Annotated in this window: 52 protein-coding genes and 1 tRNA gene (2 of these 53 running past the window's edge); 17 read left to right on the forward strand and 36 right to left on the reverse strand. The window is 65.3% G+C overall.

Features of this window, described 5'->3' with window-relative positions; genetic code table 11:
* The 3 genes in view from NDN16_RS00530 to NDN16_RS00540 are tightly spaced (at most 9 nt apart) and all read right to left on the reverse strand, a layout consistent with a single transcriptional unit that may run on beyond the window.
* Nucleotides 1-220: the 5' portion of a carbohydrate ABC transporter permease gene (locus NDN16_RS00530; RefSeq protein WP_251111670.1), read on the reverse strand. Its footprint begins 683 nt before the window's first position; only the first 220 of its 903 coding nucleotides appear in the window; the start codon lies at nucleotides 218-220; its stop codon lies off the left edge, out of view.
* 9 nt (nucleotides 221-229) lie between these two features.
* The gene (locus NDN16_RS00535; RefSeq protein ID WP_353050178.1) at nucleotides 230-787 is read right to left on the reverse strand and encodes an SIS domain-containing protein; all 558 of its coding nucleotides are present in this window, start codon (nucleotides 785-787) and stop codon (nucleotides 230-232) included.
* Complete coding sequence (locus NDN16_RS00540; RefSeq protein ID WP_251111671.1) at nucleotides 787-2130, reverse strand: ABC transporter substrate-binding protein; 1344 nt, start codon at nucleotides 2128-2130, stop codon at nucleotides 787-789. The genes NDN16_RS00535 and NDN16_RS00540 overlap by 1 nt, the downstream gene beginning before the upstream one ends.
* A 123-nt stretch (nucleotides 2131-2253) precedes the next feature.
* Between NDN16_RS00540 and NDN16_RS00545 the strand changes: the two genes are divergently transcribed.
* Nucleotides 2254-2979 carry an SDR family oxidoreductase gene (locus NDN16_RS00545; RefSeq protein ID WP_251111672.1) on the forward strand — a complete coding sequence of 242 codons (726 nt, stop codon included), beginning with the start codon at nucleotides 2254-2256 and terminating at the stop codon, nucleotides 2977-2979.
* Nucleotides 2980-2983: 4 nt separating this feature from the next.
* Here NDN16_RS00545 and NDN16_RS00550 read toward each other — a convergent pair whose 3' ends face one another.
* From NDN16_RS00550 to NDN16_RS00565, 4 genes are all read right to left on the reverse strand, one after another.
* Nucleotides 2984-3874: a LysR substrate-binding domain-containing protein gene (locus NDN16_RS00550; protein WP_251111673.1), complete on the reverse strand. Its 891-nt coding sequence runs from the start codon at nucleotides 3872-3874 to the stop codon at nucleotides 2984-2986.
* Between the two features lie 242 nt (nucleotides 3875-4116).
* On the reverse strand, nucleotides 4117-4917 hold the full coding sequence (locus NDN16_RS00555; protein WP_251111674.1) for a class I SAM-dependent methyltransferase: 801 nt from the start codon (nucleotides 4915-4917) through the stop codon (nucleotides 4117-4119).
* A complete protein-coding gene (locus NDN16_RS00560) occupies nucleotides 4914-5312 on the reverse strand; it encodes a 6-pyruvoyl trahydropterin synthase family protein (RefSeq protein ID WP_251111675.1) in 399 nt (132 codons plus the stop codon). The genes NDN16_RS00555 and NDN16_RS00560 overlap by 4 nt, the downstream gene beginning before the upstream one ends.
* A gap of 10 nt (nucleotides 5313-5322) precedes the next feature.
* Complete coding sequence (locus tag NDN16_RS00565; RefSeq protein ID WP_251111676.1) at nucleotides 5323-6282, reverse strand: zinc-dependent alcohol dehydrogenase; 960 nt, start codon at nucleotides 6280-6282, stop codon at nucleotides 5323-5325.
* A gap of 55 nt (nucleotides 6283-6337) precedes the next feature.
* Here NDN16_RS00565 and NDN16_RS00570 point away from each other — a divergent pair, with 55 nt between their 5' ends.
* On the forward strand, nucleotides 6338-7198 hold the full coding sequence (locus NDN16_RS00570) for an FkbM family methyltransferase (protein ID WP_251111677.1): 861 nt from the start codon (nucleotides 6338-6340) through the stop codon (nucleotides 7196-7198).
* Here NDN16_RS00570 and NDN16_RS00575 read toward each other — a convergent pair.
* Nucleotides 7167-9596 (reverse strand): penicillin acylase family protein, encoded by a 2430-nt coding sequence (locus tag NDN16_RS00575; protein ID WP_251111678.1) that lies wholly within the window; start codon nucleotides 9594-9596, stop codon nucleotides 7167-7169. The genes NDN16_RS00570 and NDN16_RS00575 overlap by 32 nt on opposite strands.
* 226 nt (nucleotides 9597-9822) lie before the next feature.
* Here NDN16_RS00575 and gmd point away from each other — a divergent pair, with 226 nt between their 5' ends.
* Genes gmd through NDN16_RS00590 form a run of 3 tightly spaced genes read left to right on the forward strand, consistent with a single transcriptional unit; the run spans nucleotide 9823 to nucleotide 14973 of the window.
* Nucleotides 9823-10800 carry a GDP-mannose 4,6-dehydratase gene (gmd, locus tag NDN16_RS00580; protein ID WP_251111679.1) on the forward strand — a complete coding sequence of 326 codons (978 nt, stop codon included), beginning with the start codon at nucleotides 9823-9825 and terminating at the stop codon, nucleotides 10798-10800.
* A gap of 20 nt (nucleotides 10801-10820) precedes the next feature.
* Nucleotides 10821-11753 (forward strand): NAD-dependent epimerase/dehydratase family protein, encoded by a 933-nt coding sequence (locus NDN16_RS00585; protein WP_285292260.1) that lies wholly within the window; start codon nucleotides 10821-10823, stop codon nucleotides 11751-11753.
* A gap of 37 nt (nucleotides 11754-11790) precedes the next feature.
* Complete coding sequence (locus NDN16_RS00590; protein WP_251111681.1) at nucleotides 11791-14973, forward strand: glycosyltransferase; 3183 nt, start codon at nucleotides 11791-11793, stop codon at nucleotides 14971-14973.
* Here the strand turns inward: NDN16_RS00590 and NDN16_RS00595 are convergent.
* From NDN16_RS00595 to NDN16_RS00605, 3 genes are all read right to left on the reverse strand, one after another.
* Entirely contained in the window at nucleotides 14960-15931 is a 972-nt protein-coding gene (locus NDN16_RS00595) for a rhamnan synthesis F family protein (protein WP_251111682.1), read from the reverse strand. The genes NDN16_RS00590 and NDN16_RS00595 overlap by 14 nt on opposite strands.
* Nucleotides 15932-16081: 150 nt before the next feature.
* Nucleotides 16082-17383, reverse strand: a complete 1302-nt coding sequence (locus NDN16_RS00600) for an MFS transporter (protein ID WP_251111683.1) — start codon at nucleotides 17381-17383, stop codon at nucleotides 16082-16084.
* Nucleotides 17380-18402 carry an Ldh family oxidoreductase gene (locus tag NDN16_RS00605; RefSeq protein ID WP_251111684.1) on the reverse strand — a complete coding sequence of 341 codons (1023 nt, stop codon included), beginning with the start codon at nucleotides 18400-18402 and terminating at the stop codon, nucleotides 17380-17382. Before NDN16_RS00605 ends, NDN16_RS00600 begins: the two co-directional genes overlap by 4 nt.
* A 105-nt stretch (nucleotides 18403-18507) precedes the next feature.
* On the opposite strand from NDN16_RS00605, the gene NDN16_RS00610 reads away from it, so the two are divergent.
* The 3 genes from NDN16_RS00610 (at nucleotide 18508) to NDN16_RS00620 (ending at nucleotide 19841) form a co-directional block, all read left to right on the forward strand.
* Complete coding sequence (locus tag NDN16_RS00610; RefSeq protein WP_251111685.1) at nucleotides 18508-19146, forward strand: helix-turn-helix domain-containing protein; 639 nt, start codon at nucleotides 18508-18510, stop codon at nucleotides 19144-19146.
* A gap of 104 nt (nucleotides 19147-19250) precedes the next feature.
* Nucleotides 19251-19499 (forward strand): type II toxin-antitoxin system RelE family toxin, encoded by a 249-nt coding sequence (locus tag NDN16_RS00615; protein ID WP_251111686.1) that lies wholly within the window; start codon nucleotides 19251-19253, stop codon nucleotides 19497-19499.
* Between the two features lie 12 nt (nucleotides 19500-19511).
* Nucleotides 19512-19841, forward strand: coding sequence for a helix-turn-helix transcriptional regulator (locus NDN16_RS00620; protein WP_251111687.1), 330 nt, complete (start codon nucleotides 19512-19514; stop codon nucleotides 19839-19841).
* Between the two features lie 59 nt (nucleotides 19842-19900).
* Here NDN16_RS00620 and NDN16_RS00625 read toward each other — a convergent pair.
* Nucleotides 19901-19976 (reverse strand) — tRNA-Ile (locus NDN16_RS00625).
* 141 nt (nucleotides 19977-20117) lie between these two features.
* On the opposite strand from NDN16_RS00625, the gene NDN16_RS00630 reads away from it, so the two are divergent.
* Nucleotides 20118-20867 carry an SIMPL domain-containing protein gene (locus NDN16_RS00630; RefSeq protein ID WP_251111688.1) on the forward strand — a complete coding sequence of 250 codons (750 nt, stop codon included), beginning with the start codon at nucleotides 20118-20120 and terminating at the stop codon, nucleotides 20865-20867.
* Between the two features lie 65 nt (nucleotides 20868-20932).
* Here NDN16_RS00630 and NDN16_RS00635 read toward each other — a convergent pair whose 3' ends face one another.
* Nucleotides 20933-21946 carry a DUF2125 domain-containing protein gene (locus NDN16_RS00635; RefSeq protein WP_251111689.1) on the reverse strand — a complete coding sequence of 338 codons (1014 nt, stop codon included), beginning with the start codon at nucleotides 21944-21946 and terminating at the stop codon, nucleotides 20933-20935.
* A gap of 48 nt (nucleotides 21947-21994) precedes the next feature.
* On the opposite strand from NDN16_RS00635, the gene NDN16_RS00640 reads away from it, so the two are divergent.
* Nucleotides 21995-22513 (forward strand): gamma-glutamylcyclotransferase, encoded by a 519-nt coding sequence (locus NDN16_RS00640; protein WP_251111690.1) that lies wholly within the window; start codon nucleotides 21995-21997, stop codon nucleotides 22511-22513.
* Here the strand turns inward: NDN16_RS00640 and NDN16_RS00645 are convergent.
* Together NDN16_RS00645 and NDN16_RS00650 are read right to left on the reverse strand one after the other, a co-directional pair.
* Nucleotides 22503-24140 (reverse strand): acyl-CoA synthetase, encoded by a 1638-nt coding sequence (locus tag NDN16_RS00645; RefSeq protein ID WP_251111691.1) that lies wholly within the window; start codon nucleotides 24138-24140, stop codon nucleotides 22503-22505. The two genes, NDN16_RS00640 and NDN16_RS00645, sit on opposite strands and share 11 nt — an antisense overlap.
* 11 nt (nucleotides 24141-24151) lie before the next feature.
* Nucleotides 24152-24946 carry an enoyl-CoA hydratase gene (locus NDN16_RS00650; RefSeq protein ID WP_251111692.1) on the reverse strand — a complete coding sequence of 265 codons (795 nt, stop codon included), beginning with the start codon at nucleotides 24944-24946 and terminating at the stop codon, nucleotides 24152-24154.
* Between the two features lie 104 nt (nucleotides 24947-25050).
* Here NDN16_RS00650 and NDN16_RS00655 point away from each other — a divergent pair, with 104 nt between their 5' ends.
* From NDN16_RS00655 to NDN16_RS00665, 3 genes are read left to right on the forward strand one after another with little or no spacing between them, the layout of a single operon-like run.
* Complete coding sequence (locus NDN16_RS00655) at nucleotides 25051-25635, forward strand: peroxidase-related enzyme (RefSeq protein ID WP_251111693.1); 585 nt, start codon at nucleotides 25051-25053, stop codon at nucleotides 25633-25635.
* Nucleotides 25632-26642, forward strand: a complete 1011-nt coding sequence (locus tag NDN16_RS00660) for an MDR family oxidoreductase (RefSeq protein ID WP_251111694.1) — start codon at nucleotides 25632-25634, stop codon at nucleotides 26640-26642. Before NDN16_RS00655 ends, NDN16_RS00660 begins: the two co-directional genes overlap by 4 nt.
* Nucleotides 26632-27258 (forward strand): alpha/beta hydrolase, encoded by a 627-nt coding sequence (locus NDN16_RS00665; RefSeq protein WP_251111695.1) that lies wholly within the window; start codon nucleotides 26632-26634, stop codon nucleotides 27256-27258. The genes NDN16_RS00660 and NDN16_RS00665 overlap by 11 nt, the downstream gene beginning before the upstream one ends.
* Before the next feature lie 6 nt (nucleotides 27259-27264).
* Here NDN16_RS00665 and NDN16_RS00670 read toward each other — a convergent pair whose 3' ends face one another.
* Nucleotides 27265-28206 (reverse strand): SMP-30/gluconolactonase/LRE family protein, encoded by a 942-nt coding sequence (locus tag NDN16_RS00670; RefSeq protein ID WP_251111696.1) that lies wholly within the window; start codon nucleotides 28204-28206, stop codon nucleotides 27265-27267.
* Between the two features lie 76 nt (nucleotides 28207-28282).
* The gene (locus tag NDN16_RS00675) at nucleotides 28283-28834 is read right to left on the reverse strand and encodes a DUF924 family protein (RefSeq protein ID WP_251111697.1); all 552 of its coding nucleotides are present in this window, start codon (nucleotides 28832-28834) and stop codon (nucleotides 28283-28285) included.
* Nucleotides 28835-28932: 98 nt separating this feature from the next.
* Between NDN16_RS00675 and NDN16_RS00680 the strand changes: the two genes are divergently transcribed.
* Nucleotides 28933-29154 (forward strand): sulfurtransferase TusA family protein, encoded by a 222-nt coding sequence (locus tag NDN16_RS00680; protein ID WP_251111698.1) that lies wholly within the window; start codon nucleotides 28933-28935, stop codon nucleotides 29152-29154.
* Here NDN16_RS00680 and NDN16_RS00685 read toward each other — a convergent pair.
* Both NDN16_RS00685 and NDN16_RS00690 read right to left on the reverse strand, forming a co-directional pair.
* Nucleotides 29138-30229, reverse strand: coding sequence for a CobW family GTP-binding protein (locus tag NDN16_RS00685; protein ID WP_251111699.1), 1092 nt, complete (start codon nucleotides 30227-30229; stop codon nucleotides 29138-29140). The two genes, NDN16_RS00680 and NDN16_RS00685, sit on opposite strands and share 17 nt — an antisense overlap.
* A complete protein-coding gene (locus NDN16_RS00690) occupies nucleotides 30226-31407 on the reverse strand; it encodes a D-alanyl-D-alanine carboxypeptidase family protein (protein WP_251111700.1) in 1182 nt (393 codons plus the stop codon). Before NDN16_RS00690 ends, NDN16_RS00685 begins: the two co-directional genes overlap by 4 nt.
* A gap of 148 nt (nucleotides 31408-31555) precedes the next feature.
* Here NDN16_RS00690 and NDN16_RS00695 point away from each other — a divergent pair, with 148 nt between their 5' ends.
* Both NDN16_RS00695 and NDN16_RS00700 read left to right on the forward strand, forming a co-directional pair.
* The gene (locus NDN16_RS00695; RefSeq protein WP_251111701.1) at nucleotides 31556-32737 is read left to right on the forward strand and encodes a M20 aminoacylase family protein; all 1182 of its coding nucleotides are present in this window, start codon (nucleotides 31556-31558) and stop codon (nucleotides 32735-32737) included.
* A gap of 78 nt (nucleotides 32738-32815) precedes the next feature.
* Nucleotides 32816-33097, forward strand: coding sequence for a hypothetical protein (locus NDN16_RS00700; protein WP_251111702.1), 282 nt, complete (start codon nucleotides 32816-32818; stop codon nucleotides 33095-33097).
* Nucleotides 33098-33290: 193 nt separating this feature from the next.
* Here the strand turns inward: NDN16_RS00700 and NDN16_RS00705 are convergent, their stop codons facing one another.
* From NDN16_RS00705 to NDN16_RS00725, 5 genes are all read right to left on the reverse strand, one after another.
* Nucleotides 33291-33563 carry a ribbon-helix-helix domain-containing protein gene (locus NDN16_RS00705; RefSeq protein WP_251111703.1) on the reverse strand — a complete coding sequence of 91 codons (273 nt, stop codon included), beginning with the start codon at nucleotides 33561-33563 and terminating at the stop codon, nucleotides 33291-33293.
* 71 nt (nucleotides 33564-33634) lie between these two features.
* Nucleotides 33635-35854 carry a 1,4-alpha-glucan branching protein GlgB gene (glgB, locus tag NDN16_RS00710; protein WP_251111704.1) on the reverse strand — a complete coding sequence of 740 codons (2220 nt, stop codon included), beginning with the start codon at nucleotides 35852-35854 and terminating at the stop codon, nucleotides 33635-33637.
* Nucleotides 35855-39178, reverse strand: coding sequence for a maltose alpha-D-glucosyltransferase (gene treS, locus NDN16_RS00715; protein ID WP_251111705.1), 3324 nt, complete (start codon nucleotides 39176-39178; stop codon nucleotides 35855-35857).
* A gap of 60 nt (nucleotides 39179-39238) precedes the next feature.
* Nucleotides 39239-41272: an alpha-1,4-glucan--maltose-1-phosphate maltosyltransferase gene (locus tag NDN16_RS00720; RefSeq protein WP_251111706.1), complete on the reverse strand. Its 2034-nt coding sequence runs from the start codon at nucleotides 41270-41272 to the stop codon at nucleotides 39239-39241.
* A gap of 103 nt (nucleotides 41273-41375) precedes the next feature.
* A complete protein-coding gene (locus NDN16_RS00725) occupies nucleotides 41376-42380 on the reverse strand; it encodes an ABC transporter substrate-binding protein (protein WP_251111707.1) in 1005 nt (334 codons plus the stop codon).
* Nucleotides 42381-42453: 73 nt separating this feature from the next.
* Here NDN16_RS00725 and NDN16_RS00730 point away from each other — a divergent pair, with 73 nt between their 5' ends.
* The gene (locus tag NDN16_RS00730) at nucleotides 42454-43152 is read left to right on the forward strand and encodes a GntR family transcriptional regulator (protein WP_251111708.1); all 699 of its coding nucleotides are present in this window, start codon (nucleotides 42454-42456) and stop codon (nucleotides 43150-43152) included.
* Nucleotides 43153-43159: 7 nt separating this feature from the next.
* On the opposite strand, the gene NDN16_RS00735 is transcribed toward NDN16_RS00730, so the two are convergent.
* The 12 genes from NDN16_RS00735 to NDN16_RS00790 all read right to left on the reverse strand — a co-directional run.
* A complete protein-coding gene (locus NDN16_RS00735) occupies nucleotides 43160-44029 on the reverse strand; it encodes a fumarylacetoacetate hydrolase family protein (protein ID WP_251111709.1) in 870 nt (289 codons plus the stop codon).
* A gap of 82 nt (nucleotides 44030-44111) precedes the next feature.
* Nucleotides 44112-45494 carry a guanine deaminase gene (gene guaD, locus NDN16_RS00740; protein ID WP_251111710.1) on the reverse strand — a complete coding sequence of 461 codons (1383 nt, stop codon included), beginning with the start codon at nucleotides 45492-45494 and terminating at the stop codon, nucleotides 44112-44114.
* 65 nt (nucleotides 45495-45559) lie between these two features.
* Nucleotides 45560-46642, reverse strand: a complete 1083-nt coding sequence (locus NDN16_RS00745) for a BMP family ABC transporter substrate-binding protein (RefSeq protein WP_251111711.1) — start codon at nucleotides 46640-46642, stop codon at nucleotides 45560-45562.
* A gap of 30 nt (nucleotides 46643-46672) precedes the next feature.
* Nucleotides 46673-47599, reverse strand: coding sequence for an ABC transporter permease (locus NDN16_RS00750; RefSeq protein WP_251111712.1), 927 nt, complete (start codon nucleotides 47597-47599; stop codon nucleotides 46673-46675).
* Nucleotides 47596-48684, reverse strand: coding sequence for an ABC transporter permease (locus tag NDN16_RS00755; protein ID WP_251111713.1), 1089 nt, complete (start codon nucleotides 48682-48684; stop codon nucleotides 47596-47598). Before NDN16_RS00755 ends, NDN16_RS00750 begins: the two co-directional genes overlap by 4 nt.
* Nucleotides 48677-50239: an ABC transporter ATP-binding protein gene (locus NDN16_RS00760; protein WP_251111714.1), complete on the reverse strand. Its 1563-nt coding sequence runs from the start codon at nucleotides 50237-50239 to the stop codon at nucleotides 48677-48679. Before NDN16_RS00760 ends, NDN16_RS00755 begins: the two co-directional genes overlap by 8 nt.
* A gap of 60 nt (nucleotides 50240-50299) precedes the next feature.
* Nucleotides 50300-51139, reverse strand: coding sequence for a xanthine dehydrogenase accessory protein XdhC (gene xdhC / locus NDN16_RS00765; RefSeq protein ID WP_251111715.1), 840 nt, complete (start codon nucleotides 51137-51139; stop codon nucleotides 50300-50302).
* Nucleotides 51136-53529 carry a xanthine dehydrogenase molybdopterin binding subunit gene (gene xdhB / locus NDN16_RS00770; RefSeq protein WP_251112070.1) on the reverse strand — a complete coding sequence of 798 codons (2394 nt, stop codon included), beginning with the start codon at nucleotides 53527-53529 and terminating at the stop codon, nucleotides 51136-51138. The genes xdhC and xdhB overlap by 4 nt, the downstream gene beginning before the upstream one ends.
* Complete coding sequence (xdhA, locus tag NDN16_RS00775) at nucleotides 53529-54968, reverse strand: xanthine dehydrogenase small subunit (RefSeq protein WP_251111716.1); 1440 nt, start codon at nucleotides 54966-54968, stop codon at nucleotides 53529-53531. The genes xdhB and xdhA overlap by 1 nt, the downstream gene beginning before the upstream one ends.
* Nucleotides 54965-55633, reverse strand: coding sequence for an urease accessory protein UreG (gene ureG, locus NDN16_RS00780; protein ID WP_251111717.1), 669 nt, complete (start codon nucleotides 55631-55633; stop codon nucleotides 54965-54967). Before ureG ends, xdhA begins: the two co-directional genes overlap by 4 nt.
* Nucleotides 55630-56253 (reverse strand): urease accessory protein UreF, encoded by a 624-nt coding sequence (locus tag NDN16_RS00785; protein ID WP_251111718.1) that lies wholly within the window; start codon nucleotides 56251-56253, stop codon nucleotides 55630-55632. Before NDN16_RS00785 ends, ureG begins: the two co-directional genes overlap by 4 nt.
* Before the next feature lie 31 nt (nucleotides 56254-56284).
* Nucleotides 56285-56352: the 3' end of an urease accessory protein UreE gene (locus NDN16_RS00790; RefSeq protein WP_251111719.1), read on the reverse strand. The gene runs 388 nt beyond the window's last position; the window shows 68 of its 456 coding nt (coding positions 389-456); its start codon lies off the right edge, out of view; it ends in the stop codon at nucleotides 56285-56287.

A 56352-nucleotide genomic window follows, 5' to 3' on the forward strand; every position in this document is an offset into this window, starting at 1 on the left:
AGAAGGTGGAATCGTTGAAGACGGCGACGTAATTGTCGAAGCCTATGAAGGGGAACCCGTCTCGCGGCCGCGTGATGTTGTAACGCCGAAACGACGTAACGAGCGCGAAGAGCAGCGGATAGATGCCGACCGCCAGCAGCACGAAGATCGACGGCGCCAGAAACCACATAGGTGTGAAGCGCCCGTAGCCTCTGTTCGGTTTTCGCGTTTCGATGGTCATCCGCCTGCCCTATTCCAGGTTGGTGTGCCGCGCGCGCATGGCGCCGGCATCGACGGAGAGACGCTTCGCCAGGGCCAGGACGGCCATCTCGAAAAGGATGAACTCGGCCCCCTCGAACAGCGAGCCCATCGGCAGCACGGATGCGCCGCCGACATCGTCCGCCATCGTCTGCGCCGGCACCACCAGCACGATGTCGGCCAGCCGCGCGGCGCTGCCGTCGGGATTGGCTGTGGCGAGGGCGATGCGCGCACCCGCCGCCCTCGCCACGCCCATCAGCCCGTCTACGGTGGAAAAACCGCCGGGCCCGGCCGAAACGACCAGAAGGTCGCCCGGCCCGATGGACGGTGTCGTCATGTCGCCGACCATGGAAACGTCGAGCCCCAGATGGAAGAGGCGCATGGCGAAGCCCTTGATCGCCAACCCCTCGCGGCCGACGCCATAGAGGGCGATGCGGCGCGCTAGGGCGATGGCGTCGACGAAGGCGACGAAGCCGCCCTCGTCCATCCGGTCCAGAGCCGCGCCGATCTCGTCCAGCGCGGCCCGATAGGGGCCAATCGTCGTCGGCACTATTGCAGCAGCGCCTTATCGCCGCCGTAATACCCTTCCTGTTCCAGCACCTGCTCCATCCGCTGGCCGATCTCCTTGGCGCCGTTTTCCACCGTCACCTCGCCCAGCATCATCTTGGTGCCCCATTCGGCGACGATCTCCGAGATGGCCGGCCACGCGGGGAAACGCGGACGGAATTCCGGCACGCCCTTCTGCCACGACGCCACCATCGGCTCGACGAACTGGTACGTCTCCCGGACTTCGGGATCCTCATAGACCGCGGTGCGGCCGGAGACGCCGCCCGCATCCACATAGGCCCGCGCGATGTCTTCCGAGGTCGCCCACTGGATGAACAGCCAGGACGCCTTCTGAAGATCCTCCGGCGCCTGCGAGGCGACGGCCAGCGAGAAGCCGCCCAGCGCAGGCAGGCGGCCGGCCGGGCCCTCCGGCTCAGGCGCCACGGCGAGGCAGTCGCCGAGCGTCGACGTCGCAGGGTCGGCCAGCGTGGAGTAGAAGGACGACCATTCGGTGATCATCGCCACCTGGCCCTGCGCCAGCGCGTTGACGGCCTCGTTGTGATCGTAGCTGACAATGCCTTGCGGCATGTACTGCATCAGCTCCTGCCTGAAGTTAAGCCCGGCCTGGCTGCCCTCGCTCATCAGGTTCGAGCGGAACTCGTCGTTCAGGAGCGAGCCGCCGAAAGGCCACAGCACCCGCATGAAACTGTCGGCCGACTGCGTCTCGCCGCGGCGCGACTGCAGTGCGAAGGCGAACTTGCCGTCCTTTGTCAGCTTGGGGCCGTATTCGTCCTTCAACTGCGTCCAACTATCCGGCGGTCCGTCGAAGCCGGCCTCCTCGAGCATGCAGCGATTGTAGAAGAGAAGGCCCGAATAATTGTCGAAGGGCAGTCCGTAGACGGTGCCGTCCCAGGTGCCGAACGCATCCAGGAGCAGCGGGAAGAACCCTTGCAGGTTCAGCTTCGGATCGGTGATCTCGGGATCGCCGGTAAAATTCTCGACGGGGACGATCCAGCCGTTCTCGGCAAACTCGCCGATCCAGACCAGGTCGACCAGGGCGATGGTCAGGTCTCCCATCGAGGTGAAGTTGAGAACCTGCCGCTCGCGCGTGTTCTCATAGGGGACGATTTCGTAATTGACCTTGATGCCCGTCGCCTCCTCGAACTGGGGCAGCAGATCTATGATCGCGCGGTAGCCCGGCCGATCCAGGAAAATGACGCTGATCTCGGATCCCCTGTAGGGCTCCGCCGCCTTTTCGAGGCTCCAGCCTTCTCCTTGCGCCATGGCGTGCGGAGCCGCGCAGGCAAGCGCCGCCACGCTGGCGCAGGCCAGCAAGAACTGTCTCATGATTTCCTCCCGGTACGATCGCGCTCCCGGCGATCTATACCGAAGGTTAAGATACAAACTTGCGGTTGTGAAGAGATTTTGTAAAAACGGAAATACAAAATATCACCCGGTGGGAGGGCGACGATGGATCTGTCTGGCAGGCGCATACTCGTGACCGGCGCCGGAAAAGGCATCGGGCGTGCCACTGCCCTTCTGCTGGCTCGCCTGGGCGCGCGCGTCGTCGCCGTGGGGCGCACCGCAGCCGACCTTGAAAGCCTTTCCGGCGAAACCTCGTGCGAGACCGTCCAGGCCGATCTGGCCGACTCAGAGGCCGTCGAGGGACTGATCGCCCGTGCCGGAAAGGTGGACGATCTGGTCAACTGTGCCGGCACGACGACGCTGGAGCCGGCAATGGATTTCCGCCTGGAGACGTTCGAGGAAATCATGGCCGTCAATGTGCGGGCGCCGCTGGCGCTGTCGCGCGATTTCGCGCGACAGGCGATAGACCGCGGTGCCGGCGGAAGCATCGTCAACGTGTCCAGTATCGCGTCCACCGTCGGCATCCGCGACCACCTCGTCTACTGTGCCTCCAAGGGCGCGCTCGATGCGGCCACGCGCGTGATGGCGCTGGAATACGGGCCGCACGGCATTCGCGCCAATGCCGTCAACCCGGTCGTGACGCTGACGCCGATGGCGGTAAAGGCCTGGAGCGACGCCGACAAGGCAAGGCCGATGCTTCAGCGCATCCCGATGGGGCGCTTCGTGGAGCCGGAGGAAGTTGCCGAGGCGGTCGCATTCCTGCTCGGCCCGGCGGCGGCGATGCTGAACGGCATCTGCCTGCCCGTCGATGGCGGCTTCACTGCCGTCTGAGCCATCACGCCCCAGTGCCCTCCCCGACATCGAGCGCCGTCAGGAGCCATTCGGTGAACAGGCGCACCTTGCGCGGCACAGGGCCGGGCGGCGCGCAGAGCCAATAGGAATGCCCGTTCCGAGCGATATGGCGGAAGGGCGCGAGCAGGCGCCCTTCCGCCCGCTCGGCCCGGTAGAAGAAGGGTGTCAGGATCGCCGCTCCGTTGCCCGCCATCGCAGCCATGGCTTCCAGGTGCTGCGAACCCATGGTCGAGGCTCGCCCGGACGAAGGCGGCCTGTGAACGCCGACCTCGTCAAACCACTGATCCCACCATGGGTCTCCCGGATCGATCAGCGGAAAGCCCGCAAGGTCCGACGGCGTCGAGAGCTGGCCGAACCGTTCCAGGGCGGCCGGAGAAACCATGGGCGTGAACTCGACAGGCAGCAGCCGCGTCGCCTGCATGGCGGCCCAGCCGCCCGGCCCGGAGCGGATGGCCACGTCGAAACGCCCGGAGCCGAGTTGTTCGAGCGCCGTCGCCGCCTCGATGCGCACGGCGATATCGGGATGGGACATCTGGAAGACGCCGATGTGCGGAGCAAGCCATTGCGAGGCGAAGGTGGGCACCACCGTCATGGAGAGAACCTCGGTGCGCTCGGCCGCGGCCCGCGCGAACGTCTCGGACAATTGGCCGAACGCCTCGCGAACGCCGGGCGCCAGCAGGCGCCCTGTCTCCGTAAGCTCGATATGGCGATGGCGGCGGTGGAACAGCTTTCCCACCCGGTCTTCCAGAACCTTGATCTGGTAGCTGACCGCAGCCTGGCTCATCCCCAGTTCGTCGCCGGCCCGACTGAAGCTGAGATTGCGCGCGACCGCCTCGAAGACGCGAATGGCAGACAAGGGCGGCAACGTGGACATGCTATCGAACCACCTTATGCCAAGAGGGCGAACTTCGATTGGTCATGGCATAAGCACCGAGGCATTGTCCATGCATCAGGGCAGCATGGACACACGGACATGATCGTATCTTTTTTTCATCACTTATCGAACGCCTTTATCCGTCGCCTGCTCGACGGCCCCCGTAAGCTGCGCGAGGAAGACCTCCCGGAACGGACCCGGCGCGACATCGGCCTCCTCGACGGCCGATCGGGCCCGCATCGTCAACCGGGCGGCCAGGCCAGCATGTCGCAATGGCCTACGACGCAAGAGGCATCGTCCAGATCGACGGCCGAAAGGCGGTGCGACAACCAGGCATCGAGCATGCCCTGCGGCAACGACGCGTCACCGCCGAGGGCGGCGGCATAGCCGTAGAGATAGGCGCGTTGCAGGCCCGCGTCCCCGCGTGTCAGGATCCAGTCGGAGGGCGCCAGCAGGACGTTCATGCCCGCATCGCGCAACCGCGCGGCAAGATAGGGTGCGGCATCCGGGCCCAGAGCCGGCCCCAGCCCCTTGTCGGTCCGCTGATGGGTTTCGAAAGCCGAACACACTTGCCGATCCGCCGCGTGTCCGGGTTTGAACGATACGCGGCCATCATGCGTGAGGGCGGCATAGAGAACCGAGCCGCTTGCCTTAATGCGCGCGACGAAGGCGTCGATCCAACGCGCCGAGCACAGGTCGAAGAGAGCCGACGCCGTCACCAGCCCGCGGTCCGGCACCGGTATGCGGGCAATTTCGACAAGGTCCAGCGATCGGTAATCGACATTCGGCCTTGGGCCGATCTGCCGCTCCGCTTCGTCCAGCAATGCGGCATCCCTGTCGGCCATCGTCCAGCGGAGGCCTTCGGCCATCTCCATCGGCATCGCCCGCCATGTCGCCCCGGTTCCGCACCCCAGATCGACAGCCTCCTCGATCGATCGTTCGCGGCGGACGGCCGCGAGACGCGACAGAAGGCCGGCGTCACGGGCACGCCGGTCTGCCGGTTCGCGCAGGGACAGCCAATCGGGCGTGAAATCACCGCTCACAATTCGGCCTCGTACCAGGCGCGTGCGACATGGGATTCATGCAGTGTGATCCGTAGCCGACGGACAGGCGCACCTGCATCGCCCATGGCGCCATCGGCGATCGCCGCGGCAAGTCCATCGAAAATGTGCCGGGCAATGGCCTCGGTGGTCGATACCTTGCCCGCGAAGGCGGCAGAGGCATCCAGGTTGGCGTAGTTCAAGGGTTTCAGCACGCTCGACAGCAGGTCGCCGGCGCGACCGATATCGACGGCGAGCCCATCCCGGTCCAGATCGTCCGTGAAGAACGCCGCATCGACGACGAAGGTCGCTCCGTGCATCGCCTGCGCCGGGCCGAAGACCGGTCGCGGAAGGCTGTGGGCGATCATGATATGGTCACGGACTTCGACGGCGTACATGAAAGCTCCTTCAATAGCGGACGCAATGGCAAAGGGTGGACGGGTCGGCAAGGATGCCGGCATAATCGGTATCGAGGCTGTCGAACGCGCTTTGCCCGGCGACCAGACAATCCAGCCGGGCATCCGCCAGAAGCGCCAGCGCCGTTTCCAGCCGCCGTCTCGACGGCCAGCGCGGGGCCCGCGACGGACACACGGAGCCGACCTGCGAGCTGGCGATCGTCAGGCGGCGGGAATGAAAGGCTCCGCCGAGGGACAGTTCCGCCGGCCGGCTGCCGTACCAGCTGGCTTCCACGATCCGCGCCTCGAAGCCGGCGATCTCCATTGCCTCGCACAAGGCGTCACCGGACCCGGTCACGTTCACCACGACATCGCAATTCGTCCGCCCGGTCGCGGAGCGCGCGAAGGCGATGCCGAGGGCATGGGCGGTTTCCTCGCGGCAGGACTGGCGGTCGATGACGATGACGTCCGTCGCCGGAATGCGCGCCGCCAGATATGCGACGAGGCAGCCGACCACGCCGGCCCCGAAAACGGCGACCCGGTCTCCCGGCAGGATATTGGCATCCCAGACGATATTGAGCGCCGTTTCCATGTTGGCGGCCAGAACCGCACGCCTGTGCGGCAGACCCTCCGGCACCGGCACGGCGTCTGCTAACGGTATGCTGAAGACATCCTGATGGGGATGCAGGCAGAAGACGGCCTGGCCCGCCCTGTCCGGCATGCCGTCGACGATTTCGCCGACGACGGCGTAGCCGTATTTGAGCGGAAAGTCGAAGCTGCCCTGCATGTGGGGCCCACGCATGCCCTGCCATTGCCCGGGCGGAACCCGGCCGTCGAAAACCAGCCTTTCGGTGCCACGGCTGATGCCGGAATAGGATGCGCGCACGATGACCTCGCCTGGCCCGGCATGCGGCGCCGGCTCCTGGCGCAGCCGCGCCCTCCCTTCGCTTTCCAGCCACAGCGCCCGCGCCATGCAATCTCCCCCGATGCCCGTCGGCCTTCGCCGCTCCGTGTCAGGCACGATAAGATTGGGCGGTGCAGGCAGAAGGCAAAGCGACGATGCGCCCTATCTCTCCGGGCAGGATGGGCGCGGCGAAGGAGCAGGCGGTCTGGCAAGGTTTTCCGTATTCGTCGGGCTCGTGCGCTCGCTGGTCATCTACCGTGCCCGCCCCTGGAAGGATCGCGCGCTCCGGCGCTTTTTCGGCAGCTTCGTGAACCGGGGCGACCTCGTCTTCGATGTCGGGGCGCATGTCGGCAACCGCAGCCTCGCCCTGGCGCGACTGGGCGCCCGCGTCGTCGCGGTGGAGCCTCAGACGCTTTATGCCGACCTCCTGGAACGCAGCATGGGCCGGCGCCTCGTCGCGGTCGAGCGTTGCGCTCTCGGTGCGGAAGCCGGAACCACGACGCTGCACGTTTCGTCCAGACATCCGACCGTCTCCACGATTTCGCCGGGTTACATCGCCCGGGCATCGCTCGCGACGGGCTTTCGCAACGTGCGATGGGACGAGCGGCGACAGGTGGAGGTGCACACGCTGGACATACTGATCGATCGCCATGGCCTGCCGGCCTTCTGCAAGATCGACGTGGAGGGCGCCGAGGCCGACATCCTGGCAGGTTTGAGCCGTCCGATCCCCGTGATCGCCTTCGAATACGTTCCGTCGGTCCGGTCGGTGGCCCTGGAGGCGATCGACCGGCTCGCGGCACTAGGCGATTATCGCTTCAACCGCGTCGTCGGCGAAGGCGATCGATGGGCGAACGCCGCATGGTGCGACGCGGCGTCCATGCGGCGGCAAATCCTGGATCTGGCCGATGAGGCGCAGTCGGGCGACATCTATGCCGCCCGACGCGGATCGCCCGTCAGCGCGGCTGTTTCGCCGGCTGCAGGGTGATGGCGTGCGCGGTATTGGTTTCAACCGCACCGCGGCTGTACAACAGCGGCACGTAGGCCCCGGCGGCCCACAACGGCGCCATGTCACGGTAATGCTGGCTGGCCGGATCTCCCGATTGTCCGGGCGTGTTGATGGTGCGGCTGGCGTCCCAGTTGCCGACATCCAGTACCATGCGGAACGAGGCTCCTGCCCGCAGGGAAAAGTCCGGATTGTAGCTCGCGGCGCGTGGCGTGCTGGCCGACCCGCCCATCGCCAGCGGGCCGACGCTCATCTGCGCCTTCTGCGCATCGTTCAGCATCGGCGCGATGTCGGGAACGAACATGGCCTGGTGGATATCGCCCCATCGCCAGGTGGCGGCGTCGTCGCCCATCAAGGTCCGGGCCCTGGCGGTCGCCTCCGAAAGGGCCGAGGCAAGGATGCCGTCGCGCGCTGCGGCCGGATCGGCACCGAGGCGGGCATCCGGCTCTTCCAGAAGATCGAGAATGGCGCCGATGTCGCCCTCTTCCATGATCGGGCGTGCGCCTTCGGGCGCGGCCACCGCGATCGTCTCGATGCCGAGCGGCCCATCGACCATGATTTCGCCGATCGCTGCCGCGCCGCTATCGACGCCGACGACCCCGTCCCAGGCCTTCAGAAGCCGCAAGGCGGACTGTTCTGCCTCGCTTGCTCCTGGCGGCAGTTCGAAATCGGCATAGAGGGCGGCGACACGGCGGCCCACCATGCTGCCATCGTCGTTCTGCAGGTCCATCGCGTCCTTCAGCGTCATGCGGTCATTGGCCGACAGGACTTCGACGATGCGTTCGTAGCGGCTGGGGTTGGCCCATTCGAAGCCGATCGGTTTCTCCGCCACGGGAAAGTCGTCCGGCAGGTTCATCTGGTTTGCGGTCGCGAACCAGCCCTTGGCCGGGTTATAGCTTTCCGGAAGGTCGGCCCGGGTGAAGAACTCCCATTCGTAGCGCCCGTCGCCCGGCACGGGCAGCAGCCCATCCCAGCTATCGCGTTTCGGCGTCATGCCGGCGGCGACCCAGCCGATATTGCCGCTCGTATCCGCATAGACCTGGTTTTCCGACGGCGCGGCAAAACGGTCCATCGCCGTGCGGAACTCGTTCCAGTTCTTCGAACCCATGTAGTCCGACGAGCCGAAATAGGCGGACGTCCCCGGCTCCAGCCAGATGGTGCGCAGGGCAAAGGCGCGGTCCGCTTCCGCATCCACCTTCAGGACAGGCCCGTGCCGGGTGAAACGCAGTTCCACCTCTTCCGGCTCGCCGTTCCTGACGCCGACCGACTGCGTCTCGACGCGCATGTCTTCCCAGCCGTCGCCATAGCGGTACTGGTTCGGATTGTCGGGATTCAGCTCGTAGACGTAGAGGTCTTCCTGGTCGATCGAGAAGATGGTGAGGCCGAACGCGATCGTGCCGTTGTGACCGATGGAGATTCCCGGCAGTGCCGGCTCTCCCGCGCCGATCACGGACAGGCCCGGCGCATCGAGATGCACGATGTAGCGCAACGAGGGTACGCCATGCGTCCGATGGGGATCATTGGCCAGGATGGGGCGCCCGGTGGCGCTCCGCTCCGGCGCGATTACCCAGTTGTTGGAACCGATGACGTCGCGATTTTCCTGAGAAAGCGTCAGGAACTCCCGCTCGATCAGCGCCGCATCCCGCTCGTCCGGTGGGGCGAAGTCGACCGATTTCGTCGCCAGCCGGTAATCGGCCAGGACGTCGGCGGGCACCTCGCATGGGTCGAGACCTTCGGGAATTTTGGTCGTCCATTCGGGTTGCAGCTTGCTGCGCAGCCTGTCGACCTCGAGATCGGCCGCGCAGGCCACGCGGGCACGCAAAACCTCGTAGGTCGCGTTCCGGGTCAGGCCATGGCTGCGGATTCGCACCACATCCTCCACGTTCCACGGCTCCGGCCGCGTGCCGCTGACGCGGAACTCCACCGGCATCTCGCGTTTGCCCGACAGTACCTCCTCCACGAAGGCATTGACGCCGGCGACGAAGGCGTCGGTCTGGTCCTTCGCCTTGGGCCCGTAGGCGGCCCACTCCGCATCCATGTCGCCGGTGTACAGGAACAGGCGCGCCGCCCTGTCCTGCGCCACGTAGCGCGGCCCGAAGCTTTCCGACAGTCGGCCCAGCCCGCGCTTGCGCCAAAGGTCGATCTGCCAGAGGCGGTCGCGCGCGGCGTTGTAGCCCTGCAGGAACAGAGCATCGCGCTCGCTGTCCGCATAGATGTGCGCGATACCCCAGTGGTCGATCAGGATTTCGGCAGGCGCATCGAGGCCGGCGACGCTTCGCGCCTCCCGGCCGACGGCCCCCGACATCTGGGCGAAGGCGGGCACGACGCCACCCAGGCAGGCCAGCGCCGCGCCAAAGGCGAGACTTCGCATAGTCGACATGAAACGCACCTCCCAATGCATTCGTAAGCCAGGATGACGACCTTACGGGGTCAGTGCAATTCTGCAACTCATGGGTGCAAACTCATGCTTCAGACGCAGGCGACTTGCGCGATCTTCACGGATGGCGGCATTCAGATTGCCTTTGAATACCAGCCTGATTAGATGCTGCACGCAGCCGAAGCCCTTTGCCGCGCATTCTGAAATGCCGACGATTTTGAGAGAGACTATGACCAAGAAGGCGTTGATCACCGGTATCACGGGTCAGGATGGAGCGTATCTTTCGCAACTGCTGCTCGGCAAGGGTTATGAGGTTTACGGCATATTGCGCCGATCCAGCACGGCCGACGTCAATGATGTTCGCCTGAAGTGGCTCGGTATCGCCGACAAGGTTCGTTTGCTCGATGGCGACCTTCTCGATCTGTCCGGGATCATGCGGACGGTACGGGAAACGAAGCCCGACGAAGTCTACAATCTCGCGGCTCAATCCTTCGTCAAGTCATCCTGGCAACAGCCCATCCTGACAGGTCAGGTTACGGCGCTGGGCGTCACGAACATGCTGGAAGCCATTCGGATAGAGCGCCCGGAAGCTCGCTTCTATCAGGCATCCTCATCGGAAATGTACGGCATGATCCAGGAGGATATGCAGTCCGAGACAACGCCATTCTATCCCAGGTCGCCTTATGCGGTCGCCAAACTCTACGGCCACTGGATCACGGTCAACTACCGCGAGAGCTTCGGGTTGCACGCGTCCAGCGGCATATTGTTCAATCATGAGTCTCCGCTGCGCGGCATCGAATTCGTAACCCGAAAAGTTACTGATGCTGTTGCGCGTATCAAGCTCGGTCTCGCATCCGAATTGAGACTCGGCAACATCGATGCCAAGCGCGATTGGGGTCATTCGCGTGATTATGTCGAGGCGATGTGGCTCATGCTCCAGCAGGATGTTCCGGACGACTATGTGATCGCGACGGGGCGCACCGTCACGGTCCGTGATATGTGCCGGATAGCCTTCGCCCATGCGGGGCTATCCATGGAAGATCACCTCGTCATCGATCAGAATCTCTTTCGCCCGGCTGAGGTCGATATTCTGCTCGGCAATCCAGCGAAGGCGAAAGTCAGGCTCGGTTGGGAAGCGAGCACATCGCTCGAGGACATGATCGTCGAAATGGTCGATGCCGACATAAAGCGACTTCGACGACACTGATCGGGTCTCCGGAGCATTCGATGGTTAAAGCGCGTGTAGCAGTAACTGGCGCATCCGGCTTCGTCGGGCGATGGCTTATGGCGCATTTCAGGTCGATGGAAGTTGATGCCGTTCCCTTTTTCGACAATGCCGGCGCTGGCCTCGAGGATGCGGCCGGCATCAGGTCGATCCTGGCGAAGCTTCAGCCGGACGCCGTCGTGCATCTTGCGGCGGTGGCAGCGCCGGCGGATGCTCGCAAAGCGCCCGTGGCCGCGTTCAACACAAATCTGATCGGGACGTTGAACCTCGCGTCGGCCATCCTGGATGTCCGTCCGCAGACACGTATGATCTTTTCCGGCAGTTCCGAGGCATACGGCAGATCATTTGCCACGATCGCCGAACCGCTCGATGAGAACGCCCCACTCGAGCCACAAACCCTTTATGGCGTAACGAAGGCGTCGGCCGACATGCTGCTGGGCCAAATGGCGGCTGATGGATTGAATGTCGTTCGGTTCAGGCCGTTCAACCACACCGGTCCGGGACAATCGGACTCTTACGTCGTGCCGGCTTTTGCGCGCCAGATCGCCCGGATCGAGGCGGGGCGGCAGAAGCCGATCATCGAGGTGGGCGATCTCGAGGCCGAGCGGGATTTCTCGGACGTCCGCGATATCGTGCGAGCCTACGCGCACGCCGCCACCATGGCCGAACCGCTCCCGGCGGGCATCGCTATCAATCTCGCGAGCGGCATACCACGCCCGATCTCCCTCGTTCTAGACCGATTGAGAGAGATGAGCCGGACATCGATAGAGATCAGGGCGGATCCAATGAAATTCGGCGCGGTCGGCACGCGCCGTGCCGTTGGGAACGCAACTCGCGCGAATGGCCTTCTGGACTGGCGTGCCGAGATACCTTTCGAAAAGACGCTGCATGACGTTCTCGAGGCGTGGCGTGCCGAATCGCCAAGCCTAATCTAAGAGCCTGCAGCTACTAAGAACGCAGAAGGTTTGTCCCATGGTGGATGCGTCCGATAAAGTCCTTATGGTGATCCCGTCCATAAACGGTGGCGGACTCCTGCGCCGAATGTTGCCGACGTTGCGGTTCGATCCGTCCCGGGTTGTCGTCTTGGATCAGGGAAGCATCGATGACACTGCAGAGGTCTGTGCCGAATCGAACGTGGAACTCGTGCAGTTGTCGCAACCGCACACGTATACTCAAGCATGCAATATCGGGGCCTCTATCGCCCGCGAACGTGGCGCGCGATACGTCTGCGTATCGAACAACGACATCGTTTTTCGGACCGACGTGATCGGCGCCATGCTCACCGAAATGGAGCGCGACGACAGGCTGGGAATCGTCGCACCGTCACAGATCATCGTAGACGAAACTCTTGGAGACCAGCCACTATCCTATCGTGTGCGGTGGGACCTCGAGACTGTCGACTTTTTCCACGAAGTGAAACCGCTGGAATTCGAGCAACGGCGTCTGGAATCCGACTTCTGCGAACTGACCTGCGCGCTTGTTCGATTGTCCGTCATCGACGAAATCGGTTTTCTCGACGATGAGTACGGATTCTATCATGAGGATGCCGATTTCGGTTACAGGCTGCGTCAATCCGGCTACAGTTGCGCATATCTGCCGACTGCGCAGATCGAGCATTTTTCAAGCTCGACGTTCAATAAGGACAAGCTGGCTCTCAAGGCCGAGTACATTGCGAAAAACAAACAGCATTTTGCCAGGAAAAACCTTGGTTACGGCCTGCATCAGTCGAGACCCTCCCTTCGGCATGCAGATGCCTGGGACGCTTACTGTGTCCGCCTGCACCCGTTCCTGAAGCACTATGGTCTGATCAGTCCGGCGCGTCCGGAACTCGTCATGTCGTCGCCCGGCGCGGAAACGCAGGGCTACATCTACACCGCCTATGAGGGAACCGCCCTTCCCCCATCCTGGAGCCAGGCAAGCGAGCGCTACCAGGGCGTGTTCACCACCTCGCGGGACACATGCGTCCTGTTCCAGGCTGCGGGGTATCGCGACGCGTTCGTCGCCCCGCTCGGCGTCGAGACCGACGTCTTCAACCCATGGGGACCGTCCAGGCGACTGTTCGATGAGAAGACCTACCTTGCGATCCTGGACCGAAGTCAGACGCAGGCGCTCGATCTAATCCTTAAGTCCTGGTACCTATTTTCGGCCGATCGCCCCCACGTGAAACTCGTTCTTTTCGGCCTCGGCCTTCTCGACAGTTTGGGACGGGCACCGGACTCGCAGTACCGCTGGGGCAATTCGGATATCGCCTGTTTCGCTGCTGAGAGGATCGTTGTTCACGAGGTGGATTCATGGCCGGATGACGACGATCTGGCCTTTATGTATCGCAGTGTCGATTTCTCGATAGGCGTATCTTCGAACGAGGGGCGCCTAGCGACGATCCTGGAGTCGCACGCATGCGGTGTTCCATGCATATTTGCAGATCGCGGCCTGTCCGCGGACTTCAAGTTCGAGGGCTCGCTGGGTTTCGGCGGTGGGCCGGATGCGGGCTTGTCGACCGTCACTCCCAAGCATCCTTCGGCCGATGATCTTCTGGAGGCTCTAGTCCGGAGTGATCGTCTCAGTGACGCCGAGCTTGGCGAACTCTCCGAGCGTGGTCTCTTGCGCGTGCGAAACGGATTCACGGTGCGGAACTCGGCCATGATGGTTCGCAATGCCTTGTCGCAGATACAGCAGCGCGACCCGGAACCAACCATCGAGGCTCTCAGGCGAAGGCAAAATTCAGCGAATGCCATAAGCGTCATGCGCAAGGGGCAGTCCACCGCGCTGACGCGACTGGGTGGCATTGCCGCACGGCGCCTGAAGACTGCCGGGCGCTTGACCGAGCAGTTCGGTGCTGCCTGGGAATCCAAAGGCTTCAAGTCGGCAACCGAGCACACGGCCTCGGAACTCGGTTATTTCCTGAAGGCAAGCAAGCAACGATGGATGGGCATGAGGCGTGACCTGTCCCGGCTCGGACAACGGGGCAGCCAGACGGCGACAGCGCTCTACCACAAGCGACAGCAACCGGTTCAGGGATCGACCCTCCTCGTCGGCTATATAGATGCCCAGTTGGGTCTCGGACAGTCCCTGCGAGGGCTGGCGCTCGCACTCTCGCACACGAACCGCCCCTTCGCCATCTACCCTTTCACAGTCGGTGTAGAGGAGAGGCGTGGCGCACCCTACATGGCGGAACGGTACGACACGCGACTTGCCCACGCGGTGAACGTGATAGAGGTGACCCCCGACGAACTCCCGAAAGTCTTCCGCTCGATAAGCAGTACACGTTTCGATCGAAGCTATAACATTTTGCGTACTTACTGGGAGTTATCGCGTGCGCCTGAAAGCTGGCGAACCAAGCTTGCATCGATAAACGAAATCTGGGCTCCGAATGCCTTTGTGGCTGACAGCTTCCGAACAGTGTTCGATGGCCCAATAACGGTTATCCCGCCCTGCGTCATTCCGCCTGACATCGACGGCTTGCCGGCGGAGGGGGACGCTCGAGCGCAATTCGGCCTCGAGGCCGGTCGGTTCTATTTCTTCTTTTCCTTCGACTATTATTCTTTTCTACAACGCAAAAATCCCCTTGCCGTCGTACGCGCGTTCCAGAAGGCATTTCCCGACCACGCTGCTCGTGTAGGACTGGTCGTCAAGTCGACAGGCTCGGCCGACCACCATCCCGAAGTCAAGAAACAACTGGTTCGCATGGCCAGCTTCGATGATCGCATCCGCATCATCGACCAATCGCTGTCGCGCGGCCAGATGCTGTCGCTCATGAAAGCGACGGATTGCTACGTATCGTTGCATCGCGCCGAAGGGTTCGGACTTGGCATGGCAGAGGCCATGACGCTCGGAAAGCCGGTGATCGGTACAAACTATTCCGGAAATACGGAATTTGTCCGGCCAGACACAGCATATCCGATCGCATTTCGTCTCAAGCGTCTGTCGCCGCATGACTACATCTACACCGAAGGCCAGGTTTGGGCCGAGCCGGACGAGATGGATTGCGCAGCGGCCATGTTGAAGGTCGTATCGGAGCCGGATGAAGCGAAACGACGAGCGTCAGCAGGCAAGGCTTTTATTCAAGAACGGTTCGGAGTCGAGAATGTCGCGCGATTGATCGACGATCGACTAGGAGAAATCCTGGATGGGCTTGGCACGATCACCCAGGCTTAGCGCCCTTGAGCACCGCCTTGGCCAGTCTCCGAAGAGGAGTTGGCAGGGCCATATAGATCGGCCCGAGCCGCGCGAGGATGCCGGCACGTCCCGTTGCGGCCGTATCAACGGTTCCAGGCAACGCAGCTGACGCAGGCGACTCGTAGGGCGACGGAAAGAGAGGATTGGGCTTTGCGACCTCCTGACGCGTGATGGCTTCTATCTTGTCAGCGCCTGTAAGGGGACCGGTCGTCATCAGGGTCGACAGGGGCATTGTCAGAAAGCCCTGACGGCGCGCCTCCACTGGGAACAGTCGTTCCAGCCCATGAGCGATGGTTCCATCGAGTTGCTTCATCTCCGGCTCAAAGATGTCGAAGAGACGTTCACTCGCAAGAGCTATCAATGCCCTGCGACGAAACCAGAACATGCTGCCAGCGGCGAAATACGCCCCATCTATGTAGTCGTCCGGGACAGCAGGCGCGACGGCCTCCATCGCCCGCCGCATCGCATCACCGTTTTCCAGTATCCAGGGCTTCACGGGCAGACAGAACCGATCGGGCGCCACGAAGCCCACGCGAGGATCTTCCGTCAGTTTGCGGACGATATGGCGGGTACCGGCCGGGTCCGGCAATAGAGAATCCATTACGTCGGCACGCCACCGGTCTCCGTCTCCACGCTGCGGCGACTTCTTGGTGTGCAGTTTGATGCCGATATCGAATTCGGGCTCCGCCGCCAGTGCCCGCAGGAAGGGGAGTATGTCTCGCCCCTGATTGGCGGTTTGCAGGATACTGCAGGATACCAGATTGGGTGTATCCGGAACTGCAAGGCGGTCCGCATCCAGGGACGTCGTAAGGACAAGCCTGAAGGGAACGGACATGCGCCGTGCGATAACGCCACTCATCGCCTGCCATATGTCGGGGTAATGGACCTGCACGAAGACAGAGACTTGCGGCAACGCATCATCATACAGTTTGGACAAGGTCAGTCTCCGGTACGGCTGAGAGTCGAATGTGCTCTAGCCGGCTTGGACGACCCATGTCGACAGGCATAGGGATGTGGCGGTGATGTCATTACCTAGAGAAGGCCATGCCAATGGCGAGGCCTCCATTTCCATTTTTGCTACGCCGGCTCAACCGCCTATGTGCACCGGCCGCTTGCGGATCATGAAGGCCGCCGTCAGCGACAGGACGACCGTAGCAAGCACGTAGGCCGCGACGGTGCGCCAGTCGTTGTCGAAGCGCGTAAGGAGCCAGGTGGCGATCAGCGGTGCGGTGCCACCGGCCAGGGCCGCGCCGATCTGATAGCCGAGCGTGACGCCGGTATAGCGCACGCGGCTCGGGAAGATCTCCGAGAACAGGGTGCCCAGAACCGCCGTCACCGGCGACCAGATGAACCCGAAGATGATGACGGTGGCGATCGTCAGGAGCACGATGTCGTTCGTGTTCACCATCATGAAATAGGGGAACACGAACAGGCCCATGGCGACGCAACCCAGCGTATAGACGACCTTGCGCCCGACATAATCCGACAGAAGGCCCATCAGCGGGATCATCACGGTCGAGATCGCCGCGCCGATCATCACCGCCGTCAGGATGCTCTCCCGCGCATAGCCCACATTGCTGACGGCATAGCTGACGATGAAGGTGGTGAAGATATAGAAGGGCGCGGTTTCGGCGACCTTCAGCCCGGCTGCGATCAGCACCTCGCGCCATTGCGTCTGCAGCGTTTCCACCACCGGCATGCGCGCGACCTTGCCTTCCGCCTTCGTCTTCTTGAAGTCGGGCGTCTCGTCGATACCCGAGCGGATCCACAGGCCGAGGAAGACGAAGCTTGCCGACAAAAGGAACGGAATGCGCCAGCCCCATGACAGGAATGCGTCCTCGGGAAGGATCAGCAACATTGCGGTGATGGACAGCGTGGCAAGCAGCATGCCGATGGTGACGCCGGTTTGCGGCACCGATCCGAAGAAGCCCTTGCGGTTTTTGGGAGCGTACTCGTACGCCAGAAGCAGCGCGCCGCCCCACTCGCCGCCGATGCCGAGGCCCTGCACCACCCGCAACAGGATCAGGATGATCGGCGCCCAGATGCCGATGGTCTCGTAGGTGGGCAGGAGGCCGATGCCGACCGTCGCCGCCCCCATGAGCGACAGGGTGATGACCAGCGTCCTCTTGCGGCCGATCCGGTCGCCGATATGGGCGAAGATGATGCCGCCGAACGGCCGAATGAAGAAGGTGAGAGAGAAGGACAGGTAGGACAGGAGCAGCGCGATGGCCGGGTCGGCGCTCGGAAAGAACAGCCTGTTGAACACCAGCGCGGCTGCCGTGCCGTAGAGGAAATAGTCGAACCACTCGATCGAGCTTCCGATCAGGCTGGCGATCAGCGCCTTGCGCCGGTGCGCCGCGCTGGGCGGGGCCACTGTGTCTGTCGTCATGCGGATGTCCCGTCCTTCAGGTCTAGTATCGATTGCCATTGAGCGGCGTCCACGACGATGCCGGTCTGGGCCGTGCGGCGGCAGGCCAGGCGCTTTTCGCCCGGAAGCCGAACATCGCCGGAGGCGAGGATGGTCCGAATCAACAGCTCCACGCGGTCGGCGAAGGGCGCCAGCGGTGCCGATGCCCGGGTTGGGTCGATCAGGATGACGGTCTGGCCGGTGCGCGGCGTCTGCGCGCCCGGATAGGCGCTCCAGTCCACCTCGAACGAGAATTGCCCGCCAACCAGCGCCGCGCACAGGAGTTCCACCATCAAGGCGATGGCGGTGCCCTTGTGGCCGCCGAAGGCCAGAAGGGCTCCGCCTTCCAGAATGGCGGCCGGGTCCGTCGTCGGATCGCCCCTGGCGTCCACGCCGATGCCATCCGGCACCGCCCGCCCTTCGCGCGCGGCCACGCGGACGTCGCCATGCGCCATGGTGGATGTCGCCATGTCGAACACCAGCGGCGCGCCCTCCGCGCGCGGTGTCGCAAACGCCACCGGGTTTGTGCCGTAGACCGGCTTGCTTCCGCCCGGATGCACCACGACCGCCATGGAATTGATGACGGAAAGGGCGACGAAGCCGGCCTGTGCGTAGGGCTCTATATCCAGATACAGGGCGCCGAGATGATGCGAGTCGCGAATGGCCAGGATCGCTATGCCGTTCTGCCGCGCCTTCTCTTCCAGCAAAGAGCGGGCGGCCGCATGGGCCGGAAGGGTGAAGCCGTTGCGCGCGTCCACCCTGACGAAGCCGGGGGCGACATCCTCCACCGACGGCTCGGCACGGCCGTCTACCCATCCGCTGCGCAGCGTCGAGACGTAGCCCGCCATGCGGAAGAGCCCGTGGCTCTTGCTGCCGTCGCGCGTGGCGGACGCGCAATTGGCCGCCAGGGCGGCCGCCACCGTGTCCGAACAGCCATGAGACACAAGGATGTCCCGAAGCGCCGACGTCAACTCGTCGAACGACAATGATATTTCCGCCACTGCCCCTCCAGCCGGTCGACAAGCAGAAGCTTGTGTCCGATAATGATCATGTTTCCTATAATGAACACGGTTGGATTGCACAGGTCAATCCGAAAGGCATCGTCGGTGACACCCACATCCGAACCGCATGAGGCAGTCGTATCGGCACATCTCGTGCAGACGCGGATCGATCGCTTCGGCCAGCGGATCAAAAGCCTGCGGCGGGACCGCGGCCTGACCGTCAGGGACCTGGCCGCGCGCTGCGGCGTTGCCGCGTCGACGATTTCCAAGGTCGAGAATGCGCGCATGTCGCCAACCTACGACATCATCCTGCGCCTGGCACTCGGCCTCGGGGTGGAGATGGAAGCACTATTCGTCGACGAAGCGACCGGCATGCGGTCGGGTCGCCGCTCGGTCACGCGTGCCGGCGGCGGTGCGCGCGTCAGGGCGCAGCATTACGATTACGAGATGCTGTCGGCGGATGTCTCCAACAAGCGGTTCCACCCCATCGTCGCCACCATCGGCAAGGGGGAGACGATCTCTTCCAGCGATTACGTGCGCCATGCAGGCGAAGAGTTCGTCTATGTACTCTCAGGATCGGTACGCATCCTGACGGACCTGTATGAACCTCTTGTCCTCGGCGTCGGCGACAGTTGCTATTTCGATTCCGCGATGGGGCATGTGCTGGTCTCGGAGGGGTCCGGTGTCGCGACCGTGCTTTGGGTCGCCTCCGACCTCGTCGCAGAACTCGATCGAGCCTCATGAACGACCCCAGACATAGATGACGATCTGTACCGGACACATGGGTAACACTTTTCGCGGGAGGTGGGATCGTTACCGGGAATGTAGCCATAAGCTACAAAGAGGTCATGAGGGAGATCACATACCGACCCGCCGCAGTGAAAGCCCTTCGCAGAATGCCCGCGAATACGGCGCGCCGGATCGTCAGCAAGATCGAGACCTACGCTTCGGACCCATCGTCGCAGGACAACGACGTCACGAAGCTTCAGGGCCGCGATGGCATTCGGCTTCGCGTTGGAGACTGGCGTGTTATCATGCAGGATGGTGAAGTCCTCGACGTTCTCAACATCGGCCCGCGTGGTGGGGTCTACGACTGAAAGGAGACCACCATGAATGAGATGGTGACCATCGAAAAGACCGAGTACGAAAGGCTCCTGAACGCTGCCGACGACTTGGCAGATATCATCGCCTACGACCGCGCAATGACAGAGGGCGGAGAGTCTATCCCTGCCGAGTTCGTCAAGCGCATGATCGAAGGCGAAAGCCCGCTTCGCGTCTATCGCGATCTGCGCGGCCTTACGCAGGCTCGGCTTTCAGAAAATTCCGGGGTCAACCGAGTCCAGATTGCCGATATTGAGGCGGGTCGGAAATCAGGATCCGTCGATACGATAAGAAAGCTTGCCACCGCCTTATCGGTGTCGATCGACGATCTGGCGTAGTGATCCAGTGGGACAAATCAAAGAATTTGTTCAATGAAATCAATAGGCAGATTTTTGTGTGGTAGGTCCGGAGGGACTCGAACCCCCAACCAAGCGGTTATGAGCCGCCGGCTCTAACCATTGAGCTACGGACCCTACGCGCCAAGGCTCTAGCCGAAAGGCCGGGCGACCACAAGCGACGGCCGCGCGAATTTACCCGCCCATTTTCACGGCCGTTTCGCGCCTCAATTGTCTGGCACATTCGCCGAATCGAATGAACCGGAGGTGTATTCGCCCATGTTTTCGAAGTCCCTGGCCCTGCCGCTCGCCGTGCTGCTGGCGGCCGTTCCCATGGCCGCGTCGGCACAGGCGCCCGACAGCAGCGCGCGCACGCTCACCATCGTCGGCGAGGGTCGCGCCAGCGCCGCTCCCGATATCGCGATGACGACACTCACCGTGCTGCGCAACGCGGAAACCGCCGCCGACGCCACACGACAGGCCAGCGAGGCCGTCTCCGCCGTCACCGCCGCCATGCGGGAACTCGGCATCGAAGGCCGCGACCTGCAGACCGTCGGTTTTTCCGTCAACCCGCAATATCAGTTCGACAATCGACAGGACGGACAGCCGGCCAATCCGCCGAAGATCGTCGGCTATGAGGTCCGCAACTCCCTGTCGGTGCGTGTACGCGACATCGCCAAGGTCGGGGAGGTGCTCGACAAGGCCATCTCGCTCGGTGTGAACCAGGGCGGAGACATCAATTTCACACTCGACGATCCGGCCCCGCTGGCCGACGCGGCCCGCCGCGACGCCATCGCCAAGGCGCGGGCCACGGCCGAAACGATGGCGGAAGCCGCCGACCTCGGCCTCGGCGACATCATCGCCATCAGCGACGAGAGCTATGGCGGGCGCCCGCCCATGCCGATGCCCATGGGAGCCGCGATGCGCATGGCGGCCGAAGATTCGAGCGTGCCCGTGGAAGCAGGGGAAAACACCACCACCGCCCGCGTGCGCATCGTCTTCGAACTGGAAGATGCAGGCGCGCAGTAAGCTGCCCGCGGCGCTCCGGATTGCAGTCCCGCCCCTAGAGTGTTTCCATATGAGTAGGAGACGCTCTATAGGGGCGGGATCTCGCCCAGCGGAATGAAGCCGAGCCGGGCGCGTCCGTCACGCACTTGCACATCGATCACCGAGCGCCCGTTTTCCTGGCGTCCCGCAAATCCGATGCCGTCGGCGATGGCGTTGGCGACGCCGCCGGCCGCCGGGACGATCCGTCCGACGAGGTCGGCGATGGCCTCGGGGTTTTCCAATGCGATGCGGAAATCGCCACTCAGAAGCCCTTCGGGCGAGAAGCTGAATGGCCCGGCAATCTCCGCCGCACCGCCGCCGTCCAAATTGACCCGGATTGCCCGCAACTGGCCGGACTGCCCGCGCAGGGCGGTTTCCAGCCGGCCACCCGGCAGCACGCCGCGCAGCCATTCCGCGCCGCCGGCCACCGCCATGTCGAGCCCGAAATCGAAGGGCGGCAGCGGGCCCAGCCCCGGAGGCGTCACGATGACGCCGGCATCGCTGAAGGCCAGGTCGATATCTTCGCCGCTCTGCCGCGCATGCAGTTCCAGCCGTTCGGAATTGGCGATCGGCTGCGCCCCATCTCCCAGGGTCAGGACAGGCTGGTCGATGGCGAGCGAGAAGCGCTGCAGCCGGCCGTCCGAAAGATGGGTCGAGGATTGCGCCAGTGCGTAGCCCAGATGCAACGCGGGCAGGTCCGGCGCGGCGACGCGGACCGGGCCCGTCAGTTCCGAGACAATCAGGTTCGGGTCGTAGATCTGGGCCACGGCGCGGAATGCGCCGGCGGACGCATCGATGCCGCTGGCCGGCGCCTGTATCGCGACGCTGTCGCAGGCAAGGCCCATGCGGAACGGATAGCCGAAGACGCGCCGCCCGTCGCAGGCGATCGTCGTGCCGCCGCCTGCCGCCCTGTCCACCACCTCGACGATCTTCCGGTCGAGCTGGCCCGCCAGATAGAACCAGGCGCCGGTGAGGCCGCCGGCGAGAAGCAGCGCCACGATCACGACACCCGCCATCGCGCGCATCGCCCTGCTCTTTCTTCTTGGGCGCGGTTTGTTCATAAGGGCTTTCCTTTCGACCGGCATTCGCAGCAACCTTGGCGTTTGGACATGACCGATTTATGGGTTTTTGGCTATGGCTCGTTGATCTGGCGGCCGGGCTTCGCCTTCGAGGAACAGGCCAAGGCGCGCCTGTCGGGGTACCATCGGGCGCTCTGCATCCTCAGTCATGTCCATCGCGGCACGCCCGAAAAGCCCGGCCTCGTCTTCGGCCTGGACAAGGGCGGTTCCTGCGTCGGCATGGCCTTTCGCGTCGCCGCCGGCCGCCGCGACGAGACAATCGCCTATCTGCGCGGCCGAGAACTCGTGACCAATGTCTACCGGGAGACGGTGCAAGCCATTCGCCTCGCCGACGGGCGCAGCGTCCATGCCGTGACCTATGTTGCCGACAGGGGCCACTCCCAGTATGCTGGGCGGCTGACGCCGGAGGCGGCAGCCCATATCGTCGCCCGGTCGCACGGACAATCAGGCGCCAATGTCGACTATGTCCTTTCGGCGCACCGCGAGATCGCCGCACTGGGCCTCAAGGACGCGTGGCTGGCGGAGGTCGTCTCCCGCCTCACGCGTTGAGCATCGCACGCAGGGCGAATTTCTGGATCTTGCCGGTCGACGTACGCGGCAGGTCCGAGAAGATCACCTTCTTCGGCGTCTTGAACCGGGCCAAGCGCTCCTGCGCGAAGGCGATCAGTTCCGCCTCATCCAGCCGCGCGCCAGGCCGCAGTTCCACGAAGGCGGCCGGCACCTCGCCCCATTTTTCGTCGGGCATGGCCACTACCGCCGCCGCCTGAACGTCCGGGTGGGCATGCAGCACGTCCTCGACCTCGATGGACGAGATGTTCTCCCCGCCCGAGATGATGACGTCCTTGGAGCGATCCTTGATACGGATATAGCCATCCGGATGGACGACCGCGAGATCGCCCGAGTGGAACCAGCCGCCGGCAAGCGCCTTGTCGGTCGCCGGCTCGTTCTTCAGATAGCCTTTCATCACCGCGTTGCCGCGAAACATGATCTCGCCCACGGTTTCGCCGTCGCGCGGCACCGGCTCCATCGTATCCGGGTTCAACACCTCGACCGCTTCCTCCAGCGTGTAGCGCACGCCCTGCCGCGCCTTGAGTCCGATGCGCTCGTCCGCGTCCAGCGCCGTCCATGCCTGCTGCGGCGCGCAGACGACGGCGGGGCCGTAGGTTTCCGTCAGGCCGTAGACGTGGATGAGGTCGATGCCGATGGCCTCGATGCGCTTGAAGACGCTGGGCGGTGGCGGCGCGCCCGCCACCATCCCGGACACGCGGTGCGTGATTCCGGCGCGCTGCTCGGCCGGCGCGTCGGCCATCATGGCATGCACGATGGGCGCACCGCAGTAATGCGTCACGCCGTGGCTGCGGATGGCGTCGAAGATGCGGGCGGTGTCCACGCGACGCAGGCAGACATTGGTGCCGGCAACGGCGGCGACGACCCAGGGGAAGCACCATCCGTTGCAATGGAACAGCGGCAGCGTCCACAGGTAGACCGGGTGCTGCGGCATGGTCCACACGAGCACATTGCTGACGGCGTTCAGATAGGCGCCGCGATGATGCGTGACGACGCCTTTCGGGTCGCCCGTCGTCCCGGACGTGTAGCTGAGCGCGATGGCATCCCATTCGTCCTCCGGCAGGCGCGGAGCGAATTGCGGGTCCCCGGTGGCAAGGAAGGCGTCATAGTCCATGTCGCCGATCGCCGGCCCCGCGATGCCGGCCACGGGGTCCGGCACGTCGATCACCAGTGGACGCGCACCCTTCATCATGCCGAGCGCCTGTGTGATGACGGTGGCGAACTCCGGATCGGTCAACAGCACCTTCGCCTCGCTGTGATCCAGCATGAAGGCGATCGTGGGCGCGTCCAGGCGAATGTTGAGGGCATTGATGACCGCGCCGGTGAAGAGGATGCCGAAATGCGCCTCCACCATTGCCGGCACGTTGGGCAGCATCAGCGATACCGTGTCGCCGGGTCCGATGCCGCGCGCCGCCAGCGCACCCGCCAGTTGCCGCGACCGGGCGTAGGTCTCGGCCCAGCTATCGCGCCGTTCGCCGTAGACGATCGAGTCATGGTCCGGGTACACGTCCGCCGTGCGGGTGATGAAGCTCACGGGCGAAAGCTGGGTAAAATTGGCCGAACGCCGGTCGAGGCCTTGCCGGTAGATATTGCCCTTGCCGGTATTCATGCGATCCTCGCTCACGATTGCCAGACCGGCCGGCGCTTTTCGATGAAGGCGGAAATGCCTTCGCGCGCATCGGCTTCCATCATGTTGCAGGCCATGACCTCGCTGGCGTGCCCATAGGCGTCCGCGAGGGAAAGGCCGCGCTGGCGGTTGAACAGCGCCTTGCCGTGGCGGATGGCTGCCGAGCTCTTGTCCAGAATAGAAGCGAGAAGCTTGTCCACCGCGGCGTCCAGCGCTTCATCGGGCACGGCGGCATTGACGAGGCCCCAGTCGGCGGCCCGTGCGGCATCGATGAACTCTCCCGTCACCAGCATCTCGAAGGCGCGCTTGGCGGCCACGTTGCGCGACAGCGCGACGGCGGGGGTGGAACAGAAAAGCCCGGCATTGATGCCCGATGTGGCGAACCGTGCGCTCTGCCCGGCGATGGCCAGGTCGCAGCTGGCGACGAGCTGGCAACCGGCCGCGGTGGCCACGCCGTGCACCTTCGCGATGACCGGCACGGGCAGCTCCACGATGGCCTGCATGACCTGGCTGCATAGCTGGAAAAGCGCACGATGCGCGTCGATATCGTCCGCCGCAAGCATCTCCTTCAGATCGTGGCCGGCGCAGAAGGCGCGCCCGTTGCCGGACAGGACGACGGCGCGCAGGCCATTGTCTCCCGACAGCCGGCCCAGTTCCTCGCGGAGCCGGAACAGAAGCTCTTCCGAAAGCGCATTCAGTTGCGCCGGCCGGTCCAGCATCAGGCGAGCGACGCCGCCGTCCCGCCGGACGAGGACGGGTGGCCCCTCCCCCATTGCATCATCCCGCATCTTCCAGTCTCCTCCCCGGGTCGATGACGTGAGCGGAGCATAGGTCGACGGCCACCGTTCCGGCAATCCGTCTTCGAACGACAGGCAGCGAGGGAGGAAACCGCATGCAGGAGCCCAAGATCAGCCGTTTCACACCGCCGGACCTCGCGTCGCTGCCGCCGGACATCCTGGAGCGAATCAGGACGGTGCAGGAAAAGGCCGGGTTCGTGCCGAACGTCTTCCTGGTTCTGGCCGCGCGGCCCGCGGAATTTCGCGCCTTCTTCGCCTATCACGATGCGCTGATGGAAAAGCCCGGCGGGCTGACGCCGGCCGAGCGCGAGATGATCGTGGTAGCCACAAGCGCCGCCAACCAGTGCCAGTATTGCGTGATCGCCCACGGCGCCATCCTGCGGGTACGGGCCAGAAACCCGCTGATCGCCGATCAGGTGGCCGTCAATTATCGCAAGGCGGATATCACCCCGCGCCAGATGGCGATGCTGGATTTCGCGATGCAGGTGGCGCTGGCCGCCGAAACGGTGGACGAAGACGACTACGAGCGGCTGGCCGAACACGGCTTCACGCAGGAGGAGGCCTGGGACATCGCTGCCATCGCAGCCTTTTTCGGCATGTCGAACCGCCTCGCAAACGCCTTTTCCATGCGGCCCAATACGGAATTCTACGCACTCGGACGGCAGGAGAAGGGCGCATGAGCGACACGAGCTTCGAGGCACTGGTGATCGAGGCGGCCGAGGGCGGGCAGCAGGCCGCCTTCCGGACGCTGACCCTGGCCGACCTGCCGGATCACGACGTCACGGTGGAGATCGCCTATTCCACCGTCAACTACAAGGATGGGCTTGCGATCACCGGCAATGGGCGGATCGCGCGCCGCCTGCCCATGGTGGCCGGCATCGACCTCGCCGGAACCGTCGTGGATTCCCGGGATCCGCAGTGGCGGCCAGGGGACCGGGTCCTGGTGAACGGTTGGGGCCTTTCGGAAACGGAATGGGGCGGCTATGCGCGCTTCCAGCGCCTCAAGCCGGAATGGCTGACCCGCGTGCCGGACGGGTTCGGCCTCGACGAGGCGATGGCCATCGGCACCGCCGGCTACACGGCGGCGCTCTGCGTCGACCGGCTGGAGGAGTGGGGCACCATCGGACGCGACGGCCTGCCCGTTCTCGTCACCGGGGCTGCCGGAGGCGTCGGCTCAGTTGCCGTGGCGCTGCTTGCGGCGCGCGGCTACACGGTCGCGGCGGCGACAGGCCGGCCGGAAACGCACGGCTATCTGGCGGCACTCGGCGCTTCGTCCTTCGTATCGCGGCAGGAGCTGTCGGCAGACGGACCGCCGTTGCGGAAGGAGCGGTGGAGCGGCGCGGTCGACAGCGTCGGCTCCACCACGCTGGTCAGCGTACTGGCCGAGCTGCAGCGCGATTGCGCCGTCGCCGCCTGCGGACTGGCCGGTGGCGCGGACCTACCCGGCACGGTCATGCCCTATATCCTGCGGGGCGTAGCCCTGATCGGCGTCAACTCCGTTACCGAAACGCATGCCCGGCGCGAGGCTGCCTGGGCGCTGCTGGACGAGAGTCTCGACAGGGGAAAGCTTGCCTCGATGACCCAGACGGTGAGCCTTTCCGAAGTGCCGCGCGTCGCCGAGGACATCCTCGCCGGCAAGGTGCGCGGGCGTGTCGTGGTCCAGGTCGGAGATGGCGATGTATCGTAACCTCGTCATCCTTTTCCATGGGGTCGGCGCCCGTGGCGCGGACCTCTCCCCGCTGGGCCGCGTCTGGGGCCGCAGCCTGCCGAACACCGATTTCTCCGCGCCCGACGCTCCCTATCCCTTCGATGGCGGAGGCCCGCTGCATCAATGGTTCAGCCTGACCGGCATTTCGCCGGACAACCGGCCGGACAGGGTCGCGGCGGCGCGGCCTGCCTTCGACCAGGTCGTACAGGGCATACTCGACTGGCACGGCATGGCCGACCGGCTGGACAAGGTCGTCTTCGCGGGCTTCTCGCAAGGCACAATCATGGCGCTCGATGCCTTTGCCAGCGGTCGCTGGCCGGTTGCAGGGGTGCTCGGCTATTCGGGCCGTCTGGCAACGCGCGATCCGTTGAAGCCCCGCACCTCGGCCCGCGTGCTGTTGATCCACGGCTCCGGCGATACCGCGGTGCCGCCGGAGGAAAGCGAGGCCGCCGCGCCGCGCCTGCGCGCCGCCGGCGTAGATACGGCCCTGCGCATCCTGCCGAAACTCGGTCATACGATCTCGCCGGAAGGCGCCGGCCTTGGCGGCGCCTTCCTGACCGAGGTGCTGATGGCGCGGGAAGTGTCGGGAGGCTGAATTCCGTCAGCCATAGACCTTTCGTGCAGGCGCTGCGGCGTCCTGCCGCGTCGTGTCGATGGCATAGATCGAACTGCTAGCGCTGATGAAAAGCCGCCGCCCGTCCGGCCCGCCGAAGCAGAGATTGGCCACCGTTTCCGGCACGGCGATGCGGCCGAGGCGCAGACCCTCCGGCGTGAAGCAATGGACGCCATCCTCGGCCGACACCCATAGTACTCCCTCGCGGTCCACCCGGAGCCCGTCCGGGACGATGTCGACCTCCGCCACCCGGCGCGAAGCGCCGAGCCTGCGGCCATCCACCACGTCTACCGCGCGCACCTCGTGCGGGCGGCTGTCGTCGAAGCCGAAGCCGTGGCCGCGCGCGCGTCCGGAATCCGCGACATAGAGGACGTCTTCATCGGGCGAGAAAGCCAGCCCGTTCGGCCTGTCGAAGGCGTCGCTGACGGCTTCCACCTCGCCTGTCTCCGAGTCCAGCCGGTACACCTGGTTCATCCCGATGGCGCTGTCGGCACGGATCCCTTCATGGTCCGAGATGATGCCGTAGGGCGGATCGGTGAACCAGATGCTTCCATCGCTCTTCACCACGACATCGTTGGGAGAGTTCAACCGCTTTCCCTGCCAGTGGCTGGCGAGAACCTCGTAGGCGCCGTCCGGTGTCGTGCGGCTGACGCAGCGCCCGCCATGCTCGCAGCTCACCATCGCGCCGGAAAGGTCCAGCGTATGCCCGTTGGTGCGCTGGGATGGCTGGCGGAAGGTCCGGAGCCCGGCCTCCGGCGACCACGCCATGATGCGATTGTTCGGAATGTCGGAGAAGCGCAACTCGTTCGCCTCTTGTATCCAGACGCCGCCTTCGGCCCAGACGAAGCCGGTGGCGACGCGCTGGAGCGCAGCTCCGGCCGGAAACAGCGCAAGGAATTCCGGCGACGCGGCGATCAATGTTTCGGACATGGCGAACGGTTCCCCCGGCATTGTCTTCTGAGAGCCACTTCGCCACGGCGCAAGCCCCAGGCGCAAGGCCGCTCCGTCACCCGGTAAAGCCACCATCCGCAATGAATTTGCGTTCTTCCGCAGTGGTTTCGCGCCCCAGGATGGAATTGCGATGCGGGAAGCGCCCGAACTCTTCGATGATCTCGCGGTGATGGCGCGCGAACTTGCGGTTCTCGTCGGTGCCGATGCGATCCATCCATGCCACGCAGGCATCGTGATCGGCCTTCGATTCCGAGTGCATCAGCGGCAGCACCAGGAACTGGTTCACGTCATCGGGCAGATGTTCGGCATCGCCGGCATCCAGGGACGCCCGGGCGATCTCCGCCGCCTTCGCATCGGTTGCGTACATGCGCGGGCTGCCGCGGAACATGTTGCGCGGGAACTGGTCCAGCAACAGGATCAAAGCCAGAGCGCCGTTCGGCTCCTCCGCCCAGGAATCCAGGTCGCCGAGTGCGGCACGTTCGTAGAGATCGCCGAAGCGCTGCCTGATCGTCTCGTCGAAGGCTTCGTCCTTCTCGAACCATTTTCCCGGCCCGGCCTCGCGCCAGAAATCCACGATGACCTGCGGATCGAGGATCGTCTCACTCATTCCAGTTCCGAGCCTTTCGCTATCTTGCGGCTTGTATAAGCCTTCCGCTCCAAGATAGTGCGCGTATCGGGCAAATTCACGGGCGGGGAAACGGACGCTTGCAGGAACTCGACGTCATCGGCCTCAAATGTCCGCTACCGGCCCTGCGGACGGAAAAGGCGCTTGCGGCGCTGCCGGCGGGGCGACACTTGAGCATCCTTGCGGACGATCCGCTGGCCCCGCTGGACATCACCCATCTGTGCAACAAGGCAGGCCACGAGCTCCTGTCGACCACGCCGCTGGACGGCGGTGGCTGGCGCTTCATCATCCGCCGGGGATAGCCAGGGGATTGTCGATCAGCGCGGACCTGTCCGGCGCATCGCTGCGCAGGCCACCGGCAAAGGCGGCGAACAGATCGCGCAGCCTGGCCTCGTCCAGCCGCTCGCCGATCAGCACGAAGCGGCTGTGCGGCCGGATGGATTGCGGCCATTCGCGCAGGAAGGCCGGCGGATGCAGGAACCGGCGCACCGCATGCAGCACCAGCGGGCGTGCCGGGTTTTCCCGCGTCAGCAGCATGGCCTTCATGCGCAGCAGCCTGTCGCCGTGCAGCGACAGGACGAGGTTCACGAATTCCTCCATCTGCCCGATGGGCAACGGCGTATCCGACAGGATCGACACGGTATTCACCAGTCCGTGCCCGTGCCCGTGCCCTTCATGATGGTGATGATCATGATGGTGCGGATCGCCGCAGCCGCACCCGCCATCGCCAAGCCACGCGGCCAGTTGCGCCTCCCGCGTGCGGGAATTGACGACGCCGGCCTCCATCAGCGTAGCGGGCACGGCTTCGCCTTTGGCCGCATCCAGAAGCCGCGCACGCGGGTTCAGCCGCGCGATCCACGAGAGAAGGTCGGCACCCGGCTCCGACAGGTCGGACTTGGTCAATACGATCCGGTCGGCAACGGCGACCTGGCGTTCCGCCTCGGCACGACCCTCGATGCCGGAAAGGCCGGCATGGACGTCGACCAGCGTCACGACCCCGTCCAGCGCATAGGCCTGCGCCAGCACCGGATGCCCCATCATGGATGTCAGGACCGGCGTCGGGTCCGCCATTCCCGTGGTTTCGATCAGCACGCGCTCTATGGGCGGCAAGCGGCCGGTCTGCAGCCGGTCCACGATATCGGCGAGCCGGTCCACCAGTTCGCCACGCACGGAGCAGCAGATGCATCCGTTGGACAATTCGACGATCTCCTCGCTGGCGCTTTCCACCAGCAGATGATCCAGCCCCGCTTCACCGAACTCGTTCACGATCACGGCGCTGCGCGCCATGTCGGGATGCTTCAGCAGCGCATTGAGAAGCGTCGTCTTTCCCGCGCCGAGAAACCCTGTCAGCACCGTTACGCGCAGGGGAAGGTTCATTGCGCGGCTTCCCGCGTGTCGGCAGGTGTCGACAGGACGCGCGCCGCGCGCCCGGCGTCCGCTGCCGCATCGCCCGTTTCGACGAGCTGGGGCGGCTCCGGCCGCCATGTGGGCACCGGGATGCCGTAGCCGGCGATGACGGAGACGCCCGGCGCCGCACCGTGGCCGCCGGCTGCACCGCCGAGCTCGACCGGATAGACGACCGGGTCGCGGTCCAGCGCCGTCAGGAAGGGCGAACCGAAAGGCTGTTCCCGGTCGTTCTCCAGCTTGCGCTCGTTGGCGCGCGCGGTGCGCGCCTCGGGCGAGCAGACCGTTTCGGAAACGTCGAAGGGCGGTCCGCTCGACGACGGCAGTTGCGCCACGGTGAACTCGGCCTTCGCGGGATCCACCTTGAATCCGTCTTCCAGCAGGCGGGCGGACTCCCGCTCGCGGGAAATCGGCCCCTCTGCCCCGAGCACGACGGCCACGATGGTGCGTCCGTCGCGCGTGGCGCTGGAAACGAGGTTGAAGCCCGATGCGCAGATATAGCCCGTCTTCATCCCGTCCGCCCCGCGCAGACGGCCCAGAAGCCCGTTGCCATTGACCATGGTCGCGTCGCCGGCCCGGATGGCCTCGGTGGAAAAGTAATCGGTAAAGGCCGGAAACTCATGACGGATCGCCACCGCAAGGATGGCGAGGTCCTTGGCGCTGGAATACTGGCCGGGTCCGGGCAGGCCGTTGGGGTTGATGAAGTGCGTGTCCCGCATGCCCAGGCGCGCCGCCTCGGCATTCATGCGGGCGACGAAGCCCTCGTGAGAGCCTCCGATGGACTCGGCCAGCGCCACGGCGATGTCGTTGGCGGATTTGACGAGCAGCATCCGCAAAGCCTTGTCCAGCCGGATGACGGAGCCGGCGGGGTACCCCATCTTGCTGGGCGCCTGCGCGGCCGCGAGCCGCGTGACCACGACGGGCGTATCCAGCGAAGCCCGGCCGGCCTGCACCTCGCGCAGCACCAGATAGGCGGTCATGAGCTTCGTGGTCGAGGCCGGATACCAGCGCTGGCTGGCATTGTCCTGCGACAACACCTTGCCCGTCGCCACATCGACGGCGATGGACGGTCCAGCCTCGGCCGGAAGCGCGGACAGCGCCGCCAGCAACGCAATCGCCGCGCAAACTCCTCGTCCGCCTGCCCAAGCCATTCGATCGACCCTTTCATCCAGCTTGCGTCATCGGCCCGTCCTGCGCGAACCTTGAGCCAAGCTTAACCCTTGCGCCCGTCACGTGGCATGGGTGAGGCGAAGATTGTAGCCTTTGCCTTCGCAATAACGAAATCGGACCACGAACTCCATGCCGATTCACGACCGCATCGCCGACGAGATAACGGAGATCGCCGCCTGGCGCCGGCATCTCCATACCATTCCCGAACTGCTGTACGACACGGTCGATACGGCAGCCTATGTTGCCGGCAAACTCGTCGAGTTCGGCTGCGACGTCGTGGAGACGGGGATCGGGCGCACGGGCGTCGTCGGCATCGTGCACGGACGCTCCGGCCCTGGCGGCCCGATGATCGGCCTGCGCAGCGACATGGACGCGCTGCCCATAGAGGAGGCGAGCGGCGTTGCCTATGCGTCCACGCGCCCCGGTCGGATGCACGCCTGCGGACACGATGGACACATGGCCATGCTGCTCGGCGCGGCACGGGCCCTTGCCCGGACGCGCGATTTCGAGGGCAGCGTGGCGCTGATCTTCCAGCCGGCCGAAGAAGGCGGCGCCGGTGCGAAGGCCATGATCGAGGATGGGTTGTTCGTGCGGTTCCCCATCCGCCGCGTCTACGGCATGCACAATCTGCCGGGACTTGCCGTCGGGCGCTTCGCCATGCGGGACGGGCCCATCATGGCCGCCACGGACGAATTCGCCTTCGCCATCGTCGGCCGGGGTGGCCATGCCGCAATCCCGCAGAAGACGGACGACCCCATCCTGGCCGGCACGGCGCTGGTGGGCGCCCTCCAGCAGATCGTCTCGCGCAACGCCGATCCGCTGGACAGCCTCGTCGTCTCCGTGACGGAGTTCCATTCCGGTTTCGCGCACAACGTCATTCCCGACACGGCCCGCGTATCCGGCACCGTGCGCAGCCTGTCGGCACAGACCCGCGACCATGTCGAGGCGCGGATGGGCGCGATCGCCGAAGGCATCGCCACCATTCATGGCGTATCCGTGAGGCTGGACTATCGTCGCAACTACCCTGTGACGCGCAATCATACGGCCGAACTGGCTCTGGCCGCAGAGGCGGCCGCTTTGGTGGCGGGGCACGACGCCGTCGATCGATCCTGCCCGCCGCTGATGGCCGCGGAAGATTTCTCCTACATGCTCGAGCAGCGGCCCGGCGCGTTCATCTTCATCGGCAACGGGCCGAGTGCGGGCCTGCATAATTCGGCCTACGACTTCGCCGACGATGCCATCGGCTACGGCGCATCCTACTGGATCGCGCTCGTGGAGCGGAGCTTGTCCGGGTCCGATGAAGGATCATGAGAAATCCGTGAATGTGTCATGGACATCTCATTTTCCGCGCTTAAGTTCCGCTCGCATCAGGTGGGGAAAGCAGTCGAAATGTCAGCCATACACAATCGCGCGGTGGATCCGGAGTTGCGGAACCTCATCGTCGAAGCCCTCGATGCGGGCCTGTTGAAGCCTCGCTCCGAAGATGCGCGCGTCGCCTCAATCGTCGCCGAGAAGGGCCAGGGCCATCTGTCGGCCGAAGAACGCGGCATATGGGAAGCCCGCGTCCTGCCGGTCCTGTCCAAGCCGATTTCGCAGCAGCTTGCCATCGGCGCGATCCAGCGCCGGGGCGGCCGGCTGGGACGCCGCGAAGCCTTCGCGGTCGATCGGTAAGTGGCGGATCAGTCAGGTTCGATGTCGCGAAAGTCTCGGCTGCCGTGGACAACACGAAGGATCTCGACCGTATCCCCAAGACATCTGTAAAGAGCAAACGGTCCGCCGCGGCGGAATCGTTGATTCCGATATACGACCACAGATCGATAAGGTCCTGATCGGCGCGATTACTGAGAACAAGGCGCCGCACCCATTACTTCCCATCGGCCGGGAACAAGCGACGACGCGCTTCCGCCTTGATGTCGGCAATGGTTCGAACGCTCTGTCCACTGTCGATGCCGGCCTGCGTCAGCGATCGGATTTCATCGACCGAGTATCCAAGAAGATCCCGGCGCTCCTGCCATTCCCGCACCGCTTCGCGGATCCCCTCGCTGGTGGACGCATAGGCCCCACGTCCCACTTCGTGGCGCACGAAAAGTGCCATCTCCGACGTGAGCGCGATGGTCAGCTTCTCGACATTCGGCATGATCGAAACCTTCGTTGAAATACGGATATCGGCTCATGGCATGCGTCTCGCATACCATGAGCAAGCGTATCCTATTGTTCCGGCACGAAGACCATCGTCGCCAAAGGCGGAATCGACAGGCCGAGCGAGAAGGGGCGGCCGTTGACGCCGAAGTCGTCGGCCTGCTTGCCCCCCATATTGCCGACATTCGATCCGCCGTAGATGTCGGCGTCCGTGTTCATCGCCTCGCGCCAGAAGCCGCCGCGCGGCACCCCGACACGATAGCCATGATGCGGGTTCGGCGTGAAGTTGCACACCACCAGCACCGGCCCGCCATGCTTGTCCTTGCGCAGGAAGGTGATGATGCTCTGCTCCTCGTCGGACGTGTCCACCCATTCGAAGCCGGCCGGGTCGCAATCCATTTCGTAGAGCGCGGGTACGCCGCGATACAGCGTGTTCAGATCCCGGATGAGGCGCTGGACGCCGGCATGTTCGGGATACTGCAACAGGTGCCAGTCCAGAGACTGGTCGTGGTTCCACTCGGCCGACTGGCCGAACTCGCCGCCCATGAACAGGAGCTTCTTGCCGGGATGCGTCCACATGAAGCCGAAATAGGCGCGAAGGTTCGCGAATTTCTGCCACTGGTCGCCCGGCATCTTGCCGAGGAGCGAACCCTTGCCGTAGACGACCTCGTCGTGGCTGAGCGGCAGGATGAAGTTTTCGGAATAGGCGTAGACCATGCCGAACGTCATCTGGTGCTGATGATAGCGCCGGTGGATCGGCTCCTTCTCCATGTAGTCCAGCGTATCGTGCATCCAGCCCATGTTCCATTTGAAGTGGAAGCCGAGTCCGCCTTCATAGGTGGGCCGCGATACGTTGGGGAAGGACGTGGATTCCTCGGCATGGGTGGCCGTGGCTGGGAAATAGTCGCCGACGCGCTCGTTCGTTTCCTTCAGGAACGCCATCGCCTCCAGGTTTTCCCGCCCCCCGTGGATGTTGGGCTCCCACTCGCCATGGTTGCGCGAGTAGTCCAGATAGAGCATCGAGGCGACGGCATCGACGCGCAGGCCATCCACATGGAAGCGGTCGAGCCAGTAGAGCCCGTTGGCGACCAGAAAGTTCTTCACTTCCGTGCGCCCGTAATCGTAGATCAGCGTATTCCAGTCCTTGTGGAAGCCGCGGCGCGGATCGGCATGCTCATAAAGGGGCGTGCCGTCGAACCGGCCCAGCCCATGGACGTCGGTCGGGAAGTGGCCCGGCACCCAGTCCAGAAGCACGCCGATATCGGCCTCGTGCAAGGCATCCACCAGCCGGGCAAAGCCGGCGGGGTCGCCATAGCGCGCGGTCGGCGCATAGAGGCCGATGGGCTGGTAGCCCCACGAGCCGTAGAACGGATGCTCCGATACCGGCAGAAACTCCACATGCGTGAAGCCCATCTCCTGCACGTAGGGCACCAGCTCGCGCGCCAGCGCGTCGTAGTCGAGAAAGCTGTTGTCCGCGCCCCGGCGCCACGAGCCAAGATGCACCTCATAGATGGTGACGGGCCTGTCACGGCCCTGCCAGCCGTGGTCCTTGGCCCTGAAATCGTCGTCGGCCCATTCATGCTCGACGAGGCCGGCCACGACGGAAGCGGTCGAAGGCGCGGATTCCTGCAGGAAGCCGACCGGGTCGGCCTTCAGGGGCAGAACTTCGCCATGGGGGCCGACGATCTCGAACTTGTAGACTTCGCCCGGCGCGACGCCGGGGATGAACATCTCGAAGATACCAGTCTCGTGCCGGTGGCGCATGACGTGCCGGCGCCCATCCCAGGCGTTGAAGTTGCCGACCACCGAGACGCGGCGCGCGTTCGGCGCCCAGACCGCAAAACGCGTCCCGGCGACGCCGTCCATATGCGTCGGGTGCGCGCCGAGCTTCTCATACAGCCTGTAGTGCCGTCCCTCTGCCAGAAGATAGGCATCCAGGTCGGTGAGGATGAGCCCGAAGCGGTACGGATCCTCCTCTTCCCATTCGACCGAACCGTGCCGGAAACGGAACCGATAGGCCTCCACCGTGCCGGGAACCGTCCCTGTGAACAGGCCGGAAGCGCCCTGGGGCTCCAGCTCCGAGACGACCGAACCGTCATGGGCGACGACGCTCGCCGCCTCCGCACCGGGGCGGAAGCAACGCATGACGCGCATCGCGCCGCCACCATGTGCCCCGAGGATCGAGAAGAGGTCGCCGTGGGAGCCGTTCTCCACGGCGGTCACGGCGCCCTCGTCCAGCCGATGCTCCGGTGACGGAGCCGCGGCTGCCTTCAATTGAGCCTTTGCCATTCAGATGACCTGCCTCTCTTTGAGAAGGGTAACGATGCCGCGCAGCGGAATGGACAGCCATGCCGGCCGCGACGACAATTCGTAATTCAGTTCGTAGAAAGCCTTCTGGGCCAGGAACAGGTCCAGCAGGGCGCGGTTGCCGCCATCGTCCAGATCGATCCCGCTTGCCGCCGACCATGCCGTCAGGAAGTCGGCACTGACCTGATCGCGCCAGTTTTCGGCCGTTTCGCGGATGCGCTCGCTCGTCGCCTCGTCCGTTGGGCCGGTGCGGTCGCGCGCCGCGAAGGCTGCGTAGTCGTAGGAGCGCAGCATGCCGGCAACGTCCCGCAACGGCGAAGACTTGGCCCGCCGCTCCTCGAGCGGCCTGCCCGGCTCTCCCTCGAAATCGAGGATGACGACATCGTTGCGTGCCACCAGGATCTGTCCCAGATGGAAATCGCCGTGGATGCGCGTCAGCACGCCCTTGGCCGTCCGGCCTGCGATGGCTTCGAACCATTGGCGCACCGCGGCACGGCCGGCCAGCAGTCGATCGACCTCGTCTTCGAGGCCATCGGCGCCACGGGCGCGCCATTCGGCCAGCTTGTCCAGCACGGCGTCGGCTTCGTCGGCCGCCTTGCGGGCAGCGGCCCCCAGCCATTCGGTTGTCATCTCCTCAGGGTCGAAGGCGGCGTCGCCGGTGCGCGTCTGCAAGGCGGCATGCATCTCGCCGGTGCGGCGGCCGATGGCTTCGCCGGGATCGAACTGGAGGGCGAACATGGCCTCGGTTGGCCCCTCCTCGTCCGTTTCGCTGACCTCCTCCACGCCATAGGCCGTATCCCGCAGGTGGCGCGACAGGCTTTCGGTGATGCGGCTCCAGGCGTCGCCCTGGTTCTCGACCCTTTCGAACAGCGCCGCGATGGCCGCGCGCGTGCCGTCCGGACGCACCGCCTCGGCGCTGGCCAGCAGCGCGGGGGCGCCGGTAAAGCCGGTCTTTTCCGTCAGGAAGCGCGTAACCTCCAGTTCCGGCTGGATCCCGTCGCGCAGAAGGCGATAGATCTTCAGGATGGCGGCAGTGCCGATGGCGATGGAGGAATTGGATTGCTCGCCGGAAATCGGCGCGACGGCCTCCGCCTCGACGGACGCGGCATTTTCCAAGGCCTCCGCCCGTACCGAAGACGCTTCGATGTCGATCGTCCAGTCTCCGAGCGTCAATGACTTGCCCGCCGACAGGATGCGCGTCAGGTCGATGCAGAACTGCGCATCGCGACCGGCATCGATGACGGCGCCCATCTGAGGCCCCTGCCGGATGAGAGCCAGCGTGTAGGGCAGGTTGTTGGCGTCACGCGCGGGGTTTGTTTCGCCCCAGCGCGCGGCCAGCGGCAGGAAATAGGTCTGCGTCTCGCCGCTCCTGGAGGTCACCACGGCTTCCGCCAGGATGTGCCTGCGGTTGGTCGGCTCCGGTGCGCCCATGATCTCGTAGCGCACGCTTTTCGGCGCGTCCATCTTGCCGGAGTACCAGCGTTGCCGCCCGATGAAGCCGGGCAGAACGCTTTCCAGCTCGCGCCGGTTGCGGCCCGGGATCGTGTCCTTCAGGTCGCCTGTAATGACCAGGGTCGTGAATTCCGGCGCGGGCAGGATGTCGCTGGCGGCCCGCACCTGCTCCGGCGCGCCGAGCGCGAACCAGAAGAAGCCGTAGCTCGGCAGCGACAGAACATAAGGGCCGTCGCCGATGGGCGGGAAGGCCGAAAGCCCCAGCATCTCCACAGGGATGGAGCCGGCATAGGCCGACAGGTCCAGCTCCACCGCCTGCGCCTGGCTGGACAGGTTCGCCACGCACAGGATGCGGTCTTCTCCGCTCTGTCGCACATAGGCCAGGATCTTGCGATTGGACGGATACAGGAAGACGATCTCGCCGCGCCCGAAAGCTTCGCGGGTGGCGCGCACCTGGATCAGGCGGCGCATCCACGACAGCATGCTGGCGGGGTTGGCCGATTGGGCCTCGACGTTGACGGCCTGATAACCGTAGACCGGATCCTGGATCAGCGGCAGGTACAAACGCTGCGGATCGGCCCGGCTGAAGCCGCCATTGCGATCCGGCGACCATTGCATCGGCGTGCGCACGCCGTCGCGGTCGCCGAGATAGTAATTGTCGCCCATGCCGATCTCGTCGCCGTAATAGACGGTCGGCGTGCCGGGCATCGACATCAGAAGCGCGTTCAGCAGTTCCACCTTGCGGCGGTCGTTGCCCATCAGAGGCGCCAGCCGCCGGCGAATGCCGAGGTTGATGCGGGCGCGCTTGTCGGAGGCGTAGGTGGCCCAGAGGTAGTCACGCTCCTCTTCCGTCACCATTTCGAGCGTCAGTTCGTCGTGATTGCGCAGGAAGATGGCCCATTGGCAGTTGGCCGGAATATCCGGCGTCTGCCGCAGGATATCGGTGATCGGGTGCCTGTCCTCCTGGGCCAGCGCCATATACATGCGCGGCATCAGCGGAAAGTGGAATGCCATGTGGCATTCGTCGCCGTCGCCGAAATAGGGGCGCGTATCCTCCGGCCACTGGTTGGCCTCGGCCAGCAGCATCCGGTCCGGATAGACCCTGTCCAGCTCTGCACGGATCTTCTTCAGGACATCGTGCGTCTCGGGCAGGTTTTCGTTGTTGGTGCCCTCTCGTTCCACCAGATACGGGATCGCATCGAGGCGCAGCCCGTCGACGCCCTTGTCCAGCCAGAAGCGCATGACGGAAAGCACTTCTTCCAGAACCTTCGGATTGTCGAAGTTGAGGTCCGGCTGGTGCGAATAGAAGCGGTGCCAGAAATACTGGCCGGCCACCGGATCCCATGTCCAGTTCGACGTCTCCGTATCCAGGAAGATGATGCGCGTCAGGTCGTAGCCCTTGTCGTCATCGGCCCAGACATAGAAATCGCGCTCCGGACTGCCGGCCGGTGCGTTGCGCGCGGCCTGGAACCAGGGGTGCTGGTCGGATGTGTGGTTGATGACGAGCTCGGTGATGATACGCAGGCCCCGCTTGTGCGCCTCGTCCACCAGCCGCTCGAAATCCTCCATCGTGCCGTAGCTTGGATTGACGGCCCGATAGTCGGCGATGTCGTAGCCGTCGTCGCGCAGCGGAGACGGGTAGAAGGGCAGCAGCCAGATACAGGTGACGCCCAGTTCCTTGATGTAGTCGAGGCGCGAGATCAGGCCCTCGAAATCGCCGATGCCGTCGCCGTTGGAGTCCACGTAGGTCTTGACGTGGAGCTGATAGATGATCGCGTCCTTGTACCAGTCGTTTGCTTCCGGGTTCGGCGCGGCGTTTTCAACGGCCGGCAATACGGACACATGCTCGTTCATCTTGGCTCCCCAAATGGTCGTCACAGGAAAAGCCCCATGCAGCGGGGCGGTTCCTCGGCCTCAGGCTGAAATGCGCAACACGGCATAAGGGCGCTGGGATGGCGCGATCCACCAATGCTGCACCTTGCCCTGCCAGACGAACTGCCGCCCGTCCGTCAGATCCTCCACTTTCAGAGAGCCGGTGTCCGGCAGGCCGAACTCCCAAAGCGGCACCTCGAAATGGCCGCCCTGCGGGTTGTGAGGGTCCAGGCTGACGATGAACAGCAGGAAGGACGACCTGTCCTCCGTCCGCTTGCCGTAATAAAGGACGTTCTCGTTCCAGAAATTGTAGAAGGCGAGGTTGCGGAAGGCCTTCATTGCCGGCTCCTCCGCACGCAGCCGGTTGAAAAAGGCGATGTCGTCGCGGATGTTGCCGGGCGCATGCCAGTCGAAGGCGCGGATCTCGTACTTTTCCGAGTTCAGATATTCTTCCTTGCCCGGTACCGGCTCGTACTCGCAAAGCTCGAAGCCTGAATAGACGCCGTAATTGCCGGCCAGCGACGCGGCCAGCGCGAGCCGGATGCGAAAGCCGGGGCGTCCGCTGGTCTGCAGATAGACCGGGTTGATGTCCGGCGTGTTGACGAAGAAGTTCGGCCGCATGTATTCGACGCATTCCTCCTGCGTCAGCTCGGTCAGATACTCTTCCAGCTCCCACTTCTCGTTCCGCCATGTGAAGTACGAGTAGGACTGATTGTATCCGACCTTGGCCAGCCGCTTCATCAGCTTGGGCCGGGTAAACGCCTCCGCCAGGAAGATGACGCCGGGGTCGGCCGCGCGCACCTCCGCGATCATCCATTCCCAGAAGGGAAACGGCTTCGTATGCGGATTGTCCACACGGAAGATGCGCACCCCCTTGTCCAGCCAGAACAGCACCGTGTTGCGCAACTCGTACCACAGCGACGGGATAGCCCCCTCGCGGTAGAAGTCCACATTGACGATGTCCTGGTATTTCTTGGGCGGGTTCTCGGCGTATTTGATCGTGCCGTCGGGGCGCCAGTCGAACCAGTCCGGGTGCTGCCTGATCCAGGGATGGTCGGGCGAGCACTGGATGGCGAAGTCCAGCGCGATCTCCAGCCCATGGGCCTTTGCTTCCTCGACCAGGCGCGCGAAATCGTCGAAGGTGCCGAGCTGCGGGTGGATATCGCGATGGCCGCCTTCGTCCGAACCGATGGCATAAGGCGAGCCCGGCTCGCCCGGCGCTGCGTTCAAGGCGTTGTTGCGCCCCTTGCGGTTGCTGAGGCCGATCGGGTGGATAGGCGGGAAATAGAGGACGTCGAAGCCCATCTCCCGGATATCCGGAAGCCGCTTCACGACATCGTCGAAGGTGCCATGCCGGTTTACGTCGCCGCTCTGCGACCGCGGCATCAATTCGTACCATGCGGAAAAACCGGCCCGCTCGCGATCGACCCAGACGGGTACCTCCACCTCGAAGGTGGAAAGCTCGTCGCGCGGGCCCGTACGGTTCAGGAGGGCGACGGTTTCTTCTTCCTCCAGCAGCTCGTAGCGCGTGTCGAGATCCGCTTCCGGCACGGCATCGAGACGCGCAACCAGAGCCGCCAGCGCCGTCGCGTCGGCCTTCGTGCCGCGCTTGCCGGCCACGGCGCGATCCAGAAGCGCACGCCCCTCCGCAAGTTCGAGGGAGATTACCTGCCCGGCATCGCGCTTCTTGCGCGTATCGCTGGCCCAGGTGCCGAAAGCATCGCGCCAGCCGATGATGGTGAAGCGCCATGGCCCGGGCCTGTCGAACACGACCTCGCCGGCCCAGCGGTCGTTTTCGACGAAGGCCAGAGGCGTTTCCCGCCAGGTCGCCTCACCGGCCGGCCGGGTCAGGATGGCGGCGCCGATCTTCTCATGACCATCGCAGAAAACGTCGGCTTCGATCTTCAGGGGTTCGCCCTCGAGCCGCTTGATGGCGAAACGCCCGCCATCGACGAGCGGCGTCACGCCCTCGATCGCCACGCGGTTGCGGGCCAGCATGCGCAGTCCGTCCGGAGCCGGCGGCATTTCCGCCCGCTTCGGGCTGCGCGGCTTCTCTTTTGACGATTTGGCATCCATGTCGTCGGTCCCCTGCCCTGTGCGGTGCACTAAAGGGATAGGAATCGTTGAGGACATGTCCAGTTCCGCCCGGGCGAAAAAGACCCGGGCGGAGCCTGATTTCTCAATCGACGGCGTTCCAGCGCTCGACGAAATCATTCGTGTAGACGGCATTCAGGTCTGCGACCGGCCGCTCGAGGTCGCCCGACTGGACGAGACTGTCCTGCCATGCGACCCAGGCTTCGTGGTCCTGGTACCCGAATCCCTTCGCCGGCTCGAAGGGCGTCTGCCGTACGATGATCTGCTCCACCAGCGCCTTGACGAAGTCGCGGTCCTCCGCCTCCTGCGGATTGATCGTGGCGATGTGGTCGACCACCGTATCGATGTTTTCCGGCTTCTCCGCAAAGCGCGCGCCCTTCACGACGGCCCGTCCGAAGCGTTCCACCACATCGGGATTCTCCTCGATATAGGAGGTCATCGCCGCGAGCCCGTTGCCGAAGAACTTGCGGAACCGATCGGGGGTGATGTTGCGCACGGGGATGCCACGGCTGTTCAAGATGGCCGCGTCGCCGGTTGCCGCCGCATAGGCGTCGATATCCCCGCGCGAGAAGGCCGCGATGGCGAGGCCACCGTCCCCGACCACGAGGAAGGAGTAGTCGGTGCCTTCCGTCATTCCGGAATCGTTGAAGATCGAGCGTGTGAAAGCAGCCTCGGCACCATCCGCCGTGCCGATACCGATGACCTTGCCCCTGAGCTTGTCCGGCGTATCGGCCTCGGACGCCTCGGGTACGACGAGGCCGTAGGAACTGTTCGGGTTGAGGCGGTAGAGGAAGGTGACATCCAGGTCCCGTGCCCGCGCCGACAGGAACGGGCCGGCGCCGGGATTGCCGATATGTGCCTGCCCCGACGCCAGGGATTGCAGGACCGCACCGGAGCCGTTCAGCGCCTCCACGCGCACGTTCAGCCCTTCGTCCTCGAAATAGCCCTCGCCCAGCGCCACCGTGATCGGCAGCAGGGGCACGTAGCTCGGGTTCGGGGTGGCGATGATGACGTCTTCCGCCTGCGCTCCGGTGGCCACTGCCAGAATGGCGGCGGCTATCGAAACGACGAACTTCCTATGTTTTTGCATTTTTTATCCTCCCTAGAAAAATAATGCATTATAATGCCTGCTCTACCGACGACAGGCAGTCCACGACATCTCCATGCTCGAAACGACCATCCCCGAACCCGCCGCGCCCGCCAGGTCGACGGCCGCCAGCACGGCCTTCGCCGCCATCCGGCGCGACATACTGAGCGGCGCGCTTGCGCCGGGGCGCAAGCTGCGGATCGACGGCCTCTGCAAGGCCTATGGTGCGACGATCAACCCCGTGCGCGAGGCGTTGAACCGCCTGACCTCCGAGGGCCTCGTCACCCAGGAGGACCAGCGCGGCTTTTCCGTCGCGCCGATCTCGCTGGAAGACTGGCGCGACGTGGTGCATGCCCGATGCCTGATGGAGGGCTGCGCCCTGGGCGAGGCGATCCGCCATCGCGACGAAACGTGGGAAGAGCGCGTCGTCGTAGCCCTCCACTGGCTTTCGCGCACACCGCACTGGAGCGCCGACGAAAAGACAGCCAACCCCGATTGGGGCCCGAGGCACAACGCATTCCACGACGCCCTCCTTTCCGCCTGCGGTTCGCAGATCATGCTGGCCTACTGCCGGGAACTTCGGGAACGGGCCGACCGATACCGGCATATCGCCTCGACCAATTTCAAGCGGCGCGACTCGCTGGACGAGCACCGGGCCATCGCCGATGCCGCCATGGCCGGGGATACGGAACTGGCCGTTGCCCGGCTGACGCAGCACTACATGACGACATTCGCCGTCATCGAGCGCTATTTCGGCCGCAACTCGGCGGCCTGACACCCGTTCAGGCTGCGGCCACGACGGGGTTGCGCAGTGCGGGGATACCCTCGATCTCGATCTCCACGACGTCTCCGGGTTTCATGAAGACGGGCGGAGTGCGCGCCTGCCCGACGCCCGAGGGCGTACCGGTGGCGATCAGGTCGCCCGGCTCCAGCGTCATCGCCTGCGAGGCATAGGCGATGATGCGCGCAACGGAAAAGATCATGTCGTCGGTATTGCCGTCCTGCATGATCGCGCCGTTGAGGCGCGAGCGGATGCCGAGGCCGGCGCCCCCGGACGGCAGCTCGTCCGCGGTCACGATGGCGGGGCCGTAGGGGCCCGTGGCATCGAAGTTCTTGCCGGCCGTCCATTGCGTCGTATGCTTCTGGAAATCGCGCAGCGAGCCGTCGTTGAAGGCCGTGTATCCGAAGACGGCGTCGAGCGCCGCGGCCTCGTCCACGTTGCGGACGCGCTTGCCGATCACCACCACCAGTTCCGCCTCGTAATCGAGCCGCTCGGAGGCATGCGGGGCGACGATCGCGCCGCCCGGCGGCAGCAGGCTGGTGCGCGTGCGCAGGAACAGTGTCGGAAACTCCGGCACCGGGCGGTCGCGTCCGCCCTCGCGAATATGCTCCAGATAGTTGAGCCCCATGCACAGGAACTTGCCGTGGCCCGGCACCGGCTCAAGCAACGTCGTCTGCGAAAGCGCCACGCCCGGCGTTGCGGCCACTGTCAGAGCGGCCCGGATGTTGGACAGCAGCGCGGCACCGCCGCCGATCACGCCAATCATCGTATCGGGGGCGCCGGGGACGAGCTCCGATACGGAATGAACCCTGTCGTCCGAGACGACGCCGACCGCGGGCCCATGCGCGGACTGATAAGTGACGAGCTTCACATTTTCCTCCCGGGAACGTCTTTTCCCGATTAGAAAATGTTTTTTATTTTCTGTCCAGCGTTTTTACACAAATTAAGTGCAGCTACTGCTGGGCCTGCGACGCGGCCTGTATCGAGGCGCCGGCATGGGGCTCGCCGTCCTGCCGTGCGGCCAGACCCGTCCCGCCCGGAAGGTAGGCCGCGCGACCGCCGACATAGGTTGCCGCTACGGCCCGGTCGTCGCCCATCATCAGAAGCGCGAACAGCTCGTCGTCAAGGCTGTCGGCCCGCTGCATCCTGTGCCGCATCTCCGGCGTGGCGAAGGGGTCCAGAACGACCAGGTCGGCCTCCAGCCCCTCTTCGATCCGGCCGATCCTGTCCGCCAGGTTCATCGCCTCGGCATTGCCGGCGGTCATCCAGTAGAAAGCCTCGACGGCCGTCATCCGCTCGCCCCGCAACGCCAGCACCTTGTAGCCCTCGGCGGCGGTCACCAGCATGGAATAGGAGGTGCCGCCGCCGATATCGGTTGCGATGCCGGTGATGACGCCCCCGGCCTGCAAGCCCCGCCGGTCGAACAGGCCGGATCCGAGGAAGAGATTCGAGGTCGGGCAGAAGATGGCGCTGGCCTGCCGCTCGGCCATGGATGCCCGCTCGCGCTCCGTCAGGTGGATGCAGTGGCCGAACAACGCGCCCCGCCGCACCAGCCCGAAGCGTTCGTACACGTCCAGATAATCCCGTGCCCACGGAAACAGGTTTGCGACGAAAGCGATCTCGGCATGGTTTTCCGACAGGTGCGTCTGGATGGCCATGTTCGGATTTTCGGCCGCCAGGGCGCCCGCAACCTCCAACTGCGCTTCCGTCGAAGTGGGCGCGAAACGTGGCGTGATGGCGTAGGACAGGCGCCCGACGCCGTCGAAGCGCTGGATCAGCGCCCGCGACTCGTCATAGGCGCGCTCCGGCGTATCGGTCAGGGCTTCCGGGGCATTGCGGTCCATCATCACCTTGCCGGCGGTGATGCGCATGTTGCGGCGTGCAGCCTCTTCGAACAGGCTTTCGGCCGATTGCGGATGCGAGGTGCAATAGGCTGCGGCCGTCGTCGTGCCGTTGCGCAGCAATGTATCCAGCAGGAAGCGCGACGCCGCGTCGCAGACGGCGCGGTCGTGATATCGGCTCTCTTCCGGGAAAGTGTATTTCGACAGCCATTCCAGAAGTTCGGTGCCATAGGAGGCGATCACCTGCGTCTGCGGCATGTGCAGATGCGGATCAATGAAGCCGGCCATCACGATATGGGGGCGGTGGTCCGCCACCCGGACGGCGGGGTCCAGCAGCGGAGCGATATCGGCGTAGGCGCCCACCCGCTCGATCAACCCGTCACGCATGACCACGAGCCCGTCCGGATGGTGCACCGGCAGCGTCGCATCCGCCCCGAAAGTGAAAATCCGGGCGCGGAGCGCGGTGACGCCTTCGGCTGCGATCTCGGGGTTCATGCCGACGGCTCCTGTCGTGCGACTCCGGCGCGGCAAGAAAGCCGCGCCGGAGTCATCGGTTATGCTCAGTTACGCACGCCTTCGACGTACCAGTCCATCTTGAGCAGGTCTTCGTCCGAAACGGTCTGGCCCGCCGGCACCTTCTCGGCGCCGCTCTGGTCGTTGATGGGGCCTGCGAAGACGTGGTAGCTGCCGTCGATCGTGCCGTCCACGATCTTCTGTGCGGCTGCCTTTACGTCGTCGGGCATCTTGTCGTTGAAGGGCGACATCACGACCTCGCCCTCCTTCATGCCCAGCCACACGTTCTGCGTCTCCCAGGTGCCGTCCAGCACGGCCTGCACGCGCTGCACGTAATAGGGGCCCCATTGGTCCACGATGGCCGTCATGTGGGAGTTCGGCGCAAAGCTCTGCATGTCCCACGCCTGGCCGAAGGCGATGGCGCCGCGCTTCTCGGCTTCCTGCAGGGGGCCGGGCGAATCGGTGTGCTGGGTGATGACATCGGCGCCCTGGTCAAGCAGCGCGCTGGCGGCCTGCGACTCCTTGGCCGGGTCGTACCAGGAGTTCACCCACACGACCTGCGTCTCGAAATCCGGGTTCACCTTGCGGGCCGCCTGCGTGAAGGCGTTGATGCCCATCACCACTTCGGGGATCGGGAACGAGGCGACATAGCCCGCCTTGCCGGACTTCGACATCATGCCGGCAATGGTGCCCAGCACGGCGCGCCCCTCGTAGAACTTGGCATTGTAGGCGGCCATGTTCTCGGCGGTCTGGTAGCCGGTCGCATGCTCGAACTTCACGTCCGGGAACTGCTTGGCCACCTTCAGCGTCGGGTTCATGAAGCCGAACGAGGTGGCGAAGATGATGTCGTTGCCGTCCTGCGCGAGCTGGCGGATGACGCGCTCGGCGTCGGGCCCTTCCGCAACGTTCTCGACATAGGTCGTCTCGACCTTGTCGCCGAGCTTCTCTTCGAGGAACTTGCGTCCCTGATCGTGCGCGAAGGAATAGCCGAAATCGCCCACCGGGCCGACATAGACGAAGGCGGCCTTGACGGGGCCTTCATGCGGCTGGGCCGAGGCCGTGCCGGCCACGGCGAAGGACAGGAGTGCGGCGGCGCCCAGCATGAGCTTGCGGCGGGTGGTGGCGAACATGGACGATGCTCCTCTGTCGGTTCTTGCCAGTCAGGCGGTGGGGCGGAACGGCTTGCCGAGGCAGGCCGGCGCGGTATTCCTGGCGCTCGCCTTGCGCGCCGAGATCAGGGCCAGCACGACGATCGTCGCGATGTAGGGAAGGCTGGTCAGGAACTCCGGCGCAAGCCCCGACCATCCGGCGGCCTTGGCCTGCAGTTCCAGCGTGATGACCGCGCCGAACAAGTAGGCGCCAAGCAACAGCCGGCCGGGCCGCCATGACGCGAAGACGACCAGCGCGATGGCGATCCAGCCTCGCCCGGAGGTCAGCCGCTCGGCCCACATGGGCGTCAGCACCAGCGAGAAGAAGGAGCCCCCGAGGCCGGCCATCGCCCCGCCGAAGAGCACCGCGAGGTAGCGCACTTTCAGGACGGGATAGCCGATGGAATGGGCAGAGGTATCGGACTCGCCCACCGCCCGCAGGATCAGCCCTGCGCGGCTGTATTTGAGGAACCACCAGACACCGAGGGTCAGAAGCAGCGAGGCATAGACCAGCGGCGAATAGCCGAAGACGACCCGCCAGATCGGATCCTGTGCCAGCGCGGCCGGGAAGACGCTGCCGAAGGCCGGCGTCGTCATGCCGACGTAGTTGGCGCCCACGAGGGCGGAGACGCCGGTGCCGAAGATGGTCAGCGCCAGTCCGGTGGCGACCTGGTTGGCTGCCAGCGTCAGCGTCAGGTAGCCGAAGATCAGCGAGGAAGCGGCGGCCGCCGCCATCGCCGCCAGCGCGCCCAGCGCCGGAACCCCGGTGCTGACGGATACGATGAAGGCGGTCACCGCCCCGATGAGCATCATGCCCTCGACGCCGAGATTGAGCACGCCGGAGCGCTCGACCACCAGTTCGCCGAGCGCGGCGATGAGGATCGGGGTCGCGGCTGCGACGACGGCGACGAAGATGGCGACGGCGAATTCGGGCGTCATGCCTTTGCCCCCTCGCGGCCGAAAGCCAGCCGGTAGCGCACGAAGATATCCGACGCCAGAAGGAAGAAGAGCAGCATCGCCTGGAACACGCCGATGGCGGCGGCCGGAAGCCCGATGCCCGTCTGGGCGCTTTCGCCGCCGACATAGGTGAGCGCCAGCACCAGCGCGGAGACGATGATGCCAAGCGGGTGCAGCCGGCCCAGAAACGCGACGATGATGGCGGTGAAGCCGTAGCCGGTCGGAAACGAGGGCACCATCTGCCCGAACGGGCCGGACGCCTCGAATATGCCGGCCAGCCCCGCGAAGCCGCCGCCGGCCAGAAGGCACAGCCAGACGATGCGTCCCTCGCGGAAACCGCCATAGCGCGCGGCGTTGGGCGCAAGGCCGGCCACGCGCACCTCGAAGCCTGCGACGGTGCGCGCCATGACGAACCAGACCGTCAGCGCGGCGGCCAGCGCCAGCGGAATGCCGAGATGGATGAGCGTGCCCGGAATGACGGTCGGAAGGGTCTGAGCGCCGGAAAACATCGCCGTCTGCGGGAAGTTGAACCCCATCGGATCCTTCCACGGGCCGCGCATCAGGTAATAGAGGAGCTGGATGGCGGTATAGTTGAGCATCAGGCTGGACAAGATCTCGCTTACGCCGAGCCGAACGCGCAGAAAGGCCGGGATCGCGGCGTAGAGGGCGCCGCCTGCGACACCGGCAACCACCATGGCCGGCAAGATCCAGGGTCCATCCATGTCGAGCGTCAGGAGGGCGATGCCGGTGCCGGCGAGCCCGCCGACGACATACTGCCCTTCCGCCCCGATGTTCCAGACATTGGCGCGGAAGCCGATCGACAGGCCGAGGGCGATCAACGCCAGTGGCGCCGCCTTCACCAGAAGGTCCTGCCAGCGATAAGGGTTGAAGAGCGGCGTCACGAAGATCTCGCGCACGGCCCCCACACCGTCGTAGCCGAGCAGGGTGAACAGCAGCGCGCCGGCAAGCAGCGTCGCCACCACGGCAAGCGCCGGCGAAAGGTAAAGCATGGCGCGCGAGGGCTGCAGCCGGGGCTGGAAGCGCAGATGGAAGCCGGCGTTACGCATGGGCTTCCGCCTCCGCTCCGCCGGTTTGCTCACCGTGCGTCTCGCCGGCGCCGTCGCCATGCACGCCGCCCATCAGAAGGCCGATTTCCTCCAGCGTGATGGAATCCACCGGGCGCGGCTCCGACAGGCGGCCGCCGTTGATGACCGCGATCCGGTCGGAAATCTCCAGAAGCTCGTCCAGGTCCTGGCTGACCACGACGACGGCCGCCCCGCGCGCTGCGAGGTCCAGCATGGATTGCCGGATGAAGCCCGCCGCCCCGGCATCGACGCCCCATGTCGGCTGGGCGACCACCAGCACGGCCGGTTCCTGCATGATCTCGCGCCCCATGATGTATTTCTGCAGGTTTCCGCCCGAAAGGCTGGACGCGGCCGCCTGCGGCCCCGTGGCCCGCACGGAGAAGGCGCGGATGACCTCGGCGGCATAGAACGACGCCTTGCCGAGTTTCAGAAGCCCGCCGGATGCGAGCCCCCGGCGCTTGCGCGCGGACAGGATGGCGTTTTCGGCAAGGCTCATGGCCGGCACCGCGGCGTGGCCGTTGCGTTCTTCCGGCACGGTGGCGAGGCCGGCGGCGCGTCGGCCCGATACGCCTTTCGCGGTCATGTCGACGCCGTCGAGGGCGATACGGCCGGCCAGCCCTTCGCGAGACTCGCCGGAGATGGCGGCAACCAGTTCGTTCTGCCCGTTGCCGGCAACGCCCGCTATCCCCAGCACCTCGCCGGCCTGCACGGAGAAGGAGATATCGGCCAGCGTGGTGCCGAACGGCGGCTCGCCCGGCAACCCCAGGCGCTCGACCATCAGTTTCACCGGCCCCTTGGCCGCGCCGCCTTGTCGGGCAACGTCGGCAAGGGTTGCCCCGATCATCATCTCGGCCATGGAGCGCGCAGTCTCCCGCGCCGGGTCGCAGGTGGCGACCACCTGGCCGCCGCGCAGGATGGTGGCGCTGTCGCACAGGGCGCGGATCTCATCCAGCTTGTGCGAGATGTAGAGGATGGAGCAGCCCTCGTGGCGCAGCTTGCGCAGCGTGGAGAACAGCACCTCCACCTCCTGCGGCGTCAGCACCGAGGTCGGCTCGTCCATGATGAGGATGCGGGGCCGCCCGAGCAGCGCGCGGACGATCTCGATGCGCTGACGCTCGCCGACCGACAGCGTATGGACGTCGCGGTGCGGATCCAGTTCGAGGCCATAGGCCCGCATCACCTCGGCGATGCGTCCCTCCAGTTCGCGGCGGGGCGGCGGCTCGTCCATGCCGAGGGCGATGTTTTCCAGCACCGTCATCGCCTCGAACAGGCAGAAATGCTGGAAGACCATGCCGATGCCGTGGGCCCGCGCCTCACGCGGGGAAGCGATGTCCACCCGCGTGCCGTCGATGGAGACGCTGCCCTCGTCGGCCTTCTGGACGCCGTAGATGATCTTCACCAGCGTCGACTTGCCGGCGCCGTTTTCGCCCAGTAGCGCATGGATGCGCCCCGGCTCGACGGCGAAGGAGACGTCGCTGTTGGCCACCACACCCGGATAGCGCTTCGTCACATGGCTGAGCTCGAGCCGTGGCGGCATGGTACTCCCGTTATCGACGACATCCGGCAGGAAGGCTGGAATGATTGTTTTATGCACGGCCTATGGGCATGTGCAAAGCCTGTGCATCGGGTTTTCCACGCCTGTACCCATGAAGTGAACGAGAAGCTCGGCCGCAACCATGGCGGCGATGACCTCCGGACGCTTGTCGCGCACGCGGGCCCCGCCGATCGGCAGATGCAGGCGGGCTGCCTCCCCGTCCAGCCCGGCCTCGGCCAGATGCCGGTTGAACCGCGCCCGCTTGGTGGCGGAGCCGATCATGCCGACATAGGCCGCGTCCCGGCGCGCAAGCGCCGCCGCTGCGATGTGGAAATCCAGTGCATGGTCGTGCGTGACGACCAGGAAGGCGGCGTGCGGGGGCGCGGCAGCCACGGCCTGCTCCGGCAGGGGCATGGCGCGCGAATCGATGCCGGGGGGCAGTTCAGCCAGAAGCTGCGGCCTCGTATCGATAACGGTCACGCGAAAGGGCAGCGGCTGCAGGGCAAGCGCGATCGCGCGGCCCGTATGGCCTGCGCCGAACACAAGGACCGGCCTGTCGCTGCCGCTTGCCGCCGCCTCCGCCCGGCGGACGGCGTCCAGAACCTGCGCATCCAGCCGTTGCAGCGACAGCTCGACCCGGCCGCCGCAGCATTGGCCGATGGCGGGGCCAAGCGGTACGTCCATGAAACCGTCCGCCGCACCGGAGCCCATCATCGCCCGGGCCTTGCGGATGGCCTCCATCTCCAGCGCGCCGCCACCGATCGTGCCTTTCGATCCGTCCGGCGTCACCATCATGGCCGCGCCCGCCTCGCGCGGGGTGGAGCCGTGCGCGGCCAGAATGCGCACGAGCACGGCGGGCTCGCCCGCGGCAAGCCGATCCGACAGGGCGACCGAAAGTTTCATCGGCCGCGCACCGCGTCGACGGCGGCAAGGATGCGCTCCGGCGTCGCCGGCGCGTTCAACGCCGGAAACGTCCGGTAGCCGCCGGCGGCCAGCACCGCATCGGCCAAGGCCGAAAACACCGAAAGCGCCAGCATGAAGGGGGGCTCGCCGACGGCCTTGGAGCGGTAGACGGTAGCGGCGGGATTGCGCCCCTTGTCCCACAGTCGGATGCGCAGGTCGTCCGGGCGGTCGTTGGCGGTCGGGATCTTGTAGGTCGAGGGCGCATGGGTGCGCAGGCGCCCCTTCGCGTCCCACCACAATTCCTCCATCGTCAGCCATCCCATGCCCTGGATGAAGCCGCCCTCCACCTGCCCGAGGTCGATGGCCGGGTTCAGCGATGCGCCGACATCGTGGACGATATCGGCGCGCAACAACCGGTTCTCACCGGTCAGCGTATCCACGGCGACCTCCGAGACGGCCGCCCCGTAGGCGAAATAATAGAAGGGGGAGCCGCTGGCGCTTTCGCGGTCGTAGTGGATCCCGGGCGTGGCGTAGAAGCCGGTGGCGGACAGGGAAACGCGGGCCAGGTAGGCTTCGCCGACCAGGTCCTCGAAGCGCAACTCCTTGTCGCCGATGCGCACGCGGCCCGGCAGGAACGCCACCGCGTCGGGGGAAACGGCGTAGCGCGACACCGCATAGGCGACCAGCCTGTCGCGGATGGTGCGGGCGGCCGCCTGCGCGGCCATGCCGTTCAGGTCGGCGCCGGAGGAAGCCGCCGTGGCCGACGTGTTCGGCACCTTGCCGGTGCTGGTGCCGGTGATCCGGATGCGCTTTACGTCGATCTGGAATTCCTCGGCCACCACCTGCGCCACCTTGGTGAACAGGCCCTGCCCCATCTCCGTGCCGCCATGGTTCAGCTGCACCGAACCGTCCTTGTAGACATGCACCAGCGCGCCCGCCTGGTTGAGGTGCGAGGTCGTGAAGGAAATGCCGAATTTCACGGGCGTCAGCGCGATGCCCTTCTTCAGCACCGGGCTTCTCGCATTGAAATCGCGGATGGCGGCGCGGCGCGCGCGATAATCGGAAGTCCTCTCCAGATCGTCGACGATCTCGCCGATGATGCTGTCCGTGACGGGCATGTGGTAGGGCGTCGGGGCGTCTGAGCCCGCCGGATAGAAATTGCGCCGCCGCACATCGAGCGGATCGACCCCCAGTTCGAAGGCGATGCGATCCATGGCGCGCTCTATAGCCACCATGCCCTGCGGCCCGCCGAAACCGCGGAAGGCGGTATTGGAGACGGTGTGCGTCTTCAGCCGGCGCGAATGGATGCGCGCGGCCGGCAGGCGATAGGCGTTGTCGGCGTGGAACATCGCACGGTCCGCGATGGCCGCGGACAGGTCGCGGGAGTAGCCGCACCGCACCGCGTGGGCGAAGTCGGCGGCCAGCACCCTGCCGTCCTCGTCGAAGCCCACGGCGTAATCCGTGCGCATTTCATGTCGCTTGCCGGTCATCTCCATGTCGTCGTCGCGGTCGAGACGGCATTTTGCCGGCCGGCCGGTCCGCGCCGCAACGAGCGCCGCGACGCTGGCCATCAGCGCCGGCTGGCTTTCCTTGCCGCCGAACCCGCCGCCCATGCGGCGCACCTCCACCGTCACGGCATGGTCTGACAGGCCCAGGGCCTTGGCCACATTGTGCTGCACTTCCGAGGGGTGCTGCGTCGACGAGCGCACGACGATGTCGCCATTCTCCTGCGGCAGCGCATAGGCGACCTGCCCCTCGAGGTAGAAGTGATCCTGGCCGCCGGTCTCGACCTGCCCCTCCACGCGCCTCGGCGCGGCAGCCATGGCGGCAGCCACGTCGCCCAGCAGCATTTCATGCGGGGGCAGAAGGTCTTCGCCCTCCGCGTCGGCGAGCGCGATGGCTTCGTCGATCGAGTTCGCCGCCGGCAGATCCTCGTACTCCACCATGGCCAGCGCCGCCGCGGCGCGCGCCGTGGCAAGATCCGCCGCAGCTACCGCAAACAGCGGCTGGCCGACATAGAAGACATGGGTCTGCGCAAAGATCGGATCGTCGCCGAAAACGGGCGAATAGTCGTTCTTGCCGGGCACGTCCGCCGCCGCCAGCACGGCGGCCACCCCGGCATGCGAGCGCACGGCAGACAGGTCCATCGCGGCGATCCGCGCATGCGCCCGCCCCGACATGGCGATATGGACCTGCAGCGTGCCGGGCAGCTCCGGGTCGTCATCGGTATAGCGCGCCGCTCCGCTGACATGCAGGGGCCCGCTATCGTGCGGGATCGCCTGTCCGACGCCGCCTTTCAGATGGTCCCGCCGCTCGGGCGGCGTCTCGTGCAGCGCTTCCGGCCGCACGGTGCCGGCTTCGCCCCTGTCCTGGATGCGGGTTTCGTCCATCATGCCAGCTCCGACAGGCGCGTCGGCGCGCCTTCCAGTTCCAGCCGGAACCGTTCGAGGCAGTTTCCGGCCACCTCCAGTCGGTAGGCGGCGCTGGCCCGCATGTCGGTGAGTGGAGAGAAATCCTCGGCCAGGGCAAGCCGGGCCCTGCCGACCGCCGCCGCGTCGAAGGGGCGGCCCAGCAATGCGGCCTCGGCCGAACGCGCCCGCTTCGGCGTGCCGGCCATGCCGCCATAGGCAAGCCGCGCCTCCACGACGCAGCCATCGGCACCGCGCTTCAAGAGGAAGGCGGCAAGCACCGCCGATATGTCGGAATCCACCCGCTTGGATATCTTGTAGACGGTGAAATCCTCATCGTCCGCCGGGCGCGGCACCTCGACGGCGGCAACGAACTCTCCCTTCTGACGGTCCTGGCGCCCGTAGTCGATGAAGAAATCCTCCAGCGCGATGCTGCGCGCGTCGTCGCCCCTGCGCAGGTGCAGCCGGGCGCCCAGCGCGATCAGCGCCGGCGGCAGGTCGCCGATGGGCGAGCCGTTGGCGATATTGCCGCCGACCGTCCCGGCGCTGCGCACCTGATAGCCGGCGAAGCGGCGCATCATCGCGCCCAGGGCCGGATGGATGTCGGCGAGCTGGTCCAGCGCCTGCCCATGCGTAACCGCCGCACCGAGATAGACGCGGCCGGCCGCCTCCTCGATCATCGCGAGATCCCAAACCCTCGAAACGTCGATCAGCACCGGCAGATGGCGATGCTGCTTGGTCACCCACAGGCCGACATCCGTCGCCCCCGCAACGAGAATGGCGTCCGGATTGGCCGCATAGAGATCGGCAAGGTCGTCGCTGTCGCGGGGCCCGTACCAGACGCCGCCCGCCGCCGAATAGGCATGCACGCCGGGGCCGCGCAACGCGTCCAGCCGCGTCGCCAGCTCTGCGTCATCCTGCGCGGTATCGGGCGGCGCCAGGCTTGCCAGTTCCTCGCCGGCATCGACGATGGGTCCGTAGCCGGTACAGCGGCACAGATTGCCGGACACGGCATCCTTGACCGATTGCCGGTCGCCGAGCGCTCCGTTCAGCCATGCGGTATGAAGCTGCATCACGAAACCGGGCGTGCAGAAACCGCACTGGCTTGCGTGGTGGCGCACCATCGCCTCCTGCAGCGGGTTCAACCCGTCGCGCGCCAAATGCTCCACCGTCTCGACGGCGCGTCCATGCAGGGCCGGCAGGAACAGGATGCAACTGTTCATCGCGCGGCGGCGGATGCCGCCTGCGCCGTCCGGCTCGCTGACGAGGACAGTGCAGGCGCCGCAATCGCCCTCCGCACAGCCCTCCTTTGTGCCCGTCAGGCGTTCCCCGTATCGCAGATGGTTCAACACCGTGGTGGTGGGCGCCAGGCCCTCGACGCGGCGTTCTTCCCCGTTGAGCAGGAAACGGATGGCGGTCATGCACGCTCCTGTAAGGCGGGCCGGGTCAGGCCACCGGTATCTTCAAGGAAGGCGACGATGGCGTCCACCCCCTTCCCGCGTGACAGATCGGCGAAGATGGTCGGCAACGTGCCGCGTCCGATAGCCGCGTCGCGCTCCATCCGGCCGAGATCGGCGCCGACATAGGGGGCGAGATCAGTCTTGTTGACGATCAGCAAGTCCGACCGCGTGATGGCGGGTCCGCCCTTGCGCGGGATGTCGTCGCCCTGGCACACGGAGACGACATAGACCGACAGGTCCACGAGATCGGGCGAGAAGGTCGCAGCCAGATTGTCGCCGCCCGACTCCACCAGCACCAGGTCCAGGTCGGCATGCCGCTCGGTCAGCGTGCGGATGGCCGCGATGTTGATGGACGCATCCTCGCGGATGGCCGTATGCGGGCAGCCGCCTGTTTCGACGCCGATGATGCGGTCGGCCGGCAGCGCCTGCCGCCGCACCAGCGCCTCGGCATCCTCCACCGTATAGATATCGTTGGTGACGACACCGATCGAATGCCGGTCGCGCAGTGCGACGCACAGCTTCTCGCACAAGGTCGTCTTGCCGGACCCGACCGGCCCGCCGATACCGACGCGAAGCGGGCCATGTCGGCGCCTCGTACCTGCGAGGTTCCTTTCGGCAAGGTTCATGATCGGAAAACCCTCGTCTTCTGTGTCTCGTGCCGCATGGCCGCGATATCGGAAAGGAACGCCGCGGAGCCGAGCCCGTCAAGCCCGCTTGTCGCGGCGCGGCGCGCCGCCGCAAGGCACGGGAGTTCCAGCCTGTGGGCGATATGCACCATGTCGCTCTGCCCCAGCGGTATCAGGCGTGTCGCGGCCGTCGTCAGGTTGGCGGCGAAGGCATGGGCATAGGCGGCCAGCGTCGGCTCGATGCCGACGCCGCACCGGGCCGCCACCGCGCCCACCGCGACGGGATAGGGCAGCGCATGGGGCATGTCGGCCCAGGGGCGCGCCGCCTCGATGAAGGCCGCTCCGAGCGCGGCGGTTTCCGCCCGCCGCTCGAGGCTGCCGCCGAGCGCGATGCAGAGGGACGCGGCCTCGTCCAGCGCGGCCCCGTCGCCCGAATTATCCGCGCGCCACGCAGCGGCAAGAAGGACGAGGTCGTTCCAGCCACTGCCTTGCCCGATCAGCGTGGAGATCCATTGCCGCACGGAATCGCGGTCGTGCAGGACACCGTCGACGATGGCAGCCTCAACTCCGTGCGAAAAGGCGAAGGCGCCGACGGGAAAGCCGGGGGAAAGCCACGTCATGAGCCGGACCAGCGCATGGTCCGACGCCGGGTCAGTCATAGTGATGGTGATGGCCATGGCCCGCATAGGCGCCGGCGGCAGGGTCGAAGGCGGCTTCCA

It is taken from the genome of Aureimonas altamirensis, assembly GCF_023702225.1.
Lineage (GTDB): Bacteria > Pseudomonadota > Alphaproteobacteria > Rhizobiales > Rhizobiaceae > Aureimonas > Aureimonas altamirensis_B.

Excerpts from the sequence above, each read along its gene's own strand:
- NDN16_RS00540 (WP_251111671.1), bottom strand. The coding sequence starts at position 2,130 with ATGAGACAGTTCTTGCTGGCCTGCGCCAGCGTGGCGGCGCTTGCCTGC.
- NDN16_RS00545 (WP_251111672.1), top strand. The coding sequence starts at position 2,254 with ATGGATCTGTCTGGCAGGCGCATACTCGTGACCGGCGCCGGAAAAGGC.
- NDN16_RS00550 (WP_251111673.1), bottom strand. The coding sequence starts at position 3,874 with ATGTCCACGTTGCCGCCCTTGTCTGCCATTCGCGTCTTCGAGGCGGTC.
- NDN16_RS00560 (WP_251111675.1), bottom strand. The coding sequence starts at position 5,312 with ATGTACGCCGTCGAAGTCCGTGACCATATCATGATCGCCCACAGCCTT.
- NDN16_RS00565 (WP_251111676.1), bottom strand. The coding sequence starts at position 6,282 with ATGGCGCGGGCGCTGTGGCTGGAAAGCGAAGGGAGGGCGCGGCTGCGC.
- NDN16_RS00575 (WP_251111678.1), bottom strand. The coding sequence starts at position 9,596 with ATGTCGACTATGCGAAGTCTCGCCTTTGGCGCGGCGCTGGCCTGCCTG.
- gmd (WP_251111679.1), top strand. The coding sequence starts at position 9,823 with ATGACCAAGAAGGCGTTGATCACCGGTATCACGGGTCAGGATGGAGCG.
- NDN16_RS00585 (WP_285292260.1), top strand. The coding sequence starts at position 10,821 with ATGGTTAAAGCGCGTGTAGCAGTAACTGGCGCATCCGGCTTCGTCGGG.
- NDN16_RS00590 (WP_251111681.1), top strand. The coding sequence starts at position 11,791 with ATGGTGGATGCGTCCGATAAAGTCCTTATGGTGATCCCGTCCATAAAC.
- NDN16_RS00600 (WP_251111683.1), bottom strand. The coding sequence starts at position 17,383 with ATGACGACAGACACAGTGGCCCCGCCCAGCGCGGCGCACCGGCGCAAG.
- NDN16_RS00615 (WP_251111686.1), top strand. The coding sequence starts at position 19,251 with ATGAGGGAGATCACATACCGACCCGCCGCAGTGAAAGCCCTTCGCAGA.
- NDN16_RS00620 (WP_251111687.1), top strand. The coding sequence starts at position 19,512 with ATGAATGAGATGGTGACCATCGAAAAGACCGAGTACGAAAGGCTCCTG.
- NDN16_RS00630 (WP_251111688.1), top strand. The coding sequence starts at position 20,118 with ATGTTTTCGAAGTCCCTGGCCCTGCCGCTCGCCGTGCTGCTGGCGGCC.
- NDN16_RS00635 (WP_251111689.1), bottom strand. The coding sequence starts at position 21,946 with ATGAACAAACCGCGCCCAAGAAGAAAGAGCAGGGCGATGCGCGCGATG.
- NDN16_RS00640 (WP_251111690.1), top strand. The coding sequence starts at position 21,995 with ATGACCGATTTATGGGTTTTTGGCTATGGCTCGTTGATCTGGCGGCCG.
- NDN16_RS00645 (WP_251111691.1), bottom strand. The coding sequence starts at position 24,140 with ATGAATACCGGCAAGGGCAATATCTACCGGCAAGGCCTCGACCGGCGT.
- NDN16_RS00650 (WP_251111692.1), bottom strand. The coding sequence starts at position 24,946 with ATGCGGGATGATGCAATGGGGGAGGGGCCACCCGTCCTCGTCCGGCGG.
- NDN16_RS00655 (WP_251111693.1), top strand. The coding sequence starts at position 25,051 with ATGCAGGAGCCCAAGATCAGCCGTTTCACACCGCCGGACCTCGCGTCG.
- NDN16_RS00660 (WP_251111694.1), top strand. The coding sequence starts at position 25,632 with ATGAGCGACACGAGCTTCGAGGCACTGGTGATCGAGGCGGCCGAGGGC.
- NDN16_RS00665 (WP_251111695.1), top strand. The coding sequence starts at position 26,632 with ATGTATCGTAACCTCGTCATCCTTTTCCATGGGGTCGGCGCCCGTGGC.
- NDN16_RS00670 (WP_251111696.1), bottom strand. The coding sequence starts at position 28,206 with ATGTCCGAAACATTGATCGCCGCGTCGCCGGAATTCCTTGCGCTGTTT.
- NDN16_RS00675 (WP_251111697.1), bottom strand. The coding sequence starts at position 28,834 with ATGAGTGAGACGATCCTCGATCCGCAGGTCATCGTGGATTTCTGGCGC.
- NDN16_RS00685 (WP_251111699.1), bottom strand. The coding sequence starts at position 30,229 with ATGAACCTTCCCCTGCGCGTAACGGTGCTGACAGGGTTTCTCGGCGCG.
- NDN16_RS00690 (WP_251111700.1), bottom strand. The coding sequence starts at position 31,407 with ATGGCTTGGGCAGGCGGACGAGGAGTTTGCGCGGCGATTGCGTTGCTG.
- NDN16_RS00695 (WP_251111701.1), top strand. The coding sequence starts at position 31,556 with ATGCCGATTCACGACCGCATCGCCGACGAGATAACGGAGATCGCCGCC.
- NDN16_RS00700 (WP_251111702.1), top strand. The coding sequence starts at position 32,816 with ATGTCAGCCATACACAATCGCGCGGTGGATCCGGAGTTGCGGAACCTC.
- NDN16_RS00705 (WP_251111703.1), bottom strand. The coding sequence starts at position 33,563 with ATGCCGAATGTCGAGAAGCTGACCATCGCGCTCACGTCGGAGATGGCA.
- glgB (WP_251111704.1), bottom strand. The coding sequence starts at position 35,854 with ATGGCAAAGGCTCAATTGAAGGCAGCCGCGGCTCCGTCACCGGAGCAT.
- treS (WP_251111705.1), bottom strand. The coding sequence starts at position 39,178 with ATGAACGAGCATGTGTCCGTATTGCCGGCCGTTGAAAACGCCGCGCCG.
- NDN16_RS00720 (WP_251111706.1), bottom strand. The coding sequence starts at position 41,272 with ATGGATGCCAAATCGTCAAAAGAGAAGCCGCGCAGCCCGAAGCGGGCG.
- NDN16_RS00725 (WP_251111707.1), bottom strand. The coding sequence starts at position 42,380 with ATGCAAAAACATAGGAAGTTCGTCGTTTCGATAGCCGCCGCCATTCTG.
- NDN16_RS00730 (WP_251111708.1), top strand. The coding sequence starts at position 42,454 with ATGCTCGAAACGACCATCCCCGAACCCGCCGCGCCCGCCAGGTCGACG.
- guaD (WP_251111710.1), bottom strand. The coding sequence starts at position 45,494 with ATGAACCCCGAGATCGCAGCCGAAGGCGTCACCGCGCTCCGCGCCCGG.
- NDN16_RS00745 (WP_251111711.1), bottom strand. The coding sequence starts at position 46,642 with ATGTTCGCCACCACCCGCCGCAAGCTCATGCTGGGCGCCGCCGCACTC.
- NDN16_RS00750 (WP_251111712.1), bottom strand. The coding sequence starts at position 47,599 with ATGACGCCCGAATTCGCCGTCGCCATCTTCGTCGCCGTCGTCGCAGCC.
- NDN16_RS00755 (WP_251111713.1), bottom strand. The coding sequence starts at position 48,684 with ATGCGTAACGCCGGCTTCCATCTGCGCTTCCAGCCCCGGCTGCAGCCC.
- NDN16_RS00760 (WP_251111714.1), bottom strand. The coding sequence starts at position 50,239 with ATGCCGCCACGGCTCGAGCTCAGCCATGTGACGAAGCGCTATCCGGGT.
- xdhC (WP_251111715.1), bottom strand. The coding sequence starts at position 51,139 with ATGAAACTTTCGGTCGCCCTGTCGGATCGGCTTGCCGCGGGCGAGCCC.
- xdhB (WP_251112070.1), bottom strand. The coding sequence starts at position 53,529 with ATGGACGAAACCCGCATCCAGGACAGGGGCGAAGCCGGCACCGTGCGG.
- xdhA (WP_251111716.1), bottom strand. The coding sequence starts at position 54,968 with ATGACCGCCATCCGTTTCCTGCTCAACGGGGAAGAACGCCGCGTCGAG.
- ureG (WP_251111717.1), bottom strand. The coding sequence starts at position 55,633 with ATGAACCTTGCCGAAAGGAACCTCGCAGGTACGAGGCGCCGACATGGC.
- NDN16_RS00785 (WP_251111718.1), bottom strand. The coding sequence starts at position 56,253 with ATGACGTGGCTTTCCCCCGGCTTTCCCGTCGGCGCCTTCGCCTTTTCG.